47 protein-coding genes (1 of these 47 running past the window's edge) are annotated in these 57,671 nt (G+C 64.2%); 20 read left to right on the forward strand and 27 right to left on the reverse strand.

All coding sequences use genetic code 11. The annotated features are described in order from the left end of the window. Positions 1–14 precede the first annotated feature (14 nt). Positions 15–857, forward strand: coding sequence for an MnmC family methyltransferase (locus tag GIW57_RS12490; RefSeq protein WP_099821413.1), 843 nt, complete (start codon positions 15–17; stop codon positions 855–857). Between the two features lie 3 nt (positions 858–860). Here GIW57_RS12490 and GIW57_RS12495 read toward each other — a convergent pair whose 3' ends face one another. Both GIW57_RS12495 and GIW57_RS12500 read right to left on the reverse strand, forming a co-directional pair. Beyond that, a complete protein-coding gene (locus GIW57_RS12495; protein WP_236511181.1) occupies positions 861–1,829 on the reverse strand; it encodes a polysaccharide deacetylase family protein in 969 nt (322 codons plus the stop codon). Positions 1,830–1,943: 114 nt separating this feature from the next. Further along, the gene (locus tag GIW57_RS12500) at positions 1,944–2,588 is read right to left on the reverse strand and encodes a hypothetical protein (protein WP_236511184.1); all 645 of its coding nucleotides are present in this window, start codon (positions 2,586–2,588) and stop codon (positions 1,944–1,946) included. Between the two features lie 120 nt (positions 2,589–2,708). Between GIW57_RS12500 and GIW57_RS12505 the strand changes: the two genes are divergently transcribed. Next, positions 2,709–3,398 (forward strand): hypothetical protein, encoded by a 690-nt coding sequence (locus GIW57_RS12505; protein ID WP_236511186.1) that lies wholly within the window; start codon positions 2,709–2,711, stop codon positions 3,396–3,398. An 18-nt stretch (positions 3,399–3,416) separates the two neighbouring features. Here GIW57_RS12505 and GIW57_RS12510 read toward each other — a convergent pair whose 3' ends face one another. Continuing rightward, on the reverse strand, positions 3,417–3,587 hold the full coding sequence (locus GIW57_RS12510; RefSeq protein WP_202908203.1) for a hypothetical protein: 171 nt from the start codon (positions 3,585–3,587) through the stop codon (positions 3,417–3,419). Between the two features lie 24 nt (positions 3,588–3,611). Further along, positions 3,612–4,424 (reverse strand): alpha/beta hydrolase, encoded by an 813-nt coding sequence (locus GIW57_RS12515; RefSeq protein WP_236511189.1) that lies wholly within the window; start codon positions 4,422–4,424, stop codon positions 3,612–3,614. Between the two features lie 223 nt (positions 4,425–4,647). On the opposite strand from GIW57_RS12515, the gene GIW57_RS12520 reads away from it, so the two are divergent. Then, a complete protein-coding gene (locus tag GIW57_RS12520; RefSeq protein WP_236511192.1) occupies positions 4,648–5,127 on the forward strand; it encodes a nuclear transport factor 2 family protein in 480 nt (159 codons plus the stop codon). A 126-nt stretch (positions 5,128–5,253) separates the two neighbouring features. Here GIW57_RS12520 and GIW57_RS12525 read toward each other — a convergent pair whose 3' ends face one another. Together GIW57_RS12525 and GIW57_RS12530 are read right to left on the reverse strand one after the other, a co-directional pair. After that, the gene (locus GIW57_RS12525) at positions 5,254–6,399 is read right to left on the reverse strand and encodes a YncE family protein (RefSeq protein WP_236511194.1); all 1,146 of its coding nucleotides are present in this window, start codon (positions 6,397–6,399) and stop codon (positions 5,254–5,256) included. A gap of 180 nt (positions 6,400–6,579) precedes the next feature. Then, positions 6,580–7,074 carry an XVIPCD domain-containing protein gene (locus GIW57_RS12530; protein ID WP_236511197.1) on the reverse strand — a complete coding sequence of 165 codons (495 nt, stop codon included), beginning with the start codon at positions 7,072–7,074 and terminating at the stop codon, positions 6,580–6,582. A gap of 508 nt (positions 7,075–7,582) precedes the next feature. On the opposite strand from GIW57_RS12530, the gene GIW57_RS12535 reads away from it, so the two are divergent. After that, positions 7,583–8,083 (forward strand): hypothetical protein, encoded by a 501-nt coding sequence (locus GIW57_RS12535; RefSeq protein ID WP_236511199.1) that lies wholly within the window; start codon positions 7,583–7,585, stop codon positions 8,081–8,083. An 11-nt stretch (positions 8,084–8,094) separates the two neighbouring features. Then, positions 8,095–11,076, forward strand: coding sequence for an XVIPCD domain-containing protein (locus GIW57_RS12540; RefSeq protein ID WP_236511202.1), 2,982 nt, complete (start codon positions 8,095–8,097; stop codon positions 11,074–11,076). A 556-nt stretch (positions 11,077–11,632) separates the two neighbouring features. Here the strand turns inward: GIW57_RS12540 and GIW57_RS12545 are convergent. The 7 genes from GIW57_RS12545 to GIW57_RS12575 all read right to left on the reverse strand — a co-directional run bounded on the left by GIW57_RS12545 (position 11,633) and on the right by GIW57_RS12575 (position 24,854). Continuing rightward, complete coding sequence (locus tag GIW57_RS12545) at positions 11,633–14,848, reverse strand: helicase-related protein (protein WP_236511205.1); 3,216 nt, start codon at positions 14,846–14,848, stop codon at positions 11,633–11,635. Further along, on the reverse strand, positions 14,845–16,683 hold the full coding sequence (locus GIW57_RS12550) for a phospholipase D family protein (protein ID WP_236511208.1): 1,839 nt from the start codon (positions 16,681–16,683) through the stop codon (positions 14,845–14,847). The genes GIW57_RS12545 and GIW57_RS12550 overlap by 4 nt, the downstream gene beginning before the upstream one ends. Then, positions 16,680–17,870, reverse strand: coding sequence for a DUF6361 family protein (locus tag GIW57_RS12555; protein WP_236511211.1), 1,191 nt, complete (start codon positions 17,868–17,870; stop codon positions 16,680–16,682). The genes GIW57_RS12550 and GIW57_RS12555 overlap by 4 nt, the downstream gene beginning before the upstream one ends. 136 nt (positions 17,871–18,006) lie before the next feature. Continuing rightward, positions 18,007–19,788 (reverse strand): dynamin family protein, encoded by a 1,782-nt coding sequence (locus tag GIW57_RS12560; protein ID WP_236511213.1) that lies wholly within the window; start codon positions 19,786–19,788, stop codon positions 18,007–18,009. Next, on the reverse strand, positions 19,785–22,001 hold the full coding sequence (locus tag GIW57_RS12565) for a dynamin family protein (RefSeq protein WP_236511216.1): 2,217 nt from the start codon (positions 21,999–22,001) through the stop codon (positions 19,785–19,787). The genes GIW57_RS12560 and GIW57_RS12565 overlap by 4 nt, the downstream gene beginning before the upstream one ends. Next, positions 21,998–23,761, reverse strand: coding sequence for a dynamin family protein (locus GIW57_RS12570; RefSeq protein WP_236511219.1), 1,764 nt, complete (start codon positions 23,759–23,761; stop codon positions 21,998–22,000). Before GIW57_RS12570 ends, GIW57_RS12565 begins: the two co-directional genes overlap by 4 nt. Positions 23,762–23,849: 88 nt before the next feature. Then, entirely contained in the window at positions 23,850–24,854 is a 1,005-nt protein-coding gene (locus tag GIW57_RS12575; protein WP_236511222.1) for a WYL domain-containing protein, read from the reverse strand. Between the two features lie 888 nt (positions 24,855–25,742). On the opposite strand from GIW57_RS12575, the gene GIW57_RS12580 reads away from it, so the two are divergent. The 6 genes from GIW57_RS12580 (at position 25,743) to GIW57_RS12605 (ending at position 30,393) form a co-directional block, all read left to right on the forward strand. Next, complete coding sequence (locus GIW57_RS12580; RefSeq protein WP_236511225.1) at positions 25,743–26,390, forward strand: HEPN domain-containing protein; 648 nt, start codon at positions 25,743–25,745, stop codon at positions 26,388–26,390. 162 nt (positions 26,391–26,552) lie between these two features. Next, positions 26,553–27,200 (forward strand): aldehyde dehydrogenase family protein, encoded by a 648-nt coding sequence (locus GIW57_RS12585; protein ID WP_236511227.1) that lies wholly within the window; start codon positions 26,553–26,555, stop codon positions 27,198–27,200. Positions 27,201–27,309: 109 nt separating this feature from the next. Then, a complete protein-coding gene (locus tag GIW57_RS12590; RefSeq protein WP_236511229.1) occupies positions 27,310–27,525 on the forward strand; it encodes a hypothetical protein in 216 nt (71 codons plus the stop codon). 91 nt (positions 27,526–27,616) lie between these two features. Continuing rightward, entirely contained in the window at positions 27,617–28,042 is a 426-nt protein-coding gene (locus tag GIW57_RS12595) for a TonB family protein (protein ID WP_236511232.1), read from the forward strand. Positions 28,043–28,495: 453 nt separating this feature from the next. After that, entirely contained in the window at positions 28,496–28,864 is a 369-nt protein-coding gene (locus GIW57_RS12600) for a hypothetical protein (protein ID WP_236511235.1), read from the forward strand. Positions 28,865–29,487: 623 nt separating this feature from the next. Further along, a complete protein-coding gene (locus GIW57_RS12605) occupies positions 29,488–30,393 on the forward strand; it encodes an HNH endonuclease (RefSeq protein ID WP_236511237.1) in 906 nt (301 codons plus the stop codon). Between the two features lie 971 nt (positions 30,394–31,364). On the opposite strand, the gene GIW57_RS12610 is transcribed toward GIW57_RS12605, so the two are convergent. Together GIW57_RS12610 and aceE are read right to left on the reverse strand one after the other, a co-directional pair. Further along, entirely contained in the window at positions 31,365–33,035 is a 1,671-nt protein-coding gene (locus GIW57_RS12610; RefSeq protein ID WP_236511239.1) for an AAA family ATPase, read from the reverse strand. Positions 33,036–33,216: 181 nt separating this feature from the next. Further along, the gene (gene aceE, locus GIW57_RS12615; protein WP_236511242.1) at positions 33,217–35,904 is read right to left on the reverse strand and encodes a pyruvate dehydrogenase (acetyl-transferring), homodimeric type; all 2,688 of its coding nucleotides are present in this window, start codon (positions 35,902–35,904) and stop codon (positions 33,217–33,219) included. Positions 35,905–36,539: 635 nt separating this feature from the next. Here aceE and GIW57_RS12620 point away from each other — a divergent pair. Together GIW57_RS12620 and GIW57_RS12625 are read left to right on the forward strand one after the other, a co-directional pair. Next, positions 36,540–37,100 carry a PadR family transcriptional regulator gene (locus GIW57_RS12620; protein WP_236511245.1) on the forward strand — a complete coding sequence of 187 codons (561 nt, stop codon included), beginning with the start codon at positions 36,540–36,542 and terminating at the stop codon, positions 37,098–37,100. A 60-nt stretch (positions 37,101–37,160) separates the two neighbouring features. Continuing rightward, entirely contained in the window at positions 37,161–37,958 is a 798-nt protein-coding gene (locus GIW57_RS12625; RefSeq protein ID WP_236511247.1) for a siderophore-interacting protein, read from the forward strand. Between the two features lie 92 nt (positions 37,959–38,050). Here GIW57_RS12625 and GIW57_RS12630 read toward each other — a convergent pair whose 3' ends face one another. Continuing rightward, positions 38,051–38,872 (reverse strand): hypothetical protein, encoded by an 822-nt coding sequence (locus GIW57_RS12630; RefSeq protein WP_236511249.1) that lies wholly within the window; start codon positions 38,870–38,872, stop codon positions 38,051–38,053. A gap of 91 nt (positions 38,873–38,963) precedes the next feature. On the opposite strand from GIW57_RS12630, the gene GIW57_RS12635 reads away from it, so the two are divergent. Then, positions 38,964–39,365, forward strand: a complete 402-nt coding sequence (locus tag GIW57_RS12635; protein WP_236511252.1) for a hypothetical protein — start codon at positions 38,964–38,966, stop codon at positions 39,363–39,365. 149 nt (positions 39,366–39,514) lie between these two features. On the opposite strand, the gene GIW57_RS12640 is transcribed toward GIW57_RS12635, so the two are convergent. Both GIW57_RS12640 and GIW57_RS12645 read right to left on the reverse strand, forming a co-directional pair. Continuing rightward, positions 39,515–40,225, reverse strand: coding sequence for a YceI family protein (locus GIW57_RS12640; protein WP_089238300.1), 711 nt, complete (start codon positions 40,223–40,225; stop codon positions 39,515–39,517). A gap of 85 nt (positions 40,226–40,310) precedes the next feature. Next, complete coding sequence (locus GIW57_RS12645; protein WP_025878215.1) at positions 40,311–40,901, reverse strand: malonic semialdehyde reductase; 591 nt, start codon at positions 40,899–40,901, stop codon at positions 40,311–40,313. 122 nt (positions 40,902–41,023) lie between these two features. Here GIW57_RS12645 and GIW57_RS12650 point away from each other — a divergent pair, with 122 nt between their 5' ends. The 5 genes from GIW57_RS12650 (at position 41,024) to GIW57_RS12670 (ending at position 44,508) form a co-directional block, all read left to right on the forward strand. Then, positions 41,024–41,983 (forward strand): mitochondrial fission ELM1 family protein, encoded by a 960-nt coding sequence (locus tag GIW57_RS12650; RefSeq protein ID WP_236511255.1) that lies wholly within the window; start codon positions 41,024–41,026, stop codon positions 41,981–41,983. Positions 41,984–42,061: 78 nt separating this feature from the next. Further along, on the forward strand, positions 42,062–42,280 hold the full coding sequence (locus tag GIW57_RS12655; protein ID WP_100460003.1) for a hypothetical protein: 219 nt from the start codon (positions 42,062–42,064) through the stop codon (positions 42,278–42,280). A 57-nt stretch (positions 42,281–42,337) separates the two neighbouring features. Continuing rightward, positions 42,338–43,189 (forward strand): DUF2145 domain-containing protein, encoded by an 852-nt coding sequence (locus tag GIW57_RS12660; RefSeq protein ID WP_236511258.1) that lies wholly within the window; start codon positions 42,338–42,340, stop codon positions 43,187–43,189. 168 nt (positions 43,190–43,357) lie between these two features. After that, on the forward strand, positions 43,358–43,873 hold the full coding sequence (locus GIW57_RS12665; RefSeq protein ID WP_236511261.1) for a hypothetical protein: 516 nt from the start codon (positions 43,358–43,360) through the stop codon (positions 43,871–43,873). Positions 43,874–43,947: 74 nt separating this feature from the next. Further along, entirely contained in the window at positions 43,948–44,508 is a 561-nt protein-coding gene (locus GIW57_RS12670) for a queuosine precursor transporter (RefSeq protein WP_025878224.1), read from the forward strand. A gap of 439 nt (positions 44,509–44,947) precedes the next feature. Here the strand turns inward: GIW57_RS12670 and glnE are convergent, their stop codons facing one another. After that, the gene (gene glnE / locus GIW57_RS12675; protein WP_236511263.1) at positions 44,948–47,743 is read right to left on the reverse strand and encodes a bifunctional [glutamate--ammonia ligase]-adenylyl-L-tyrosine phosphorylase/[glutamate--ammonia-ligase] adenylyltransferase; all 2,796 of its coding nucleotides are present in this window, start codon (positions 47,741–47,743) and stop codon (positions 44,948–44,950) included. A 376-nt stretch (positions 47,744–48,119) separates the two neighbouring features. On the opposite strand from glnE, the gene GIW57_RS12680 reads away from it, so the two are divergent. Then, the gene (locus tag GIW57_RS12680; protein ID WP_100460007.1) at positions 48,120–49,634 is read left to right on the forward strand and encodes an acetyl-CoA hydrolase/transferase family protein; all 1,515 of its coding nucleotides are present in this window, start codon (positions 48,120–48,122) and stop codon (positions 49,632–49,634) included. A 100-nt stretch (positions 49,635–49,734) separates the two neighbouring features. Here GIW57_RS12680 and GIW57_RS12685 read toward each other — a convergent pair whose 3' ends face one another. The 8 genes from GIW57_RS12685 to GIW57_RS12720 form a co-directional block, all read right to left on the reverse strand. Then, entirely contained in the window at positions 49,735–51,096 is a 1,362-nt protein-coding gene (locus GIW57_RS12685; RefSeq protein ID WP_236511266.1) for a VOC family protein, read from the reverse strand. A gap of 162 nt (positions 51,097–51,258) precedes the next feature. Then, entirely contained in the window at positions 51,259–51,747 is a 489-nt protein-coding gene (locus tag GIW57_RS12690) for a hypothetical protein (RefSeq protein WP_236511268.1), read from the reverse strand. A 31-nt stretch (positions 51,748–51,778) separates the two neighbouring features. Continuing rightward, complete coding sequence (locus tag GIW57_RS12695; protein WP_236511271.1) at positions 51,779–52,531, reverse strand: HAD family hydrolase; 753 nt, start codon at positions 52,529–52,531, stop codon at positions 51,779–51,781. Between the two features lie 97 nt (positions 52,532–52,628). Next, positions 52,629–53,048, reverse strand: coding sequence for an EF-hand domain-containing protein (locus tag GIW57_RS12700; RefSeq protein ID WP_089238276.1), 420 nt, complete (start codon positions 53,046–53,048; stop codon positions 52,629–52,631). Positions 53,049–53,275: 227 nt separating this feature from the next. Beyond that, positions 53,276–53,647 (reverse strand): hypothetical protein, encoded by a 372-nt coding sequence (locus GIW57_RS12705; protein ID WP_025878234.1) that lies wholly within the window; start codon positions 53,645–53,647, stop codon positions 53,276–53,278. A gap of 595 nt (positions 53,648–54,242) precedes the next feature. Continuing rightward, positions 54,243–54,956: a M15 family metallopeptidase gene (locus tag GIW57_RS12710; RefSeq protein WP_236511274.1), complete on the reverse strand. Its 714-nt coding sequence runs from the start codon at positions 54,954–54,956 to the stop codon at positions 54,243–54,245. Then, positions 54,889–56,442 (reverse strand): serine hydrolase domain-containing protein, encoded by a 1,554-nt coding sequence (locus tag GIW57_RS12715; RefSeq protein WP_236511277.1) that lies wholly within the window; start codon positions 56,440–56,442, stop codon positions 54,889–54,891. The genes GIW57_RS12710 and GIW57_RS12715 overlap by 68 nt, the downstream gene beginning before the upstream one ends. Before the next feature lie 55 nt (positions 56,443–56,497). Then, a protein-coding gene (locus tag GIW57_RS12720; RefSeq protein WP_236511280.1) for a TonB-dependent receptor crosses the window boundary here: on the reverse strand, positions 56,498–57,671 show its end. The gene runs 1,850 nt beyond the window's last position; the window shows 1,174 of its 3,024 coding nt (coding positions 1,851–3,024); its start codon lies off the right edge, out of view; the stop codon is at positions 56,498–56,500.

Below are 57,671 nucleotides of genomic sequence, written 5' to 3' on the forward strand. Positions count from 1 at the left end.
CCCCAGTACCCACTGTGCCCCATTACTCCGGCCCCCTGCTGACCCGCGACAGTGCTGACACCCTGCGCCGTGCCCACGACAAGGGCGCCACCGAATGGCAGGGCTCGCTCGACCTGGGGCGCAGCGAAGCGGCGGTACAACTGGATGCCGAGGGTTTCACCTTCCGTGGCCAGCACTACCCGTGGCCGGGCAAGCTGAAGGACCGCACCCTGTACTACTGGGATGGTGAGGAGTTCTGCTCCATCTCCCGCTTCAGCGGCTCGCTGATCAAGCTGGTGCCGACCGAATGGGGCGCGCCGACTTTCGAGATCGACGGCATCAAGATGCTGCCGACCTCCAAGCTGTCGCCGTTCGAGGACGCGCGCCGCAAGGTCGAGCTGGTCGCCCCCGCAGGCAAGATCATCCTCGATACCTGCGGCGGCCTGGGCTACTTCGCCGCCTGCGCATTGGAGGCTGGTGTCGGCCAGATCCGCTCGTTCGAAAAGAACGCCGACGTGATGTGGCTGCGTACCCTCAACCCGTGGTCGCCCGATCCGGATTCAGCCGCCGCGGGCGGTCGCCTGCACTTCAGCCACGGCGACGTCTCGCAGCAGATCGAACAGGTGGCCAGCAACAGCGTCGACGCGATCCTGCACGACCCGCCGCGCTTCGGCATCGCCGGCGAACTGTACTCGCAGGTGTTCTACGACCACCTCGCCCGCGTCATCCGCAAGGGCGGTCGCCTGTTCCACTACACCGGCGCACCGAACAAGCTGACCAGCGGCCGCGATGTGCCACGTGAAGTGGCCAAGCGCCTGGAAAAGGCAGGCTTCAAGGCCGAGCTGGCGCTGGACGGCGTGCTGGCCGTCAAGCGCTGAGCCTCACTCGCCGTCGACCTTGGCCAGCTTCATCACCCACTTCGGCACTTCCGGCTCGCCGGCGTAGAACTCCTTGGGCTTGTTCTCGGCCATCGCCCAGCGGTGCAGCCAGCTCGGTCCGTAACGACCACTGTAGCCCTCCGCACCGCGTGCATAGGCAGGGTCGCGCACGGCCTCCTGCAGCGACACGAAGCGATAGCCACGACGCTTGGTGGCCGCCACCAGCTCGGCGAACGTCGCCGCGTTGAGTTCGTTGGCATGCATCAGCCACACCTGCGGCACCGCATACCCCAGCAGCGCCAACGACTGCTTCTCGTAGTAATCCACCTTGTTCAGCATGTACGGCACATAGCCCTTGCGCAGGCTCGCCAGGGTCGCTTCGCGCTCGGCTGAATCGGGCTGCTCGTTCATCACGTTGGCATAGGCGAAGGCCCACACCCACTCACCGTTGTCGACCGTCACCGGCGCAACGCGGTAGCCGTGCTGCTTGAAGAACACGTCCATCGCCGCGCGATCTTCCGGCATACGCCCCGCACGCAGATACGGATGACGCATCCACTGTGGCGTCTGCCCGCGTTCGGCCAACAGCGGCCGCAGTACCTGCTCGCCGCGCAGGAAATCCTGCTGGAATGCCGCCACGCCCTTGGCGTTGAGGTCCATATGCGACCAGGTGTGGTTGCCCAGCTCGTAGCCGGCATCCAGCCAGTCACGCAGCATCTGCACGCGCGCCGGCTGCACCTTGCCATCCACTTCCAGCTTGTTCTCGTTGACGAAACCGATCACCGGCACGTCAGCCTGGCGCAGCTGTGCCATCAGTGCGGCATGACGCGCCTGCAGATCCGCCGGCACGATCTCATCCAGGCGCGCCCACGGCAGATCGTCGATGGTCACCGCAATACGCCGATCAATCTCGGCAGCATGGACGGTGAGTGACAACAACAGCAACGGCAACGCACGCAGGAACAGACGCATCGGTACATCCATGTGATGAGGATGCAACGACTGTAACCCGATTGAGTCCTGCCGCCGAGGGTGGACACGGCGTCAGCGCCGGGTCGAGTCAGTCAGCGATGTCCACACCGGGCCTCAGGGCTGGGTCAATCGCGAAGTAATGCGCCACAGCCACAGACCAATCACCATCGCTGCCAGTAACAGTCCACACAGGATGATGGCCAGCGCATCAGGCGCGTGCGGCGGCATCAGGTCCACCCTGGCGAACAGCTGCAGCAACCATTGCCGCATCGAGGACGGCAGCTCATGCCCGTCCGGTGCCAGATCTGTCAGGCACGCAGCAGGTAGTGCAGAGCTGATGCCTTCCCACACATGCTCATACAGCCGCAGCATCGCGCTGGCCAGCAGCAGCGCCGCCGCATGCAGGGCAAGCAGGCCCCATGCGCTGCGGCGTAGCGGCGCATCAACATGGCGCAGCCAGTGTACGCAGACCAGGAGCGTACCCAGCAGAGCAAGCACCAGCGCTGCCATCGGCAACCAGCACAGCGGCTGCCAGTCGTCCAGCGCACCGGCACGCGCCAGCAGGTGCTCGGCCACGTGCAGGCGCGCGCCCGGATCGGTGCCACCACAGGCCAAGGACAGTGGCTCCAGCAGCAGGTCCACGCGGTGATGGAAGTAACCTGCGGCCAGGCCAACCGACAGCAGCGCCAGCACCTGCAGCAGCAACAGCATCAGGCCAGCGCCGAAGAAGCGGCCGAGGCGGGCAGTGAAGGCGGTCATCGGTGTTTCCCCAGCGAGTGACGCGCATGCTAGCCAAGCCAATCGACGCTGTCGGCTGGCAGATGCGACACCATCGCCGGGGATGCGCGATCATGTGCGTTCAATGCAGGAGTGTTGGCGATGCTGGGGTGGTATCTGTTCGTGCGTACCGTGCTGCCGGCACTGCTGGGTGGGGCGGTGGCGATGCTGGGCGCGCGGGTGATCAATCGACGGCTGGCCCGCCTACCGCCACGCGTGATTGCGCTGTCTGACGACAGCCTGCTGCCCAGCCCCGCTGCACAGCGGCGTTATCGTCGCCTGCGGCGCCGCAACCCCGGCCTGGACAGCATCACCCTGCCGCCCAAGGTGCCGCGGAGCTGGATCTGGCTGGCAGCAACAGCTTTCATCGGCACGATAAGCCTGGCCGTCTACCTGACGCCCGACGGCCCGCGCTTCCAGGTGATGGTGGAGAGCTTGGTGGGCTATCCCTCCACCGTCATCGAGGTCCGGGCGCCAGAAGAGCAGCAGCTGCGCCTGCTGGACACCTGCACGCCGGTACTGCTGCAGACTGTCCGTCCCATCACCATGCGCTATCGCAGGACCCGAACCGGCAACCCGGTCGAGGTACATGGCGTGCTGCCGGTGCAGGTGCGTCGCCGAGGCACACTGCTGCAGGTGGCCACGGCGCAGCCGGTAGATGTGGCCGTGCTGCGCGATGCCCTGCGTGCCTGCAGCGCATCGTCCGGCGCTGCACTGACGATGCACGCCCGCATCGTGGCGCCATGGCGGGAATGGGGTTGGCAGCCATGGGTGGGGCGCCGCACCCGGTAGCGCTTCAACCGCGGCAGCTCAACCGCGCGGAAGCTTCGCCGCCCACATGTTGTCCACCAGATTCGGGTAACGGCGCCCGTTCTCTTCCGCCCGCTGTCGCGCCGCCGCCTTCTGCGCCTCCGACAGCGGCTGCGTCTTCTGGCCCTTCGGGTTGGGCTTCTTCCAGGGTGGCGTGCGGGCAGTGGGCATGCGCGGATGATGCCGTATTGGGCATTACTTCTTCAGGAATTCCAGCAGGGCCAGATTGAAGTCATCGGCGTGGCTGGTGTTGCAGCCATGCGGCGCATGCTTCAGCACCACCACCTCGCTGCCGGCGATGGCCGCGTGCGTGCGCTTGCCTGAACCTTCGAACGGAACCGTGGCATCGCTGTCACCGTGCAGCACCAGCGTCGGTACCGTCACCTTTTTCAGGTCCGCACGGAAATCGGTGGTGGCGAACGCCTTCATGCAGCCCAGCGCAGCGGTCTGGTCAGACTGATGGGCGAGCGCGATGGCGGCCTGACGCTCATCCTCGGTAACCATCAGCTTGCCGTCGGCACTGAAGAAGTCACGCGTGAAGCCATCGAAGAACGCTTCCCGATCCTTCTCCAGCCCCTGGCGCATCTCATCGGCCTTTTCCTGGGTCAGCGGCCCGTCCGGGTTGTCCGCACCCTTCAGCAGGTACGGCGGCACGGCCGAAGCGAACACCACGCTGTGCAGGCGATCCTCACCGTGGTTGGTGACGTAGCGCGCCACCTCGCCACCGCCCATCGAGAAGCCGACCAAGGTGACATCGCGCAGGTCGCGCTCATCGATCAGGCCCGCCAGGTCAGCGGCCAACGTGTCGTACTCGTAACCATCGGCGGGCTTTTCCGAGCGACCGAAGCCGCGGCGGTCATAGCTGATCACGCGATAGCCGGCATCGCGCAGCAACGGCACCTGGGCCTTCCATGATTCGGCCGACAACGGCCAGCCGTGAATCAGGATTACCGGACGGCCGGTGCCGCCGGTGTCTTCAATGTGCAGGCGGACGGAGGAGGTAGGCATGGGAGCTCCCGGGGAGAATGAAGACCCCAGCCTAGGCAGTCGCAACGGAGCCGCTCGTGATGGAATCAGCTCAGGCCATGACATCGCGTACACGGTGCCGGGCCGCACAGGTTCACACCCGCCAGCGCGGCATTGGTCGGGCCAAGCCCCCGTTTCGTCAGCGGCGGCTTACGGCGGGACGGCCACCGTGCCAGTCTGCGCCGGTCCTCAACGGAGCCATGCCATGCTGCTCGCCCTGCCCCTGCTCGCCGCCGCAGTCGTCGGCCCCTCCCCCGCCAGCGACATCCTGCGCGAGCAGATCCGCGCAGCCGACACACAGCTGTTTGCCGCGGCGTTCGACACCTGCGATGCCGACAAGGCCGCCGCGATGACCACCGAGGACATGGAGTTCTTCCATGACAAGGATGGAAAGTCCGCCAGCAGTCGCGCCGACTTCCGCCGCAGCGTGGCCAACCTGTGCGACAACGCGCGCAAGGGCGGCTGGCACCTGCGGCGCGAGCTGGTGGAGAGCTCGCTGCAGGTCTTCCCGCTGCAGGACGATCGCGCCCTGGAAATCGGCGACCACCGCTTCCACGAGCGCGGCGCCGATGGTGTCGAACGCTGGACCGGCCAGGCGCGTTTCATCCAGGTCTGGCGCCGGGTGAACGGTCAATGGCAGGCCGAGCGCGTGATCAGCTACGACCACCGCCCAGCAGACAAATGATCGTCAGCGCCGCAGCGCCCGCTGAACCACGCAGGTTGCGGGCGCGCGCAAGCCACATCCGGTGGAGAGTGCCCGCTCCGCGACCGTTGGTCGAGAAAGCGGGCTCCTTCAATCCGACCCGTGTGATTACAGCTGGATCCGCGCCACGCTCTCTTCCGAGCCCTTGGCATCCTTCTCGCCGTTCTTGATGCTCACGTACAGCACGTTGTTCTTCGCATCCAGCGCCAGGCTGTTCGGGTGCGTCGGCACGGCGTAGGTGGCCACCTTCTGGTAGCTGTCGCTGTTGTATGCGGTCACCGTACCGGCTTCGCGGTTGGTGACGTACAGGCGCTTGCGCGGTGCATCCAGCAGGATGCCCAGCGGGCCGGCATCGGTCGGGATGCTGGCCAGTTCCTTGCCGTTGCTGCGGTCGAGCACCAGCACGCGCTGGCCCGGGTGCTTGCTGACCAGCCCGCTGCTCTTGGCCTGGTAACCACGCAGCATTTCCGAGCCCTGGTCGGTCACGAACAGGCGCTTGCCGGCCGGGTCCAGCGCGATGTTCATCGGCTGCTCGGCGGCGATCCTGTGCTGGGCTTCCACCTTGTTGGAGTCGGTGCCCACCACCACCAGATCGGCCAGCAGGTTGCTGGTGTACACGCGCTTGTTGGCAGCATCCAGCGCCAGGCCTGGCGCCTTGGCATTGCCCAGGCCCGGAATGGTGTTGATCACCGTCAGCGTGTTGGTATCGATCACGAACAGCACGCTGCTCACATCGGGCTGGCTGCTGTGGCCGGTGACGTACAGGCGGTTGGCGGCGCTGTCGACCACCAGCTCGCGCAGGTCGTGGGTGTAGGCGGCCTTGCCGTCCTTGCCGGTCTTCTTCTCCATCAGCTGCACGGTGCCGATGGCCTTGTTCTGCGCGGTGTCGACCACGGTCACCGACAGGTCCACGGTGTTGCCCACGTACAGGCGGTTATGGGCGTCATCCAGCACCACGCCGAACGCCTTGCGCTCCAGCGGGATGCGGGTTTCCACAGCCAACGTGGTCGGGTTCAGGCGCAGCACCTGGGCCGGGCCGGCGTTGTCACCGAAGCCACCGGAGGAGGCGACGAACACGGCGTTCTGCTTGGGGCTGTAGGCCAGTTCGTACAGGCCCTGGGCGACGGCCTGGCGCTGCACAGCGGTGGTGGTGCTGGCGGCGGGCGCGTTATCGGCGAACGCGGACGGCGCACCGAGACTGAGCGAAACGGCAAGGGCCAGGGCGGCCGAGCGGAAAAGGGAATTGCGGATCATGCGAGCGTCCTTCAATGGGCACGGTGGGTGTCCTGGCTCGCGGGGCCGTTCTTCGACGGCCCGGCCCTGCATCTGTCTGCGCGGGGTGGGGCTGGCTGGGTAGCGGTGGAATGGTAGCAGGTGGGGCCCGTGGCGTCCGCCTGCGGATGCATGGCGGACGCGCGATCCTGCACGGAGCGCCTAAGCCATGCGCGGGGCGTGCGCCTGGGCCAGCTGCTGCTCTTCCTGATGCCGCTGGGCATCCCGCTGCGGCTGTGCTTGCGCCAACTGCTCGATGCGCTCGAAGGAAGCCACCACCGGCGTCTGCGCGGCAACGTCAGCCGGCAGACTTGCGCGCTGGTGAGCCGGGTCATTGCGGTCGCCCTGCACGATGAAGATGCTCTCCGCCTCATGGCTGCTCTTCGTCAGCCGGCTGAGCAGCACGTGGTCCACGCGGGACAGGTTGTTCTGCTTGGCCAGTACCAGCAGGCTGGCGCTGATGCGCTGGCTGGTGTCGTCGAAGGTGCGTCCATGTGCGGCATCCAGCTCGGCCACCTTCTGGATCAGCTGCGCGAACAGCCGGTGGTCCGGGTGTGAGGGATCCAGCAGCGTGCCCGCCACTTCCATCGGGCTGGGCGGCGGCTCGTGGCTCGGGCGACCGCCTTCACGGTGCAGCTCGGCCTCGCGCTCGGGCATCGGAGGGTGCTGTTCGCCATTCAACTCACTGGCCGGGAACGGCGCAGCAGCGTGGTGCCGGGCGCGGCCAGAAAGAGGGTTACCGTCTAGCGTGTTGCTTGCTCCATGCCTGCTCAGCCTTGTTGGGTACTGCGGTCCTGGCGGGACGATCGCATAGGTGGGTTCGCGGGCAGATGGAGGCGGCCTGGGTGACGGGATTGGCTTGCTGAATGTGTGAACCAGCGAGCAGTAACAGCGCCGACCCTGGGCTCGCCGGTGGAGTAGCTTGAGGTGCAGCCGTATAGTGGCTGAGCCGCTGCAATGGAATTGCTGATGAAAGACGCTTGGACGCACGTGCCTGACTTCGGACCGACTGGTTTTTGCCCTCTCCGTGACAATGCTCATGTCGCTGGACGTCGCATTCAACTTGCATATTTGGCCACCTAGCAGATAGGCAGCCATGAGAAGCTGGACTGAACGAAACCACGCAACACAGCCATCGATCAATAAGGCCTTCCAGGGAAGAACGATGCCTATCCGATTCAAGCCCGTCGAGAACACCGCGTTTGACCCAGAAAGCGGCGTGACCATTTCCTTCCCAAGAATTCTGCCAGCAACTGGGCCTGATGGAAGCGACACTCAGGAATATCAATACATGTTCCGACGTGATCAGCAGCGTGTCGGCGCGACAGGATTCCTCGGCACCGTGCAGGTCGTCGAATGGAATGGAGGTCGCGAAGTGCGCTACACGCTGGAATTGAGTCCGGAGCAGGTGCTTGAGTCCATCCTTAAACTGCAGAAGGTGCTGGGAAACACCGATGACAAATATTCGTTCATCTGCAGTGTTGCGGAAGGGCTGGTGAACGTATTTTCTGGGCAGGCCAGCAATGCGGAGAGTCGCCGCTATCTGGCCATGGTCAGGGTTGATGAATTGCTCCGGCTGGGAATATCACCACCTGAGAGTTCCACGCGATTGCCGAACGACTGGCTCATTCTCGCAGAGCTTCACGTTCCTGCCCGCGATCTTTGAGGTGATGCGTCGTGCCCACCTTCTCGTTTGATGACTTCGCGCTTACGACGTTGAATCCTGCAAAAAACGTGGGGGATGGCAGTCTGCTATCCGACCAACAGAAGGCAGTGGTTGTTGAGTACCTGAAATCGCCGGGCTCTGGACCCGACGCGCTCACCAGCTACGAGGACTTTCTCAGGCAGAGGATCGCCGCTTATCCATCGGAGCTTCCACCAGGAATCGACTACCTGGCGTTCTCAGGCGAAGACGGATCCGGCGTCACCAATTTCCTGAATGCAACCGCGTATGCGGAAGAGGTGGACTACAGAGCTGGAATCATTGGGGATACGCCATGGGGCAAGTACATTGAGGATGTGGGCAATCGCCCCTCTCAGCATCCAGACTTCCTGGCGATCACGGACAAATTTGAGCACTTCATGAAGGCCCAAGGCTTCGAGCCAAGGGGCGACTACAAAGGTGCACTCCAGGACATCATGTGGAACGCCGGCAGTCCCCGGTTCTTCGAGAGCGCCATCTCCACAGGCAAGCCGCTTGTCGCCTTCGTTGACGGGGCCCCCGCCAACCGCGGGTTCAGCAACTTCGAACTGCCCACCGCGCTCGAGCACCCCCAACTCCGTATCAACGGCTACCCCGTAAGCACCTTCGGTGCCGACCCGCTCACCTTCGTGAGCCGGTCTGCCGCCGAGTACCAATCCCTCGAGCGCACTCTGGCCCAGCACGCCACCACCAACACTGGTCAAGCGGTCGACGTGGCCCAGGTACGCCTGCACCTGAAGCCCATCGATGGCTATGACGCCGTAGGCAAAACGCTCTTCGAAAAGCCGCTGCATGATTTCAGCGCACTGAGCCTCCACGAGATGTCGGCCACCCGCGCGGACTGGATCTCTGCTCGTTCTTCGCTGAGTACAGGGCCGCGCCTCTTCGCTGATCTTCCCGAGCCGCCGCCGCATTCGCCGCTGCAGCCCGGCGCGCCGCGGGGACCTCCGGACGTAGCCGCAGCCAAGGCTGTACCTCATGGTGTAAACCCTGGCATGAAGGCACTCGGCATGGCCGGCGTCGCCCTCATGGCGCATGACTTCGCCACCTCCGGCCACAAATGGGTGGAGCTGAACTCGCAAGGCAACACCGCAGGTGCAGATTCCACCTCGGCGCATTTCGTCGGCCGCAACCTTGGTGGCGCGCTGGGCGGCTTTGCAGCAGGTGCAGGCATTGGCCTCGTATCCGGCTCGTGGACTGGCCCCGTCGCTGTCGTCGCTGGCATGGGCGGCGGCGTGCTTGGCGCCCACCTGGGTGAGAAGTGGGCCGAGAAGAGGGACATCGACCGCGTCTACATCCAGCAGGATCCATTGCAGCGTACCTGGACGCGCAACCCGGCAGATCCGGATGGTCGCTGGCTGCGCAACGCCGAGCAACAGCAAGTGCAGAGCGCTGATCTGGGCACGGGCGTGGAGGTGCGGCCAGTGCAGACGGCACAGGGTGAGGATGTCACCTTCCGCGCCGATTATGTGGCCACGGGCACGCTGGAGCGCCAATTGAACTGGCAGGCGGCGCGCGCCTCCTACGAGCTCGGCCTGGCCAACCTGCCGCCGCCGCGGGATCCCTATCGACTGAGTGCCAATGGCGTGAACGAGCCGCCACCCAGCGCCTTCGAGACCGGCAGGGCGTTCGTCCGCGACACCACCTCCCGGCAATGGGAGCTGGAGATCAAGGAAGTCGTAGACGGACGCACGCCCATCACACGACGCGAGCCTGTTCCGCCGGAACGCGAACCAGCCTTGGATGAGCAGTCGCGCACCGTCATCGCGCAGAATGCGGCCAACACCAAGGCGGCGGTGGCCGCGCGCTACATGGTGGCCCACGAGCAGGGTCGCTGGAGTGATTTCGGCGACGCCCAGAACCCGTCCATTCCACAGGCAGTCCGCGGTGCGCAGGACAGCGCCGATACCCTGCGCGCAAGTGACGGTCGTAGCTACAGCCGCCAGGCGAATGGCCAGTGGCTGCACGAAGGCGTGGTCTACAACAGCCAGGCCAATCGCAACCTCAGCGATGAGCTGGAGATCACTTGGCAGAGCCAGAACGCCGGTATTGCGGACATGGGCAGGATGGCCGACCAGATAAAGGCCACCGTACACGTCGGGCCTGAGGGCGTGCGCGGACAGGTGGAATCGCTGTACGCGAAGCATGGCATCCGGCGCACTGAGGAGCAGCTTGCCGCCACCACCGCCGCGGTTGAGCAGAATCTTGTCGCCGTTGGAAAACAGGCCGACGTCACGCTGGAGCTGATGCCCGACCCACGCACGCACGCGCCCAGCCCGGATAGCGCCATTGCCTCCTTCGGCACTGCCGCGGGCAACCGCATGGTGTTGACCTCCACCACCACCGTCGATGACATGGCGAGGATGCAATCGGTTCATCGGTCGCCGTCCCCTCCCCTGCAGAAGGTGGAAGGGCAGCAACGCGAACAACCGACCGTTCCCGCCGTGGCACAGGAGCAGGAACACCCCGCCCGTGCGGTGCACGACCACGCCCGCAAGGCCATGGATGGTTCCATGGCCGGCGGCGGCCCGCAAATGCCGGGTCACCCTGACCACCCGCTCTACGAGCAGATACGCGACGGTGTTGCAGCATTGGATGCCACGCACGGGCGCAGCTTCGATGCGATCAGCGAACGGATGAGCGCCAGCCTGCTGGTGCTGGCCAAGCACAGCGATCTGTCACGCGTGGACCACGTGCTGCTGAGCAACGCGACTGCGCAGAACCCTGCGGGGCATACGGTGTTTCTGGTGCAGGGCGAACTGAATGACCCCTCGCATCTGCATGCCTCGATGACAACAGCGCAGGCTGTGCAGACGCCTGTCGAGCAATCGCTGCAACAATACGAAAGCGTGAGCCAGGAAGCGCAACAGCGTGCGTTGAGCCGCCAGCTTGAGCAGCAGTCGCAGGAGGAGCGGACGCAGCAGGAAGTAAGGGAACGAACGGCGAGTATGGGGTGATAGTCACCAATACCGTTTCAAGGGCAACCAGGGGCAACACATACCAAGTACTTTCTACCCAGATGCAACGTCGGAAGTCGAGTTGCAGAACGCGGACATGGTCAGCCTTGTCCGACTGCAAGCTGGTGGTCCATCACCTGCAGAGTATTAGTACGTGTTCCGGCGCAACGACGAGCGCGTTGGTGTCGCGGGGGTGAGCGCGGAGGGCTGGATTGGTACATCAGAGAAGAGGGGCGGTGGGAGGACATTTACTCACTCGACTTCACATATCCGCAGTCATTGAGATGCTTGCTCGAAGAGAAGTCAGCCCTGGGCAGCACCGAGGACGATTTTTCCTTTCTGCGCAGGATCGTCCATGCGCTGCTGTCAGCCGCAGGCTCTGGCGTCCGGCCACGGCACCATGTGCGCTATGTCGCCTTGACCACGCACTTTGCCTTGGCTGGCGCTGGCGTGCCGGCGAACCCACCTATGCATGCCGCTGGTTGGCGCCACGCAGCAAGGAGCCGCCGAGCTTCACCCTCGGCGGCCGGCCTGAACAGCGCCTCCTCTGCATTACTCAGTCTGGCAGCAGCTCGATCCGCCATGTGTCCAGCAGCGCCTGAATGTCCTCACCGCCGTCAGCCCTCGCTTGCAGGTGCCCCAGAAGATCCTGCTGGCGCGGCTGAGCGAAGACCATGCGATACAACGCGAGGCTGCTTTTAAGCCGATCAAAGCGAAGTTGATCCTGACTGAGCGGGAAGTGGAACACCTTGCGTTCGACCGCAACGCCGCCGGGCGCTTCACAGATCCAGTACGGAACAAGGCCAGCCAGTGGCGTGTCCTGGTGCGCTGCCTCAGCCTTCTGGAACACGGCCTGCCACGGATCTCCCCCTGCCCCGTCGGGCACGAAGCCCGCCAGACGGGCTACGTTTCGGCGGACGGCCAGTCCCTTGTAGCGGTGCACCCGGCCTTCCCGCTGCTCAAGATCCACCGGATTGCCCGGCAGGTTCCAGTGAACGATCGAGTGGCACCAGGAGTGGAAGTCCAAACCCTCCTGCCCCACCGACGTGGACGCCAGAATGAACGGGCGGAAGGGCGAATTGAACGCGTTCTGCAGCGCGTCCTTGCGCGCAACGACCTTGTCATCCTCAGTGGCATTCCCGTAGCGCATGGCATAGCGGCAGCGCAGGGACAGTGCGTCGCCACGGACGAGCTTGCCGTCCACCAACTGCATTCCCTCAGGATGCAGCTGGCTTGCGCGCACGTGACCAGCATCACTCACTCCCTTCGCGATGGCCTGTGCATGCGTCAACGTGTCTCCCGCTGCCTTCTGCTCGTGCAGCAGGTGCAGGTATTCGTCCAGCAATGCCTGCAGGTTGCCTTCTGCACAGTAGGAAATGGCGCGCCGCCAGTAAACGGCGCCCTCTTCGTGCGTGATGATGGCGATCGCTTCAGGCATGTTCAGCTGCCGCCGGAACACGTCTGCGATCTTGACAGCTGCCAGGCGCAGGTCGACCTCATCGTCGGCGGGCAACAAGCGCAGCAGTGAACGTAGGGCGCATACCCCCGGCGCCGCCAACGCCAGATCGGCCAGTACTTCGGCAATGTCGTCAGGACGGGGCCCAAGCGTCTGCAGCGAAGGCTCATCGAAGCCAAGCTCCCACACCTGTCGCCAGTACGCTACGTGGCGGGCGAAGCCCAGCCCGGAAACACGGGCTGCGCCTTCTTCCTCATCCTCGCCAGCGCCGATGGTCAAGTCCTCCTCACCCCAGCACTGATCGGCATCCAAGCCAACGTGCGCGCGCTCCAGCAGCAGCAACGTCAACCAGTACCAACGCACATCAGGGGGACCGGAATGCCTCGGCTCCTGCAGGTCGAGTTCATTGATCCGCATCCTCATCCTGGCAATAGTTTCCTGCCGCGCTTCGGCCAGTCGCAGGCGGCCACCTGCGCCGACCGACATCGCCAGCGGATCGACCACCGCGGCCAGCATGCGCGAAGGGAACAGCAGGGTCAGTGCGTTCATGTCCTCATGCCCGCTCTTGCCACCGTTGAAGCGCAGTCGTGCACTCAGCGTCGTTGCAAGGGAATCGTACTTGAGGTCAAGCGCATGCCCCGCGGTGGCCAACTGTTCAGCGTGGTACGACAGAAGACCGGCAATGGCATCGGGAACCATGTTCCAGCTTGAGAACACCAGCGTCTTGCTGAAGTTAGCCGCGTCAGCGTAAGCGCCCTCGCCCGCCCAGTAAGGCATGGATGGCGGCACCCAGAGCAGGCGCCAGCTGCCCCGGTCCTTCATCTCGCTGGCGAGCAGGTCCATCCGAGGGTTGGCGGCGACCATCGGATCGTACTCCTGCAACGGATCCTGCCTCAGCATCCTGTACTCCCGATGCTGGGACAGCGTGTTGCCCATTGCTTTGGGTCCAGCACGTTCCATCAGGCGGCGCTTGAAGGTGTATCCGTCTTCACGCATGAAGTTCAGCAGATATGGGCTGGAGCGCCAGAACTCCATTACGTCATTGGCCCCAGCCTCTCTTGCCAGCGCATCCACGCACGCGTAGTCGGCCAGATCCTCCGGCGTCAGCGACAGCGCAAGCGGCACGTCCTTCACCATCGCGTCGCGCCCTTGGGTCACTCCAACGCGCTCGGTCCGGCACATCACCCTCTTCAAGCGCGACTCGATGGCGTGCTTGAGCGGTGCGGCATTGGCTCGTGCTGCGCCAACGCCCACCAACGCTGCCCGGAAGGCGGCAAGGTCAGCGCCCAGTGCGGCAACTTCTCTCGGATCGTTGAACAGGAATTCCGCCGTCGCCAGGAAGTCCTGGTAGTGGTCCTCCTGGTCCTGCTGGGCCACCAGCATCTTGTAGGGTGTGGCCGAGAGCAGCAGCACACGCGGCCTGCTCTCGTGGTCGAACAGCTCCTGCGCAAGCTTCGCCGCAGATGATCCTGACGCAGCTTCGTCGTCAGCCTCCGCGTCCTGTACAACAAGCAGCTCACGGAAACGCTGGAACTCGTCCAGCACCACCAGGTCAGGCTTCAGTGCCTTCAGGCAACAATGCGCCAGCGTGGTGCGCAGCCATGCGGTAAGTTCCCGGGCTTCGGCGCGCTCGTCATCTTCCAGAGGACGCTTCAGGCGCCGGGCATGTCTGTCGCAGACTTCGATGAGCTGCTTCAGCCGCTTCTTGTCGAGCGATTTTACAAAGGCACGGGTAATGGCCGCGTCCGGCTCGTTCACGCCCTCCTCGTGCTCGAAGTTCTGCCGCCAGCGATCGCCCAGGCCACCGCGCAATACCCACGCCAAGCCTTTCGGATTGAGGGTGGGAACGCCCTGCAGCATCCGATGGATCAGGCTGCGCTCGATTGCCAGGCCCCCGCCTCGGGTTGTCTGGAACGACGTGCCGGGCGTGAAACTGATGAAGTTGACGCCGGCGCCGTCCAGACCGCCATCGGCCAACGCCAGCGGCAGCAGCGTCAAGCGGGTCGCGCGTACCGCTTTGGTGGAGTGAAGACGCAGACGTTCCAGGTTCTGCGACGCGATGGACGCGTTGGAGCAGACGTAGATGATGTCCATGCGCTCGTTGGCGGCCGTCTTGTGCGCAACCACTCGCGCGATCAGGCCCTTGGCGACCTGCGTCTTGCCCAAGCCGACTTCATCGGCCACCAGGAACCGCAGCGCCGGATCGGCATCCTCGTACATGCGGCGGAATGCATGGTCCACCGTCCTGCGTTGGAAACCCTTCAACCGTTCCAGAACGGGTGTGGGATCGAAAGGATCGTGGTTCCTGCCCATCATGCAGCCTCCTTGCCAATGGCATTTCCTACTACGCTCCACAGCGCCAGGAACTCGTCCGGCAAGCAAGGCTGACCGTCGAATGACTTGCCGTGCAGGCGCTTGACCATGCGATCGATAGCCTCCAGCCGCTCAGGTTCGCGTGCATAGATGCGCAGCATCTGCTCGAAAAGCGGGTAGCTTGCGGACAGGCCATATCCGTCCTTTCCGTTCCTGCTACGGCCCATCGGCTGAAAATGGTTTCCACTGCCCGTTACGGTGGGGTCATCCAGCAGCAGTCCCAGATAGCGCAGGAACGCCGCGCGACTGCCCAACAGCTGCGCCATCAGCGCATCGCCCCGGTCCTGCGGTGCACCTACCAATGAAACTTCCAGCGCAAAGCGCAGCGGTGCAACGTCCAGGGCTTTCGCGCGCGCGTCGACCAATGTCACCTGGAAGCCAACCAGCGAGCTCACCTCGTGGCTGGCAAACGTCCCCAGGTCCACCTGACCCGCGTGGAGGGCACGGGCCCGCTCGGCGGGCACGGCCAACGGCCACGCTTGAACGCCTGCACCGTCCAGCACAAAGTCCGGACAGGAAAGAGAGAGCTTCCAACCCGACTCCGGGTGGGATTCGCAGCGCAACGTCCAGACCGCCCCCGCGATCTGACGGCGCATGCCTTCCAGCTGGTCCTGGAGCTGGCGACGTTCGGCAACCTCGGCGTCCTCACCTTGGCTGGGCGTGTAAGCGTCCAGCAGCGGCTGAAGATGCTCGTCCAACCACTGCCGTGGCGCAGGAATCCGGTTCAGCGTGCCACTCAGTTCGGCCACCACTTCCACGTTGCTGCCCCTCTGCACGACTGCGTTGGTGTAGTTGGCCGAACCGACGGCAACATGCACCCGCTGCCCACGCTGGAACACGGCCATCTTGGCATGCAGCCCCTGCAGCGTATCCCCCTGTCCCGCTTCTTCGCCCTCGGACAGGACACTGTCTGGCTTCAGTACGTAAGCCTCACCGTCGTTCAACCCGGCGCTGTCCGGAAGCACGTCCAGCTCATCGGCGCGACTGACCAGCCTGAAATCACCTGCACAGCCCGCGCGCAGCGCCTGCAGCGCCCCCGCGCGCACGAAGGGGGAAACGATCAGCACGTCCTGGGTTTTTCCATCGCTGTCAAAAGGCACCCACGGTAGCGGGCGCTTGCCGGTACCCAGCACGTGGAATGCCAACCGGGTGAAGCCCTGCGGCAGCTCCCACGCCGTGCGTTCGATGTCCTTGGCCAGCGATCCGATCATGTCCTGCCGCTCCTGATCCGGCGGCGTGCCCTTCACGTTCTGCGGCAGCCAGCGCAGGAAGTCCGCAAGGGGCTTGTTGTCGGGCTGCTTGGACTTCTGCGGCACACCGTCCAATCGCAGGCTCACATCCCAACAGCGGTCCCAGGTCAGGTTGCGGGTCAGTACCAGCAGGCGAACAACCGGAGCTGGCTCTGCAGCGCCATCGCTGGCGACATAGCGCAACGCCCACAGCTTCGGGTGGAAGGCGCCGCCGTGGGGTGCACAGACCTCATGCACCATGCCTTCGGCCAGCACTGCCAGCGCGTTACCCGCAGGCGGCGCGTCCACTCGCCCGCGCTCGCAGAATACGGCCAGCCTGCGGCTGGCCCGTCGCAGCCCTTCCACAAGCCGCAACGGATCTTCCTCGGCACTGTTGTCCTTGTCTGCCAGCAATGAGATGTGCGCAGGCAAGCCGAGCAACGCGCCCAGCGACAAGCTGTAAGTGGTGGCAACGCCGGCATCGAACCGGTAGCCGCTCGGCGGCTGCAGCGCTTCGGTCAGGGTGCTGCGTTCAGATGGCTGGATCATGCAGCCTCCAGGCCGTTCAGGAGGTCTGCCAGATGGCGGCGGGTGATACCCCACCGGTAGTTCAGAACGCCCAGGCCGGATGCACCGCCCCAACGATCCAGGTTCTCGGCATTGAAGCGCGACAGATTGCGCTTCAACGCACGTTCGCGATCACGCACAAGCTTGCGCGACTGCGGGGAATCGGCCTGACCGGTCCTGACCAGTTTCAGCCAAGCGTCCACGAACTCACGGGTCCTGGCGTGGATCGGGCGTCCAGCGCGCTCGACCTGCTCCCAGAAGCTCTCTACGTTCCAGTCGCCAATCCCCGACGCAGGCACGCCGTCGATCCATGCAGCCAGATCCTGGCTGTAATCCTTGCGGCGTTCATCGTTGCCGGAGGCTTCGGCCAATGCCAGGTTGTAGACCAGCGCAGCGCCATGGGCCAGGCCGGAGAACTGGCGCGCGTGTTCCACCAGGTTGCGCAAGGGCTGTGGTGCCGTGGATATCTGCGGGTGCAGCCACGGGAACCGCGCGCCAGCGCATTCCTTCAATCGGACTTCATCCTGCGCCAGCCACACCAGCAGCGCGTGCGGGTGATGGATCTTCCATTGCTCGCGGATGAATCTGGCCTCCTCTGCCGTCAGCGACAGTGACCCCTCTTCCAGTGCATCCGGCGCCACCAGCTTTTCCAGCGATGCATGCCAGGTTTGCGCCGTTGGCTCCAGGTCCTCCATGCCATCGTCGCGCGCAAGCTTGCTGCTGCGGTCGCTGCGGATCTGCGCAATCGCAGAGAAGTAGTCCTGTTGGGAGCCCGGCCGGGCAAGGATGCCCCACGACCGCATGCCCGCCCAGTACACGGAGCTGGCCAGCCGCTTGAGGTTGTGGCCGGAGTCGCGCCCGAAGGCGCCTTCCTCATCGGCCAGACGGTCATTGAGCGCCAGTTCGTCCTGCCGTGCACGCTCTGCAAAGTCCTTGGCGCGCACCTTGGAAGCTTCCAGGCCAATGAACAACCTCGGCAGCAGCAGCATGTAGCGCAGCCGGGTCTGGATGACGGAGGTTCCCGGGAAGAGCTGATCGGACAAGGCATCGCGGATGCCGCCGATGCCGAGCTCGTCGCGGGTATCCGGCTGATCCAGCAGCGCCAGCAGGGTCGTGCTGCGCGCCTGGGCAGCGGCGTCATGGTCGAGCCATGTCAAGCTGGAAGGCATCTCAGACCCTCCCGCTGGAACATGTGCGCTTGGACGCACTTCGCGCAACACCGCGCGTGCGCTGGATCTGCTGGTTCATTGCTTTTCCCTGTTCCTTTCTCTGGTGTGGGTAACGCGTGCTTCCGCGGGGCTGGCCTCAGCCCGTCGCCAGTACCCGCCGTGCCGCCTCGAGGAACGCGGTGTTGATCCGCGCCGCTTCGGCCAGCAGCTTCTGCAGCGCGTCGGGGTTCATCGCCGCGTTGATCGTCTCCACGTTCTTTGCTGCAGCGCGCATGGTGGCCTCTTCCTGCACTTCGCCCTGCATCAGATCCAGCGCCAGCGCCCGGGCCGCAGTACGGCAGGCCTTGGCCGTGGCCATGGATTCGGCAATGGCACTGCGATACAGCTCGAAGACCTCGTTGATCCGCTCTTCCACGTGCGCCATGGGCAGACGACCGTTCGGACGCTCCAGCAGGAAGGCCTGCATCGGCTTGCCACGGAAGGCCAGTTCCTTGGCATTCTTCGAGGAATACGCGCTGATGCCTTCGACGCTGATGCCATGCAGCTCGATCTCCTCCTCAATTGCATCCAGGATCGAATCGATGTCGTCCGCTGATCGCAGGTCGGCTTTGTTGAGCACCACGTAGACCGGGCGTCCTTCAAATCCGATATCCGTCAGGAAATCGATATCGGACTGCGGAATCGTGCCGTTCGCATCAATACCGATGATCCAGAACAGCACATCGGATTTCCGCGAATGGGACACCGCGACCGCGCGATCGCTCTCACTGAACGCACCGTCGGTGCCCGGGTTGTAGCCCGGCGTATCCATCAGGCAGATGTTGCCGGTGCGCTCCGTATCCATGTGGGTGCCCACGCTGACAAGCGGCATGATGCGCTTGAGGTCGAAGCTGAACTTCTCGACGAATGCACGCGACATTTCCCTGTAGAAGCCCGCGTCCAGGTCGATGCAGCCGCCGTTGAAGGAATAAGCCTGAATCCTCGTCTGCGCTGCGGGGTAGACGTAGCTGGGAATGACGGTGGCCGGGGTAACACTGGAAAGCAGCTTGAAGTCGCTACCCAGGAAACTGTTGATGAACGCAGACTTCCCGCTGCTGAAGCCCCCTACCACCCCCACGACCGTACGGCGGAAGATGTCCGGGTTGGCCGCCATCAGATGCAGCTCCTGCTGGATGGACTGCAACAGCCGCAGCGCCTTTGCCTCGTCAGCCAGGGACGCCTCGGCACTGGCAAAGCGCATGTAGTCGTCATCCAGCAACTTCTGGAACGCCTCGATGCCTTCGTTGCGCGGCGGCGGCACGGCAAGCAGACGCGAAACCAGCGCAAAGCGGATCTGCGTTGCCGCGTGCTCGGCCTCCAGTCGGTCCAGGTCGCCGCCCAGCTGGCGGCGTTGTTCCTGCTCGTTCTCAAGGGCCGCCTGCGTTGCCGCATGCTGCATGGACTGGACCTTCAGACGATCTTGGGCATCCACCAGCGTTGTCGTCAACTGCGTGCGAGCCATCTGTTCGGCACTGTAACGCTGGCTCAAGTCCAGTTCCCGCCGCGCCGCTTCCTCAAGTGCCTCCTGCAGTCCACGGTTCACCTGCACCTGCGCATCCCGTTCGCCGGATAGTGCCTTTTCACGCGCCTGCGCTTCATCGCGTTCACGGCCGCGCGTGGCCTCGCTTTCCGCCAAGGCATTGGACGCGACGCCAAGTCGGGTGGTGCGCTCGGCCAAGGTCGCCGCAGATTGCTCCGCAGTGGCGCCCAGCTGTCGGCACTCGTCAACGATGGCGCTCCAGCGCTGATCGGCCGCGTCCATCTGTTGCTGGAGCGCGGTCACGTGGGGTCGGCGGCCCCAGGGCTTCCATCCCGCCAGGTAGTTCAGATGCTGCGCGGTGGTGCCATCGAACAAGGGCGTGCGGTTGTTACCATTCACTGCATTGCCTCCAGCTCGGCATCCATCCGGGCGAGCGTCGCCCGCGTCCTTTCTGCGTCTTCCATCAGTACCTGCAGCGCGTCGAACTGCGCCTGGACATGTCCGATGAAATCGCCAGCAACTGATCGCGGAATCGCCTTCTTCACACTTTCGACGTGCTCGATGGCGGCCGCGTCAGCAGCTTCACGCAGCGTTTCCACGGCATCCTTCACCTGCTCAAGGAATGCTTCGGCGGCCGCCCCCTTCAGCTTTGCCGTCGACGGCGACTTCACGATCGGCGCACGCAGCGCGACCGCCGGGAACTCAACGCTGTTGATGATGCTTTTCAGCGATGCATAGACCGCCTCGATGTCCAGCTCGTCGTCCAGCTTATCGCGTGCCAGCGCCAGCAGATCTGCAAACAACTCTGTGGCAAACCTGTCCTGCTGCTCGCCTGCCCTGCTGTCGAGGTCGGTCCGAAGCCCGTTCGCAAAGCCCGACACGGCGGCCTTTGCGGCCGCCGGCAGTACAGTGCAATGCTCGTCCTTGTACTCGCGGTAGCCACCGTCCCACAGCTTCCGGGCAACCCAGTTGAAGGCACCGTCGGACGCTTCCCGGCGGGTCGTAGTCACGTTGCCGACCGTCCGGTGTACGTCGGCACCCGCAGTGTCATAGGCCGCATCGATAACCTGCTTCATGGACGTGCGCAGGCCGTTCACGAACTTGGTCTTGATGGTCTTGAGGCTATCGTCCAGCGCGATCGTCAATTCCAGCTTGAGACGCTCCAGCGCACGCTTTTTCTTCTTCAGGTCCGTCAGACCGGCCTCGCCAATATCGCTGCGGCGCAGCGACAGCTGCCTGCGCAGATCACGCAGCAGTTCCACCTGTTTGCGGTGCTTGGCGTCCAGCAGGTCCTGCCGCCGTGCAGCCAGAACCTTCGCCTTCACCAGACGGGTCTGTTCCACCACCTTGTGCAGGCCGTCCATGTTGGCCAACTGGTCCAGATTGGTACGCGACAGGCCGACATTGTCGTCCTTGAAGTAGTCGGGATACGTCTCCTTCAGATTATCCCAGGCGTTCAGGCGCCCGCCCTCCCAGTCCGCCACGTTGGCGAACTCGACTGACATTGAATGGCACATGCCGGAACTGTGGATGATCGCGTCTTCACCCTTGTCTACCAGGCCCTGGAACACGTCCCCCACTTCAGGGTTGGACGCCTTCAAGCCGTCCAGCACCTTGCGCGCGTGGCCGGCCAACTCGCGCCGCAGGCCAGCCAGCGAGGCGTGCAGCGATGCCTGCATTTCCGATCCATGCAGTGTGTTGTCCACCTGGCTGGCAACCAGTACCAGTTCACGGATGCCTTCCGAAGCGGTGATGCGCGCCATGACGTCCAAGTCCTCCTGGCTCATGAACTGCGCCGCCGGGCTGACGACAAACACAACGTCGCAGCACTTCAGCAGATCATGGGTACGCGCTTCGCGCGACGCCACCGGATCATTCAGCCCCGGGGTATCGATGATGCGCAGTCCACGCAGCGATTCCATCGGCATCTGGATGTCTACGCTCTTGGTCACCGGCATGTAGCGGCCCTCAGCGGCAACGTAGCCCCCCAACAGCACCGCCAGTTCCTGCAAATCCGCAGCTGAAAGCTGTGCCTCCTCCCCCAGCTTGGCCAGCGACAGCCCCGACGCAGTGATCTTTTCCCACTGCTCATGCGACGCCTGCAACGAGGGCTGGTTGGTGGCCAGCGAGCGTCGCGCAGACCGCTCGGCCAGCTCCCGGCGGCGTGCCGGATCCACCCCTGCACGCCCCTCGGTACGCCGCAGCTCCTCGGCGGTCAGCGCCGCAAGCCGTTCTTCGTATGCCTCGGCGGCGTGTTCAATGTTGGCAAGGTCCGCCTTCGAATAGAAGCGTGCGGTCGCCTTGAACGTTTCCCCGTATGTCAGCGTGGTCAGCGCGGCCGTCATGGGGGTAGCCGCCTGCGGCAGCACCGATTCGCCATTGAACACCAGCGCGTTCAGCAGCGTCGATTTGCCGGCCTTCACCCGACCCACAATGCCGATGTCCAGCAGTCGATGCTCGTCATCCAGGCGCAGCAGTGCCTCTTTCAGGCCATCGACCGTGTCGATCTGCCACTGTGCCTGCGCGCCGACCGCACCGTTCAGGACATCCGCATTCGCGTCGAGCCAGTTCAGCAGCTTCTGCTGGCGGTCCAGAAGAATCTCCGCGCTCATCGGGCAGTCTCCAGTGCGGCAATGTCATTGGCAACGGCGGCCAGGCCCGCTTCAGCGGCATCCAGTGCCTGCATGCGCGCCGCGCGCGCCGGGCTGTCCTGCTCGGCCACCACGGTTTCCAGCAGCTTGCGCTTCTCATCCATGGCGCCCCTGAATTCCTGCACCGCCTGCTGGATCAGGCCATCCACCTGTTCCTGCAACAGTTCCGGCAGCCGGGTGCGGAACTCGCGCTGCACTGACGGAATGACCTGGTTGTCGATGATCTTGCGAAGCTCTTCCTCGCGCAGCTTGCGCGAGACAAGGCCGAGGATTTCTGGCAAGAAGATCACGACCAGTTCGATGGCCGGCGCCACAACGTTCGTGGTGACTGCCAGAACCGTTGCAACACTGCGGAAGGCAACCTTGGCCTGCTGCACCTTCTCCCGGTCACTTTCGCCGTCGCCCATGTCGGGGCGGAGCACCTGTTCGCCTTCCCTCGCTTTCTGCAGGGTACTCTGCCAGCGGTCCAGCGCCATGCTGGTCTGGGCCAGGGTCTCCTGTACGCGCACCTGCATCTGCTGCGTCCACTCCACCCCGCCCACGCTGCCCACGTCATGCATTTCGCGCTGCGACAGCGACGTGGCCAGATCTGCCACCGCCTGCTGGCTCAGCCCATCCATGCGCTCTTTGACAACCCGGCTCAGGCGCTGGCGGGAGATGTCGCTGACCGCCTGGGAAAACCGGGCATTGTTGCCGCCAGCGGCGGCCGCCTGCAGCTCACTGGACGCTTCGCGCAGGGCATCGCCCACTTCTTCCACGCACTGCTCGACCACCGGGGCCAGACGGCTGCGCCCCAGGCGGGCGACCAGCGTGTCACGCTCGGTACTCAGATCATCCAGGGCTTCATTCAACTGCCGCACGCTGCGGGCGATGTCCGCACCACTCTGATCCAGCGCCCGGCGCGCCGTCTTCACCTGGGCGCGCGCGTGGGAGAGCTGGCTCGAAATGCGCGGCAGGAAGCGCCCCAGCCACAGTTCGCTTGCCGTAATCTGTGGCAGCAGCAAGGCTAGGCCATTACCCTGCTTGCGGTCGTCGCGTGCGATGGCAGGCTTGGCGCCCAGGCGCAGTTCCAGCTGTTCGCGTACCGCCATCTCCACCGCATGGGTCTCTTCGGCCGAACGCAGGTTGGCCTTGCTCAGCAGGATGGAGAACCCGGCTTCATAAGTCTGCATGGTCTCGAGCTGGCGCAGCGTCGACTCGGCCAGGGTGCCGTCGGGCACGCTTACAGCGACGATGAAGTGCGCACCACGGGGCAGGTAGTAGGCAATGGCCTTGTTGTGGCTTTCCAGCGACGAGCCAAACCCCGGCATGTCCACCAGAACCTGCGGATACAGCGCCTGCAGACGGAGATCGTCCAGATGCAGTTCCAGGTGCGTGTACAGCGATGCGCGCGGCTTGATCGACAGCAGTTCCTGCACGGCAAGCCTGTCGCTGCCACCATCGGCGCGGTGCGCCAGGATATGCGGGTCCTGGCTGTAACGCAGTTCCGTGGCCAGCTCCGTTTCCGGGGTGATGCCGACCGGCAGTACGTCCGCACCCAGGAAGGTGTTGATCAGCGAGCTCTTGCCTGCACTGAAGGCGCCGATGATCGGCACCAGCAGCTCGGCCTGCTGCATTTCCTCGGCGAGCGCCCGGTTTTCCGGAAGCTCGATGCCCGCGCTGTCAGCCAGTGTCGTGATCCGGTCCAGCAGACCGAGGCATTGATTCTTTACAGCGAACATCGGTATCCCCTGTGTGGCGTGTAGTTCGGTGGTGTGGCGCAGAGTGATTGTTCGGTGGGCGTGCGACATCTGGCGTCGCACGCGCGCATCAATAGCGCTGTGCAGCGCTGCGATGGCGGGCGGCGATGTCGTCGGCCAGTGCTGCGGGCGCCAGGACGCGTACCGAGGCCCCCAGACCCAGCAGCCACCAGCGCAGCTGAGCCGAGTCGTCAACGGTGGCCCGCAGGCGCGGTACCAGACCATCGCCAACATCCAGTTGCTGGTCGCGGGACAGCGGGGTCTCAGCCAGGTGCTGGGCCAGCGCTTCGTCAAGCTCAAGCTCGACAGACAATGGCCCCTTGCTCTCGAAGCCTGCGGCCACGCGGCTCGCATAGTTGCCGAGCTCGAACGTCTCGGCGCCCTCGGTATCTGCATCAAGCATGCGGGCGCGCTGGATACGGTGCAGCGATAGCGTGGTGGTTTCAGAGCGGCCCTCGATACGACCGGCCAGATAGCTGGATGTACCGCGCTGGATCATTCCATACGGGTGGAAGACGTACTCGCTGGAGTCGCTGCGACCGCGTGCCACGTAGTCCAGGTGCAACTGTTTGTCGCTGAAGAGTGCCTGGTGCACGTTCACCGCAACGTCGGTATCTACCGCAGCCGGCAGCAGTGATTGGCTGGCCGGCACCACGGCCACCTTGTCGTGCCAGCGCCGGAGGGCACGGGTGGTGCGTACAGCAGCGAGCGTCTTCTCGGCTTGTTCGAAGAACGGCGTGAGTGCCGGCCAATGGTTGGCCGGCAGCAGCCCCTGCAGGTTGCGCTGCGCCGTCAGCAGCACCACAGCCTGCGACACAGACATGCCGGGCATGCTGAAGGCGGACGCACCGCGCATCCATGCCCAACCATAGGGCTTCTGCAGATCGTTGCTCTCAATCGGGAACTGCAGCGAAAGGGCGTTGAGGTCGCGTTCGATGGTGCGCGTGCCCCCCTTGTAGCTTTCTGCCGCCAAGGTCTGTGACAGCTCCTTGACCGTGCGGTAGTGCGGAGCGGGATGCAGCAACTGCAGCAGGCGCCATTGGCGCGCCAGCGAAGAGCGATTGTCGTTGTACATGGCGCCAATCCTTTGTGTATTGCACAGCGTCCCGAGCGGTGATGAGCCGATTCAACCGGAGGCTGCGACATCTGATGTCGCAAGCTGGCACTTCGGTTGGCAACGGGTTCCTTCCCCTTGATCGCGTGATTATGGTGAATCCAGTCACGCTTTCCCAGCAGGCAGGGCGGCCATCTGTGTGCGTTGGCGTGGAACGATGTGTGCGCCAAAACTTGGCTCAAGTAATCAAGCGCCCAGCCGATAGCGTGCAACTTCCATTGAGGAAGAATCTACCGCCAACGCGCGCTACGTCTTTAGGAATGGTCTGAAAAGCCACTCCCGGCTGCAGTGCCGCTAGCGGGCTGCGCCTGCAGTGGCCCTATGCGCACACGACCGCATTGAGAGTGGGAAGCGGATGTTCGAAGCGACCTGTATCACCCGACACCGGTTGTCGCACAACTGCGCAGAATGATCGCCGACGGATCGAAACGGGGCAGGGATGCTCCACTCAATCAGCAGAGGGACTATATGTTCAAGATCATTGGTGCCACGGTGGTATATGGCTTTGCGCTCTACGGCCTGGGACGCTGGCTGGCCGACCAGCCGTCTTTCGGCGTAGATGACTGAGGCGCGTCGGACGATGTGGGGCCGCGCACAGAAGCTGACCTATCGCTGCCGGGACTGCGGCTGGAAGCGCACCACGCCCCCAACCGCGGACGTGCGCATCGAGGGCCTCACTTGGTTCCGCAACTGCCCCCAGTGCCGATCGACCGCACTGGAATGCGGTAACGCCAGCGCACTGGACACGCTATGGCAGGGACTTCCCGAAGCGTGGCGCAGCGCACGACGTTCGGAGTAGTTCCCTTGGCCGATACGCCATGCATAATGGCCCAGCTGACAGGGGGACAGATGGATTCGACTGCTCTGAAGGGAGCGCACCGCCACGTTCGCGATGCGCAGCCGGACTCTGCGCGCGTGCGCCTGCACCGCGCCATAAGCTGGCTCAACCGTGCCGAACAGGAAGACCAGGATACGGATGCCCGTTTCCTGTTCCTGTGGATCGCACTCAACGCAGCCTACGCGCAGGAGTTCGGCTTCGAGAATGCCGAGCGCGAGCAGCTGCGCCGGTTCTTCAACGCGTTGCTGGCACACGACACGGAAGAACGACTGCAGGACATTCTGTTCAGACAGTTCCCTGGCCCCATCCGCACGCTTGTTGCAAACCGCTTCGTGTACGCACGCTTCTGGCAGGCACTGCGCGAACATGACAGCAGCAACCGCTGGGCGGAGCGCTTTGCCGCAGACCAACGGCTGGCACTGCAGGCCGTAGTTGAACGTCGCACCGAGGTCGTGCTTTCCATCGTGCTGGACCGCCTGTATGTGCTGCGCAACCAGCTGGTGCACGGCGGGGCCACGTGGGACAGCCAGGCGAACCGCGCGCAGCTGCGCGACGGTGTCGCCATCCTCGGCCAGTTGGTGCCGGCTATCCTGCAGTTGATGCTGAAGGAAGACGCGCCCGATCTGGGCGAGGTGGCTTACCCGATGATTCCCAGCTGACGGACTGCAGACCGAGCGTCAACCGCGGGGCTGCACCCGTTTGAGGAACCGGCAGTCGCCGAAGGGCTCAGTGCCGTATTCGTAGGCAGCAATGACCATTCCGAGCCACAGCAGAATGTGGTTGTAACCAACCTCTGCGCCCTCAGTCGGCATGGGATTCTGGTGCCCGAGCACATTCCATTCTCGCCCAATGGCGAGGTTACCCTGGCGGAGGTACTGGTGCGGGGCGCGGAAAAGCACCTCGTGACCGAGAAGAACTACGACGCGCTTGTTGAAGCCTACGCCAGGCAATTCGCGCAGATCCGCATGGGCGACCCGAACGACGGACAGACCCGGCTCGGCCCGATGGTATCCAAGGCCCAGCGTGACACCCTGCACGAGCAGGTCAGCAAGAGCGTTGCCCAGGGCGCGCGGCTGGTGGTGGGTGGCGAGGTGCCGGCCAAGACCGGTTGGTTCTACCCGGCCACGGTGCTGGCCGATGTTGCACCGGGCCAGGTGGCCTATGAGGACGAGCTGTTTGGCCCCGCTGCGGCCATCATCAAGGCAAAGGACGATGACGACGCCATGCGTATCGCCAACGACAGCCGCTTCGGCCTCGGCGGCGGCATCTTCAGCCGCGATGTGAAGCGCGCCCGTGCGCTGGCCACCACGTTCTTCGATACCGGCATGGTCTGCATCAATGGCTTCAACGTGGCCGGCCCCACCCTGCCCTTCGGCGGGGTGAAGGCCTCTGGCTACGGACGCGAGCATGGGCCCGAGGGATTGAAGGAATTCGTCAACATCAAATCGATCACGCTGCCGGCGGCATGATGATGCGGGGGCGCCATCTTGGCGGGTGAGGGGATTCGGCCAGCGCATTACCGATCTCAGTCCAGCTGCATGAGACAGGCCTGCGGCATCCTCCACCCCTCTATGGAGAATGACCGTGACCCCGATCGATCCCGCATGGCTGGCCGCCGTCGATGCGGAGCTTCTTTACCTGTTCGCCATCGACCACCAGGATGCTGGCATGGATGCCTTCCTACTGGGCTGCTACGCCGATCTGCCACCGCGCGAGGCTGCCTTGGCCTTCGGCAGCGACTACGACCTGGAGCGCGACGATGCGCTGTGGCCACGGCCGCGCGTGCCTGTGTGAACCGTGCAGCCGTCCGGCACGCCGGCATTCAAGGCAAGCGATGCCAGGGCATGGCCGCTATGCTGGCAGCGCACCGGATTGGAAACTACGCATGCCCCGTTTGAACACCGCCCTGGCATTGAACCTTGTTCTGATGCTGCTGGGCGCTACTCCTGCCATGGCCATGGCGGCAGACCCACAGGTTTCCACTGAAGTGTTCGTAGAGCGCGGTGACAACCCCACCTTCGAGCTGCAGCAGGCGCCTGCCGTTGTGTATTCCACGGCCCCTGCCACGCCGCCCGATACCGTGCTGCAGGTCCCCATGGAGGTGCTGTTGATTGCTCAACTGGATGAGCTGGGCCACGTTTCCAACGTGATGGTGGCGCGCTCCAGCGGACTGCGGGAGATTGATCGTGCGGCCTTTACCGCAGTGGACCAGTGGCGCTTCGAACCGGTCGTGCTTGAGGGCGTCGCGCGGCATGCGCGGGTTCGGGTGCGTCTGACCTTCGTGCCCACGGCCGAGGCGCCGCCTGGCTGAACCGCCGATCCAAACTGTCGTAATTGGTCCTACGCCATGGGCTTGGCTTTGGGCATCCTGCGCTTGGGGCCAATAGCGCCAAGCCCTTCAAGACCGTTGCGGCGCAATCGCTTGCCGCCTTAACACCGTGTGCGACAATTCCGAAAGCGTCAGGACTGGCGATCGTCGGTTCTGCAATTTCTTGGCATTTGGCATCTGTGCGGGTATCTCTTGGCGTGCCACCGGAAAAGGGTGGCGCGGGACTCGAAAACCCGTCTGAATACCCAGTGCTTTGCGCTTGCCAGTCGGCGTCATCTTCGGATGGCGCCGGCTGGCAATCCGTTCGCGTTCCATGGCGGGCGGTGCGTGGGGGTCTTCGGACCCGCCGGCTTGGGTATTCACCGGTTTTCGAGCCACGCATCGTCCGCCGCCTTTATTGGTGGCGCTGCTGTCTGTCCTGTACGGAGCATTGCCATGAACGCATCGGAATTCCACTCTCTCCACGCGCAGCACGACCCCGCCAACACTGAAGTCGAGCGCGAAGCATCAATCGCCCCCAACACCTTCGTTGCCACGCTGCGTCGCATCGGCACCGGTGCGGCGGCAGACGGCCAGCCTTGGCCGGAGCGGCATCAACTGCCTGGACGCTGCCTTGAGTTGGCGGATGCGGATTGCGCGCTGGCCGGGCTGCGCGTGGTGGCTGAGCTTATGTTGGCTGCGGAGCGGACTCGGCAGAACGGCGCGCCCGAGGAGTACCTGGGGGATCGGGTGATGGAAGGGTTGAAGATGGCTTGTGTGGCGTTGACTGCGCAGGTGGCTGAGCGGTTGCAGGTGCGGGAGTAGAGCGCGCCTCGCTGCGCACATCGAATGCAGTGTGCGGATCGTATGCACGGTCCGAAGCATTCTCCGCTATCTGAGCCTTTAGCCTCCAACACTGGCCTCACTATGCCGAGCCGGACTTCGCTTGCCCTGACGGCGGCAGCACTATTGGGATTGATCATTGGCAGGGCGTATGCGCCGGCCACCACGATGAATCTTGAGGTCTACCCAAGACTCGCCGACTCGGACTTCGCCCTGTTTCAGGCCGAGGCCGAGAGCTTTTCCGAAGAATTGGCTTGCCAAGGCGTCATCATCGGAAAGCACGACTCCAGTGCACGCTTCTTTGATCTGAGCGTGCGTGGCGATCCCATCCTTTTCGTTGACAACTCAGGGCCCAGTCTTCTGATAGTCACCATGTCTACGGTCGGGAGCGATGCAATAGAGCTACAGCACTGGAAAGATGGATGGGACTCACCAGAAGGACGCAGGAGGAACTTGAGCGCACCGGAGAACAGCTGCCCTCGGTCTGCGTCCCAATAGCACCCATCTGCACCCTGCCCTAGCAGCCAAACGCGTCAACGAATGACACAAGTAACCTGGTTCTAGCTAGAATCCTGAGCACTTGGCTTCTGGGACAGGGATCTAGGATGGAACTCCCATTCGAGGTGGGCGCGCTATACAACCGTCAAAAGCAGATCCATGGCGTATTTGGCGGGCAACAGCAAGGCGGCATTTCGACACCCAAGGAGCATCCGCTAGTCATCGCGTTCACTGGCGAGGCGGGTGTGTCTCACGGCTACCATGATTTCTGGGACGACGACGAAGTCTTTCACTACTTCGGCGAGGGTCAAATCGGAGACATGAAGTATGTGGCGGGCAACCGAGCGATTGGCGAGCACGTCAAGGATGGCAAGACGCTCGTAGTGTTTCAGATGATGGGCAAGGGGCGGCCCTACCGGTACCTAGGTAGGTTCATGTGTCAGTCCTCCTACGTTCAACCTGGCACGCAAGATCGCGACGGGCAGCCAAGATCTGCCATCGTGTTCCGCTTGAGATCACTGGAAGCCTCACTGGGCCTCGCGGCAAGCGAGACGGACCAAGCTGAGATCGATGCCGCTATCGATGACGTCGGCGCGACTACCACAAGACGCGAAACCGAAGTGCGGACAAAGCAACGCCTGTTCCGTGAGCGCCTAATTGGTATTGAGAAGGGCTGCCGGCTTACCGGTATTGAGGACCTGAGATTCCTGCGCGCGAGTCATATCAAACCGTGGGCGGATAGCACTCATAGCGAACGGGTTGATGGCGAGAACGGTCTTCTACTGGCTCCGCATGCGGACCTGCTGTTTGATCGGGGGTGGATTAGCTTTTCGGCAAGCGGTCGCTTACTCGTTTCGACCGAGCTTCCTCTCGATGTGCGTGCCCGCCTCGGATTGAATCTTGACATGAATGTTCGTCGTAGCATTTTCTCCGGGAAGCAACTTGGATTCCTAGAATTTCATCGTAATGTTGTATTTTCTAGCGAAAAGCACCGATCACAGATTTTTGCCTGAATAATCTCATTATCCTTAACTGAATCCGACACAGCCAAGCGCACAAGCCATCTAAATTAACGATCTAGAGACGGGTTAAACCTTAACCACCCCCCCTTTACACGTCGGCGCATGGAGCTAGACAAACCAATTCAAGCTCTCTTACATCAAACCTCCTTAGATATTCATCTTGCAGTCTACCGCTCTACCTAGGCAGATTGATCCGCATCCAATCCAAGGCCAAGTTATCTCTATGCAATCCGGTCAAGAATGCAACGTACCAAGAGTTCCTGCCGAGGCTTCTGTTGTCGGACATCTCACGCCGCAATAGGACCTTAGCAGCCGAGCGATTCTTCTCTCTATTTACTTTCCGCCACCACGGGGACCAGTACGTCGAGACCGTTTCGCGGAAGCGATCTGAATTTATAGAAGAATCCAAATGCGATTTCACCCGACAAGCTTCTACCCCGAAAGTTCCCTTGCAAGTTAGATCGAACTTCGGAGATTCGTACGGAGGAGCTATCGAGACCACCAACCTTATCCTCCTAATTAGCCCTTCATCAAAGTATGGATGTACGAACTCTTCTCCTTTGGCAGCATTTGCAGATTTGGTGGAGCGACTTTTATTGCAAGTCAAACATGAGGGGACAAGATTGTATGGGAAACAGGAAAACTCTGGATAGACATCCTTTGGAAGAAAATGATCCAAGCTTCCTAGCCCAGTACTTCCGCACATAGGACAGACACTCAGCCCGTGATTGTTCCGCAAAGATTCAATCCACATGGTTCGATTAACAGCAGATGGCGATCTATATCTTGCAATCAGGTATTCCTTCACATCATTGCATAGACCGATCGGCTTGAGCATCGCTGGCGACCTGTTCACGATATACATCCGCTCGGAATATTTTATCTTTCCCATGTAACCAGAAAGTCCAGGCATCTGACTCGCAAATATATTCATACTAACGCGGGACAGAGGAGCCTTGAATCTAAGAAATTGCATTTTTCTTCTCCATATAGGACCGAACAAGAGATAGCATTTCCACGCTAATCTGCTGTCCGAACCTCTCAATAACTTCCTCCATAGACGAGCTTATCATCGATATCTTCGAGGCCGTTTCATGATAAAACTTGTGTACTCCGGCATCATTGAATACATCAATTGATAAGTTGTCCACACTAGCACCTAACGTTCGAAGGTAGGGTGTTGAGAATGCTGGGACTCTTTGACTATCACATCTAAGGACGTGAACACAGCTAGTTGGAAGCTCTCTGGCGACAAACGGAGAGTGCGTAGCAATAAGTGCTATCGACTCCGCTTCTTCAAGCAATTCATGCAGTGCTTTCATCAACGCCGCAACCATACTTGGATGCAGATGTATTTCTGGCTCGTCCAGAATTAGGAGAGTGCCAGGCGTAATGGAGCACACAGCGCGAACGGCAAAAGAGAGCATCGCGGACTGGCCGCTACTGAACGGCGCGACTCCGTTCCCGTGCCAGTACTTGAGACTGCCGCTAGGATCGATACGACCAATCTTGTCTAGCCGATCTTGCTCGCTCCCTGCGATCAAGGAGGCGATAGAAACCCATCTTCTTTCTTTGCCCGAGAGCAAGCAAACCGCAATTTCTTTCAGACTCAAACAAGAGCTTACGGCTTTTTCAAAAAGTTGCAGCCTACTGGAACCACGTTCAGTCCTTGGATCACGAATAATTTGAGCCAACATCGATAGCTCATTATCTCTCCGTCTACTCCCACCTAAACTCCCCAAGTCCGCGATAGAGTAGTGGGTATACTCAAATCCATTTGTTATCGGAGTTTCCTCCGGATAATTAGCACCCACACCCCATGACAAGACAACCACGCGACCAATCGCTGCATCGTGAGATTCATAACGAAGCTTTCCCATTGCCTTAGCTTCGCCGCAAAGAATCTCTCGTGATACTCCACTGAGCGCCCCGAGGCTCACCACGAGCTCCTTCAAGAATCTAGTTTTTCCGACTCCATTCTCGCCAATTATCGCATGGCAGCGGTCACTCAGAGGCTGAGGAACGGCAAACTTGAACGCGGCCTTGTGTACACCTGAATATCCAGGCAGATTGCACTCGAACTCGAAGTTGCCTCGAGCATCGGTCGCATCTACTCGCGCGCCTGCCAGGATGCGCCAAGCCCGGTGATAATTTAGATACGCTGTTTCATCCCTAAATACACCTAGAATAGCTGCATCGGAAGCCAGAAACTCCTTGATCGAATCCGAACTTCTCCCTTTCCAGCGGAAGAAGACTATATCGTGAAAAAGCGAGAGTACGTCTTCCAAGAGCTTCCGATCTTCGCCAGCCCACTCCACAATTCTTTCATAGCCATCAGCTCGCAAAATGGAGAAGAACCTATGCCCTTCCCCGATTGCCAGGTGCGCCGTTCCCGGGGTGACCTTAAGGCTCTTCACTAGCCAGCCGCTAACCTTGTTGCTTAACAACCCTCTGTTCCAGGGCACAACAAACATCCTAAGCTGAATGCCTGGCTTCCCTGGGACTACGACATCGGCCACAGCTTGGAACGAGAATCCGAAATCATTCCAACCAGTGTCAACCGGTCGAATCTTTGAGTACCGATTTTCATCATACGGTGCACTCGTACTATCCTGAGCAAAGTACAGCTTCATTTGTTCCTCCCTGAATGCCCAAGAGGCTAAGATAATTCAATCTCGATATCGAGAGAGATAAATCAATAGAATACCGTAGTACTTCATACGCTTTTTGGAGATAGACTCAGAAAAGGCGCATGAAGTATCAAAAAAAGGGCGACCAATGGTCGCCCTTTTTAGAGTCAATTAATTGACTACATCAAACCCCAACAGGGTTAGCCTTATCCGGATCAATCTTGTACTGCTTGATCGCCCGGGCCACATCCTTCGCGGTCATCTTCCCGTCCTTCGCCAGCGCCGCAATCGCGGCATGCGCGATGTAGTACCGGTCGACCTCAAAGAACCGACGCAGGTTCGCACGGGTATCCGAGCGACCAAACCCATCGGTACCCAGCACCGTGTAAGACATCGGCACGAACGCACGGATCTGGTCCGCATACGCACGCACGTAGTCGGTGGCAGCAATCGCCGGGCCCTGGCGGCCTTCCAGCAGCTCGGTCACGTAGGCCTTGCGCTGCTCACCTTCCGGATGCAGGCGGTTGGCACGTTCCACGTCGAAACCATCGCGACGCAGTTCGTTGAAGCTCGGGCAGCTCCAGATGTCGGCGGTCACGCCGAAGTCCTTGTCCAGCAGCTCGGCCGCGGCAATGGCTTCGCGCAGGATGGTGCCCGAACCCAGCAGCTGCACGCGCAGTTCGCCCTTCTTCGGCTTGCCGGCGTCGGTCAGCAGGTACATGCCCTTGACGATGCCTTCGGCCGCGCCTTCCGGCATTTCCGGGTGAGTGTAGTTCTCGTTCATCAGGGTGACGTAGTAGTACTCGTCAATCTGATCTTCCATCATCGCCTTGGTGCCGTGCTGCAGGATCACCGTCACTTCGAAGCCGAAGGTCGGGTCATAGCTGCGCACGTTCGGAATGCCACCGGCCACCAGATGGCTGAAGCCATCTTCGTGCTGCAGGCCTTCACCGTTCAGCGTGGTGCGGCCGGCGGTACCACCCAGCAGGAAGCCGCGGGTACGCATGTCGGCAGCCTGCCAAGCGATGTCGCCCACGCGCTGGAAGCCGAACATCGAGTAGTAGATGTAGAACGGCAGCATCGGCACGTTGCTGACCGAGTAGCTGGTACCGGCGGCCATCCACGAGCTGATCGCGCCCGGCTCGCTGATGCCCTGCTGCAGCACCTGGCCGCTCTGGTCTTCGCGGTAGAACATCAGCTGGTCGGCGTCGACCGGCTTGTACTTCTGGCCGAACGGCGCGTAGATGCCGATCTGGCGGAACAGGCCTTCCATGCCGAAGGTACGGGCTTCGTCGGCCACGATCGGCACGATGTGCGGGCCCAGTTCCTTGTCGCGCAGGGTGATGTTCAGGCTCTGCACGAAGGCCATGGTGGTGGAGTAGCTGCGCTCACCACTGCTCTTCAGCAGGCGCTCGTAGCTTTCCAGCTTCGGTGCGTTGAAGCTCTTTTCGGCCTTGCGGCGGCGCTGCGGCAGGTAACCACCCAGCGACGCACGGCGTTCCTGCAGGTACTGCACTTCCGGCGAATCCGGGCCCGGGTGGTAGAACGGCACCTGGCCGTCGGCCAGCTGTGCGTCGGTCACCGGAATGTTGAAGCGGTCGCGGAAGTGGCGCACCGCTTCGTCGTCCAGCTTCTTGGTCTGGTGGGTCGGGTTCAGTGCCTCACCGGCGCTGCCCATGCCGTAACCCTTCACGGTCTTGGCCAGGATGACGGTCGGCATGCCCTTGGTGTTCACGGCCTGGTGGTAGGCGGCGTACACCTTGTGCGGGTCGTGGCCACCACGGTTCAGGCGCCAGATGTCGTCGTCGGACAGACCGGCCACCATCGCAGCAGTTTCCGGGTACTTGCCGAAGAAATGCTCGCGCGTATACGCACCGCCGAAGGCCTTGCAGTTCTGGTACTCGCCGTCGACGGTTTCCATCATCAGCTTCTTCAGGACGCCATTGGTGTCCTTGGCCAGCAGGGCATCCCAGTAACCGCCCCACAGCAGCTTGATGACATTCCAGCCGCCGCCACGGAACACGCCTTCCAGTTCCTGGATGATCTTGCCGTTGCCGCGTACCGGGCCGTCCAGGCGCTGCAGGTTGCAGTTCACCACGAAGATCAGGTTGTCCAGGCCTTCACGGCCGGCCAGCGCGATGGCACCCAGGGTTTCCGGCTCGTCGCTCTCGCCGTCGCCGATGAAGCACCACACCTTGCGGTCGGACTTCTCGATCAGGCCACGGTTTTCCAGGTAGCGCATGAACTGCGCCTGGTAGATGGCGGCCAGCGGGCCCAGGCCCATCGACACGGTCGGGGTCTGCCAGTATTCCGGCATCAGCCACGGGTGCGGGTACGACGACAGGCCGCCGCCGTCCACTTCCATGCGGAACTTGTCCAGCTGCTCTTCGCTGATGCGGCCTTCCAGGAAGGAACGCGCGTAGATGCCCGGGGCGCTGTGGCCCTGGATGAACAGCAGGTCGCCCGGGTGGCTTTCACTCGGGGCGCGCCAGAAGTGGTTGAAGCCCACGTCGTACAGCGTTGCGCCGGAGGCGAACGAGGCGATGTGGCCGCCCAGGTCACCCGGCTTGCGGTTGGCGCGCACCACGGTGGCCATCGCGTTCCAGCGGATGATCGAACGGATGCGCCATTCCAGTTCGGCGTTGCCCGGGCTCTTGGCCTCCAGCTGCGGCTCGATGGTGTTGACGTATTCGGTAGTGGGAGAGAACGGCAGATAGGCACCCGAACGACGGGTCAGTTCCACCATGCCTTCCAGCAGCTGATGCGCGCGCTCGGGGCCCTCGACATCAATAACGGCCTTCAACGACTCGATCCACTCCTGGGTTTCCACAGGATTCGGGTCGTTGTTCAGCACCTCGTTCAACCAGTTCATTAGCGCTCCCATTACCGCACGCACGCGCGCGACTGTTGATAGATTTCTAGACCGCAAAGTGTAGCGCACCAAGGGCTTTCGTCACTTGGCTACGCTGGCGTATGGAGGCAGGCCACCCCTGTCTGCATGGCATGTCCCGGGACGTCCACCGGCGGGACAAAGCGCTGCTGCAGGCCGCTGTGGCTGCCTGCAAGCGCTGCGCCAGCTGTCGCCATTGGCCTGCTGCGTCCATGCGCAGGACGCAGTGTTACTGCTGCGGATGACCGTTGTGGGGCAAGGCCGGCGCTGTGTCGGCGTTGTCTGACGGGCTGCCGCTGAACCCGCGACAACGTGTCGCGCGCGCCTCTCGACGCGGACGGCGCCACTGCGCAGGGTTGGCGGCGAGCAGGCCCCTTCCCGCGGTTCGCCGCTCGTCTGCTGCGCCCCGCCCGGGGCGAAAACCCGCAGCGCCGTTGCGCGGCCCGATACGGATGTCAGGCCGCGCAACGGTTGCGTGCGCCGCACGCAACCCTGCCCTGATCCCTTGCGGTACCTGGCTGCATGGCCCGATCTGGCAAGCGTTGTGGCCGAAACCGTACTTGTCGGGTCCGGCGTATCGATATATCGTTTTCGGCACACGTTACCGATATATCGAAATGGGCCGATCCCCCTCCCCCAAGAGCCGCACCGACGATGCCGCGGTACCCCGCCGCAACGGCCAGCCGCGCGTGCTCAGCCGTGGCGACCTGCGCCTGCTGGTACTGGCGCTGATCGGCGAGCAACCGCGCCATGGCTACGAGTTGATGCAGCACATCAGCACCATGTTCATGCAGGCCTACACGCCCAGCGCGGGCACCATGTACCCGCTGCTGGCCAGCTTCGAGCAGGCCGGCTGGGTGGAATCGGAAGAGGTGGACGGCCGCCGTGTGTTCCGCATCACCACTGCCGGCGAGTTCGAGCTGAAGGTGCAGCGCACCCAGGTGCGATTGGCGCAGCGACGCGCCTTCGACCGCGCCCGCGAGATCACCAAGGCCTCGCTGCCGGCCCCACTGGCCAGTGCGCTGCGCGAGTTCAAGCTGGCGCTGGTGCACCACCACGGGCGCTGGGCCGACGGCGAAGCCGAGCAGGTGGCGGCGCTGCTGTCGCGCGCGTCGGCGCTGATCAATGGCCAAGCCGGCAACGTGTCTTCTCCCTTTTCTACGACCCAGCCAGACTGAATCCAGCCAGGTCTTCCCCCATGCCGCGCGCCCCCGCGCGACCTTCTGACAGGTACCCCCATGACCGAACATCACAACTCGCGCCTGCGCCTGGATGTGCGCTTCCGTGAACTGACGGTGCTGCGCACCGAGACCGTCACCCCGCACATGCGCCGCATCGTGCTGGGCGGCGACGACCTGGCCGGCTTCGATTCGCCCGGCGCCGACGACCACATCAAGCTGTTCTTCCCCAACGCCAGCGGCGAAATGGTGCTGCCGGTGCTGACCGCCGAGGGCCGCAGCTACCCCGATGGCAAGCAGCCTTCGCCGGCGCGCGACTACACCCCGCGCTGGTGGGACAACGAAACCGGCGAACTGGCCATCGACTTCGTGCTGCACGACCAGGGCATTGCCGGGCCGTGGGCCGAGCGCGCACAGGCCGGCGACACGCTGGTGATCGGCGGCCCGCGCGGTTCGTTCGTGGTGGCCGACAGCTATGACGCCTATGTGCTGATTGGCGATGAGACCGCGCTGCCGGCCATCGCCCGCTGGCTGGACGTGCTGCCCGAAGGCGCGGAGGTACAGGCGTACATCGAAGTGGCCGACGAGGACGAGCGCCAGGATCTGCCGCAGTACGAGAACGTGCGCATCCACTGGCTGGAGCGCAATGGTTTCCCGGCGGCGAGCAGCACGCTGCTGGAAGACATGCTGACCGACTTCGAGGCCCCGGACGGCGATGCGTTCTACTGGATCGCCACCGAATCGCGCCGCGCACGGATGATGCGCAAGTTCATCGAAGGCCACCTGGGCGTGCCGCGCGACTGGATCCGCTCGACCGGCTACTGGAAGGCGCACCCGGACGAACAGGACGGCGATTGACCGCAAAACGGTAGGTGCGGACCGTTGGCCCGCACGCCTTTGACTATGTACAGCCGAGCCCATGCTCGGCTGCTGTTCTATCCGCCCTCGCGTTACGCGCGATGAGCCGAGCATGGGCTCGGCTCTACAGGAGCGCGGGGCGCCACCTGCCGCACCCACCCGAACCGGTGCGCGGCCCAGATTTCCAGCGCCAGCAGCAGCGCGATGATCGCCAGCGGCAGCAGCAACCCCAGGTACACGCCCGGCATCATGCCGTTGATCTGCGCCTTCACCAGCCGCAGCGCCCCGCGCGTATGCAGCAGTTCGTCGATGCGCATGGTCAGCGCCTCGCGCACCATCTTCGGCTCCAGGCCGACCGTGCCGGCCTTGTCGATCAGCGTGTCTTCCACCATCGCGCGCAGCAGCCCGGCGCGCACTTTGCCGATCACCCAGCCCACACCACGCGCCATCGGCCCGTCACCGAGCCGTTCCACGCCGGGCAATGGATGCTCGCTCAGGTAGATCGCAGCCAGCGAATCCGCGACATCCCCCACCGTGCCCTGGCTCTGCAGTGCGGCACGCATGCGCTCGTCTTCCAGCGAGGCGGTGAAGCCACTGCTCCAGCCTTCCACCATTGTCTGCAGGTGCGGCTGGAAGTGGTCGAGCTGCTTGAACAGCGCGCGGTGCGCGCCGGCGGTAAAGCCCAGCTGCAGGCCGAAGAACGCGACCAGCAACGGCAGCAGCACCACATACGAGGCCAGCAGCCCGTGGTGCCAACCTCGCTGTCGCCGCAGCCAACCGCGTCGATGCAGCCAGCGCCAGCCGAGGATGCCCAGCGCCAGCCCCAACAGGGTGCCCAGCACGCTGCCGCCGATCAGATCGAGCACGCTCAGGCCGGTCCAGAATTCGCCGAGCCAGTACTGCGCTTCCTGCATGGTGTTGTCTTCCGTGGTTCAGTGCGGCCGCCATGGTAACCGCGACCCCATGCGACAATCGCGCTCCTTTCCTGCACCAACGAGGCCCCACGTGGGCAAATTGACCCTGAGCGGCGTGGACACGCTGCGTACCCGCCTGGCCGACGACAGCGCCTGCGACGCAGTGCTGTCCGCCTTCGCCGACCCGGCTGCGGTGCGCGCACCGTTGCGTGAGCTGGTCGAGGCACAGCACCGCTACCTGCAGGCCGAACACGAAGTGGCACAGGTGGCCGACATCCTGCGCCGCGACCAGAAGTACGCGCCGGTCGGTCGTCCGTCGGTGCATATCGTGCAGCTGCGCAAGCAGCAGGCGTCTACCAGGCAGGCGGCGCTGATCGCCCGCCAGGTGGTGGCGCAGGCCGCGCAGACGTTCGTGCGCGCGAGCGGGTTGGTGGTGAAGGCCAAGCAGAGCCCGAGCGAAGCGTCGGCCGCGTGGCTGGGTACGCTGCGCTGAGCGCGCATACCCGGTAGTGGCCAACCTTGGTTGGCCTGCGGATTGATTGTGTGCCGACCAAGGTCGGCCCCCACCAAAGTCCCAAAAAAAGAAGGCCCGCTTTTCAGCGGGCCTTCTGCCTTCTCACGACGAGTGAGCGGGATGTTGCATCAAGCAGCCGGCTTCTCGCCGGTGGCTTCGGTGGTGATGCGGATCTTCACTTCATCGCTGACGTTCGGGGCGTAGGCGCCGACGCCGAAATCGCTGCGCTTGATGGTGGTGGTGGCATCGAAGCCGGCGGCCGGAACCTTGGCCATCGGGTGCTCGCCGCCGCCGTTGACGGTCACATCCAGGGTCACCGGCTTGGTGATGTCCTTGATGGTCAGGTCGCCGGTGACGGTCAGCTTGTTGGTGCCGGCCGATTCGACCTTGGTGCTCTTGAAGCTGGCGGCCGGGAACTTGGCAGCGTCGAAGAAGTCGGCGCTCTTCAGGTGCTCGTCGAACTTGGCGGTGAAGCTGTTCAGGCCGCTCAGCGGCAGCTTCACTTCCACGGTGGACTTGGTGACGTCGGTGGCGTCGTACACCAGGGTGCCTTCGGCGTTGCCGAAGTGCGCGCTCGGGTTGGAGAAGCCGAAGTGGCTCCACTGCGCCAGCACGTCGGTGTGGGTCGGGTCGAGCTTGTAGGTGCCCGAGGCGATGGTGATGGCGGCAGCCGCCGGGGCAGCAGCAGCGGCATCGGCGGCCGGGGTGGTGGCAGCCTGCTCGGTGGTGGCCGGGGCAGCAGCATCGGCGGCCGGGGCGGCGGTGTCGGCCGGCTTGGAGCAGGCGGCGATGGCCAGGGTCAGGGCCAGCGGCAGCAGCAGTTTGCGGGTGGCGCTCATCTCAGGAACTCTCCGGATCGTAGGGTGGGAACACAGTGCAGCAATGGCCCGCCACGGCGGGCGGGCCCGAAACCGATACAGCGACTTACGCGATGCGCGCCGCTTCGTCGAAGGACAGACGCGGCAGACGGGGGAACAGGCCCGAATCGTCACCGTACCCCAGGTTGACCAGGAAATTCGACTTGATGCTGGTGCCGGCGAAGAACGCTTCATCGACCTTGGCATTGTCGAAGCCGGACATCGGGCCGGCATCCAGGCCCAGCGCGCGTGCGGCCAGGATCAGGTAGGCGCCCTGCAGGCTGCCGTTGCGGAACGCGCCTTCGTGGCGGCCTTCGCGCGGGCCGTCGAACCAGGCCTTGGCATCGGTGTGCGGGAACAGGTACGGCAGCTTCTCGTGGAAGTCCTGGTCGAAGGCCACGATGACGGTGACCGGGGCGGCCAGGGTCTTGTTGTGGTTGCCTTCGGACAGCGCCGGTGCCAGCTTGGCCTTGGCTTCGGCCGACTTCACGAACACAAAGCGGGCCGGGCTGCCGTTGGCGGCGGTCGGGCCCCACTTCAGCAGGTCGTACAGAGCGTGCAGCTGCGCGTCTTCGACCGGCTTGTCGAGGAAAGCGTTCTGGGTACGGGCGGTGCGGAACAACTGGTCCAGTGCAGCAGCGTCGAGCGCGTGGGACATCGGTGGATCTCCAGGGCGGCTAAGGTCAGTGCCCGCGGGCGGCGCGGGGCGGAACGTCGATCCGCAGTGTAGAGTGTCGCGACTGTTGCAACACCCAGCAGGATTGAAACGAATTAATGCCAATGGTGAAACGATCGAGCACGCCATGGACGGTCACCGATGGCCGTGCCGGTAATGTCCGCCAGGCCGTGGCGCTGGCGACGGCGCTGCGCCTGGGCAGCCACCGCCCCCTGGTACTGCAACCGCGCGCCCCGTGGCGATGGCTGTCGCCGCGGCGCTTGCCCGGTGATGTGAACGGCTACGGCGAGGCGTTCGCGTCCCTCGCTGCCGAGGCGCCTGCGCTGGCGATCGGCTGTGGCCGCCAGGCCGCCGGAGCGCTGCGCGTGCTGCGCGCGCGCGGCAGCCAGGTGGTGCAGATCCTCGACCCACGCATCGGCTCCCGCCACTGGGACGTGGTGGTGGTGCCCGAGCATGACGCCCTGCGCGGCAGCAACGTGCTGACCCTGATCGGCAGCCTGAACCCGGTGGACGATGACTGGCTGGCCTGGGGCCGCGCCGCGTTCGCCAGCTTCAGTACCCTGCCCGGCCCGCGCACGGCGCTGCTGGTGGGCGGCCCGACGCCGCTGGCACCGTGGGACGAAACCGCGATGGTGCACGTGTTCCAGGCGCTGGCCGAACAGATCCGCAGCGAGGGTGGCAGCCTGCTGGCGACCACTTCGCGACGCACGCCGCCGGCGCTGGCCGAGATCCTGCGCGCGAAGTTCGCCGACCTGCCGCATGTGATCTGGGGTGATGGCGGTGATGGTGTGAACCCATATGCCGGCCTGCTCGGCTGGGCCAACCGGGTGGTGGTGTCGCCCGATTCGGTGAACCTGCTGTCCGAGGCAAGCGCCACGCGCATGCCGGTGATGGTGGCCCTGGCCGACACAGCGCAGGGGCGGCTGGCGCGCTTCCAGCAGCAGCTGCGCGAGCGCGGGCGCTTGCAGACACGCTGGTTGGATTGGCAGTACGACCGCATCGAACCACTGCGCGAGACCGCGCGTATTGCCGCCGAGGTCAAAGCGCGGCTGGCGCTGGGGTGATGCCGTCCAGCGCTTTTTGAACATTTCGATCCGTCGGCGCAGTTAGAGTCCAGCCTCCCCCTCGGACTGGACGTCCCCATGCGTACCCTGCTTCTGCTGCCGCTGGCCCTGCTGGCGGCCTGCTCTACCACCCCCACCGAACTTGATCCGCTGTCGCACGCCTGCCAACAGCAGCTGGATGCCTACCGCGAGCAGCCGGCGCTGCGTAATCCGCGCAACGAGCGCCCGCCGTTGCCGATCGCGCCGATCAGCGATACCTGCGACAAGGAATTGCGGCGCAAGGGCGTGGAGCGCTGATTCCAGCGATGCGGGTATGATCGGCGCGCGGGCCTGCCCGCCTCTGGAGCGGTATACATGGAACGTCTGCATCGCCTGCGCTGCGGCCTGCTGCTGTTGATGAGCCTGCTGGCAACCACGCCGGCGTGGGCCGACAGCGGCACCTGCCTGGAGCGCTACCCCAGCGTGGCCGCGCAGGCGGCGATGTTCGATGTGGCGTGGACCACGGCCGAACGCCTGGATGCGCTGCCCGACGTGGACGTGGTGATCGCCGCGCGTGGCGGCCAGGACCTGAGCCGTTACGGCCTGCGCCACAGCCACCTGGCCTTCCTGCTGCGCGAGGACGACGGCCGCTGGCGTGCGCTGCACCTGCTCAACCGCTGCAAGACCGACAGTTCGCAGCTGTACCGCGAGGGCCTGGGCAATTTCGTTGGAGAGAGCGGCACCCATACCGATCTGCGCATCGGCGTGCCGCCACCGGCGTTGCAGCTGGCACTGAAGCGGATGCTGGCAGCACCGGCGATCCAGCCCAAGGCGCTGCACGAATCGAAGTACAACGTCGTGGCCTATCCATTCGCCACCGACTTCCAGAATTCCAACCAGTGGATCCTGGAAGTGCTGGCCGCGGCGATGGCGCAGGCTGAAGGTGGCCCGGTCATCGTCAAGCGCGAACAGGCGCAGCAATGGCTGCGCGCGCAGAAGTTCCAGCCCAGCGTGCTGCATATCGGCCTGGGCAAGCGCGTGGGTGCACGCCTGTTCGTGGCCAACGCCACCACCACCGACCATCCGGCCAGCGAACGCATTTCCGGCAACTACTCGGTGGTGACGGTGGAATCGGTGTTCGACTTCCTGCACCAGCGCAGCCAGCTGCAGCAGGAACTGACCATTGCGCATGCGACGGTCGACGGCACCGCCGCCGCGGCGCCCTGACCTGGCAAGGAGAAGATGAAGCGCAACCTGCAGTTTTCCGCATTGGCCGTGCTTGTATGCGGCAGCCAGGGCCGGCCGCTGGGATACCTGCCCGAGGCCACCGGCCCACGCGATGTTTTCGATACGCAGCGCTGAGCCGCTGCTTCTTTTCCCGACCAGGAGGTCATCATGTTTCGTTCCCTGCGCGCCCCCGCCGCCGCCCTGCTGTTGTCGGCCCTGACGGTGCCAACCGTGCACGCCGGTGCCGCCCCGCACCTCAACAGTGGCCAGGCCAGCGTGCTGGTCACCTCGCTGATCGTGGTGTCGGTTCCGCTGGCCACCTCGATGGGCCTGGCCGCGCTGTCCAAGGCGCCGTTCAAGGCCAGCGAGCGCAATGGCAAGGTTGCCGAGCGCACCCCGGCAGTGCCGCTGCCACCGATGGAAGTGAAGCAGGTGGCGACCACCGCCGCTGGCGAGCGCCAGGTGCAGCTGCAGGTGCCGGACAAGGCCGACCAGACCGCGACCCTGCAGTGGCCGGCGATTGAGGGCGACGACCCGGTAGCCGGCTTCGTGGTCGGCCAGCAGGTGCGCTTCGACCCGACCGATGCCGGTGCCGGCTGGACGGTGAAGAACAGCGACGGCAAGGCCCTGGCCTATGTGCCCACGGCCTATGCGGCCGGCGACGCGCTGAGTGAGCAGTTGTAAAGCTGAACGGCCGTTTTTGGCTTTGCGGCGGGCCGGGCGGATAATGGGCGATCCCATTTTTCCCCTGGCTCGCCATGTCCGTGCGTCCTGCGCCTGTTTTTGCCCCGTTGACCGCCCGCGCCCTGGTGCTGGCGGTGCTGGCCATGGGCGCGGTGGTGCTGTTGTCCAACGTGCTGGTGCAGTACCCGATCAATGACTGGCTGACCTGGGGTGCTTTCAGCTATCCGGTCGCGTTTCTGGTCAGCAACCTGATCAACCGCCGCTTCGGCCCCGGTCCGGCCCGCCGCGTGGCGTGGATTGGTTTCGCGGTGGCGGTGCTGCTGTCGGTGTGGGTGGCGACGCCGCGCATTGCGATCGCTTCGTGCTCGGCCTTCATCGTGGCCCAGCTGCTGGACATCACCGTGTTCGACCGCCTTCGCCGTGGCAGCTGGTGGCGCGCACCGATGGTGGCCACCACCTGCAGCGCGACGGTGGATACCACCATTTTCTGGTCGATCGCCTTCGCCGGTTCCACCCTGCCGTGGGTGAGCTGGGCGGCGGGCGACCTGGCGGTGAAGCTGGCGATCGGCGTATGCCTGCTGGCCCCGTTCCGCGCGCTGCTGTGGAAGATGGCGCCGCTGCGTACAGCGGGCTGACCGCCGTTGCCCTGGTAGGTGCCAACCTTGGTTGGCACGATCCGTCAGCGTTCATGCCGCCGGCAACAGCGTGCCAACCAAGGTTGGCACCTACCAACAGCAGGCCATCGCACGGTGGATGCCAACAGCAAAACCTTCGCCCGGTAGTTGCCAACCTTGGTTGGCAAAATCCGTCAGCGTTCATGCCGCCGGCAACAGCGTGCCAACCAAGGTTGGCACCTACCAACAGCAAGCCATCGCGCGGTGGATGCCAACAGCAAAACCTTCGCCCGGTAGTTGCCAACCTTGGTTGGCACAATCCGTCAGCGTTCATGCCGCCGGCAACAGCGTGCCAACCAAGGTTGGCACCTACCAACAGCAAGCCATCGCACGGGGGGTGCCAACAGCAAACCTTCGCCCGGTAGTTGCCAACCTTGGTTGGCACCCACACCACCTGCACTCAGCCGAACGGCAGCTCCGCGGCGATGCACGCGGCGCTGATCGCCGCACACGCGTCTTCGATGGCCGGTGTCGTCGGCGCCAACCGTGGCCTGCGATCCAGCGTGCAGGCCAGCCCTACTTCCAGCAGCGTCGCATGCGCGCCATGCAGCGCTTGGGCGGTGGCTTCGGGCAGGAACTCCGCCGCTGCCAACGCGTCGATCAACGCTGGCGTGGCCCGCGGCTGCAACAACGCAGGTGTCTGCGCACTGCATGCCAGCACGCCGGTCTGCAGCAGGAATTCCAGGTCGACCACGCCGCCTGCGCCCTGCTTCAGGTCGAGCCGTGCGGCATCGCTGCGGTCCAGTTCGGTGCGCATGCGCCCGCGCATCTTCAGCACATCGGCGTACAGCGTCGCGCGATCACGTTCGCGGCCCAGCGTCTGCGCACGTACCTGTTCGAAATCCTGCAACAGGCTGGCATCGCCGGCCACGCCGCGTGCGCGTACCAGCGCCTGGTGTTCCCAGGTCCATGCGCGCTCGCGCTGGTACTCGGTGTAGCTGGCCAGCGAAGACACCAGCGAGCCCTTGCCACCATCCGGGCGCAGGCGCACGTCGATGTCGTACAGGCGGCCGGCGGCGGTGACCGCAGCCAGCAGCGCCATCACCTTCTGGGCCAGGCGCGCATACCAACGCCCCGGCTCCAGCGGGCGCGCGCCATCACTCGCTTCCACACCCGCCGGGTGATCGTGCAGGAACACCAGGTCCAGATCCGAGCCGAAACCCAGCTCCAGGCCGCCCAGGCTGCCGTAGCCGATGATCGCGAAGCGGCCGCCGGCGATAGCGCCGTGCGCGGCGTGCATATCGGCCTCGGCCATCGCCAGCACGGTGACCACCACCGCCTGCGCCAGTTCGGCCAGTTGCCGGGTGCTGTCGACCGCGCCCTGACGTCCGTCCAGCGTGGCCATGGCCATGCGGAAGCTCAGCGCCAGGCGCGTTTCATTGAGCCAGCGCAGCGCCGATTCGGGATCTTCCACCGTCAGCACCTGCTGGCATTCGGCCAGCATGCCGGCCGCGTCGGGCATCGGCCCGGACACGCGCACGTCCAGCAGTTCGTCCAGCAGCAGCGGATACGCGGCCAGGCGTTCGGCCAGCAATGCACTGCGTGCGAGCACGTCGACCAGGCGCGCAAGCGCGCTGGGCTGTTCGTCGAGCAGTGCCAGATAGCTGGTACGACGCAGCACTGCCTGCAGCAGGCCGAGCACGCGCTTGAGTGCGGCATCGGGCTGCGGTGACCGGGTGGCGGCGTGCAGCAGTGCCGGCAGTACGCGGTCCAGCCGCGCACGCGCCGCATCGGAAAGCGACTTCACGCCCGTGCCCTGGGCGAAATCACGCAATGACTGGTCGGCGCCATTGGCGTCGAGGAAACCGGCTTCGGCCAGCAGCGGTGCGTTGCTGCCCTCGGGCAGACTACGCCAGTAGTTGGCCAGCGCATCCGGCGCGGCCTGGCCCTTGCGCGGGGCCAGCAATGCGGCGAACTCGGTACTGACGCGCTGCTGCTGCACGGTCAATGCAGCGCGCAGCACATCCCAATCGGCATAGCCGAGGCCGATGGCAATGCGTTCGCGATCCAGCATATCGGACGGCAGCACATGGGTCTGTGCATCGCGCAGCATCTGCAGGCGATTTTCCAGCCGGCGCAGGAACAGGTAGGCCTCGCGCAACGCTGCGCCATCATCGCTGGCGATCTGCCCGGCGGCGACCAGCGCATCCAGCGCGACCAGCAGCCGCCGCTCACGCAGCGCCGGCTCGCGGCCGCCGCGAATGAGCTGCAGTGCCTGGCACAGAAATTCGATTTCGCGGATGCCGCCGGCGCCACGCTTGATGTCGTCGTGCATCTCGCGGCGCGCGACTTCGGCGGTGATTGCCGCCTTCATCTCGCGCAGGCCGTCGAGCGCGGTGAAGTCCAGGTAGCGGCGGTACACGAACGGGCGCAGGGTCTGCAGCCAGGCCTCGCCAGCGGCGATATCGCCAGCCACCGCGCGCGCCTTCAACCAGGCATAGCGCTCCCAGTCGCGGCCTTCGCGCTGGAAGTACTGATCCATTGCTGCGAATGACAGCGCCACGCGGCCGGCGCTACCGAACGGGCGTAAGCGCAGGTCGACGCGATGGCTGAAGCCATCGACGGTGGTTTCGTCCAGCAACTTGGCCAAGCGCTGGCCGAGCCGGGCGAAATACTCCTCGGCCGCCAGCGCGCGCGGGCCGTCGGATTCACCGCCCTGCACGTAGGCATAGACCAGATCGACATCGGAACTGAAGTTGAGCTCGCCACCACCCAGCTTGCCCAGCCCGAACACCACCAGCTGCTGCGTTTGGCCGTGGTCATCGAGGATCACCCCGTGGCGCTGGGCGAACTCCTGCTGCAGCGCGTCCAGCGCCAAGCGCAGGCAGTCCTCGGCCAGCGCGGTGGCACCGGCGAGGGTCTGTGGCACGTCGTCCAGCCCGGCCAGGTCGCGCCAGATCAAGCGGGTCGACATCGCCGTGCGCCAACGCCGCAGCTGCGCGGGCCAGTCACCGGGCTGCAGCGGGTCGAGCACCGGGGCAGGCAGTGGCGGGCAGCCCGGCGCGGCCAGTTGCGTCAACAGGCCGGGCTGGCGCACCAGGGTATCCATGGCGAAGTCGCTGCTGACCGCCAGTTGCACCAGCATCGGCTGCAGCTCGGCCGGGATGGGATCGGGCACTGCCTGGGTCAGGCGCGTCAGCGCGCGGTCGACGAGGGGCTGCAGGGTGGCGGGCAATTCGGCGGGGGCGAGGGTCATACCCTGATTCTCGCGGGGTCGGATCCCTTTGCCAACGGCGAAGGGCTCTGACCTATTGCTGCGATCTTGCCGAAGGTTGCTGGGGTTGCCGGCCAGCGGCCGGCACTACCGTGAATGCATGATCGCGTATTCATCTTCGGCGGCAGGCAATAAAAAAGCCCGCTTGCAGCGAACTGCCAGCGGGCTCTGCTCCCTCCCCCACGTCGGGATGCAGGGCCATCGTGCGGTGTACGAAAGTACTTTGCACGCTGCACTGCAAAACAAAACCGGCGGGTATGGGAGAGGCGTTGCCGGAAACACCATTCCACGAAGGTAGAACGCCCCGTACGGCAGGGGATAGCCGATAATCGGGATTCCCCCCAGAAACGCTGTCGTCATGACTGTTGATCGCATCGCCAACGCGCGTCTTCGTGACCGCGTGGTCTCCGCCGAGGCCGCAGCCGCGCTGATCCAGCCCGGTGAAACCGTGGCCATGAGCGGCTTTACCGGCTCCGGTTACCCCAAGGCCGTTCCCGTGGAACTGGCCCGCCGCATCGAATCGGTGCACGCCCAGGGCCTGCCCTTCCAGATCAGCCTGATGACCGGTGCCTCCACTGCGCCGGAACTGGATGGCGCGCTGGCCAAGGCCGATGGCATCGCCATGCGCATGCCGTTCCAGAGCGACCCGGATGCGCGCAACCGCATCAACGAGGGCAAGCTGGATTACATCGACATCCACCTCAGCCACGTTGCCCAGCACGTCTGGTTCGGCTTCTACGGCGAGATCGACACCGCCGTGGTCGAGGTCTCGGCCATCCGCGAAGATGGTTCGCTGGTGCCGTCCACCTCGCTGGGTAACAACAAGACCTGGCTGGACCTGGCCAAGAAAGTGATCATCGAGGTCAACGAGTGGCAGCCGGCCGGCGTCGACGGCATGCATGACATCTACTATGGCACCGCGCTGCCGCCGCACCGCAAGCCGATTCCGCTGGTCAATGCCAACGACCGCATCGGCGAGACCGCGCTGCGCTGCGACCCGGACAAGATCGTGGCGGTGGTGCGCACCAACGGCCCGGACCGCAACAGCCCGTTCAGCCCGATCGATGCGACCAGCGAGCAGATCGCTTCGCACCTGATCGAGTTCCTCAAGCACGAAGTGAAGCGCGGCCGCCTGCCGGCCAACCTGCTGCCGCTGCAGTCGGGCGTGGGCAACATCCCCAACGCGGTGCTGGCCGGCCTGGCCAAGAGCGGTTTCCGCGACCTGGCCGCGTTCACCGAAGTGATCCAGGACGGCATGCTCGACCTGCTGCGCGACGGCGTGCTGAGCTATGCCTCGTGCACCGGCTTCGCACTGAGCCCGCAGGCCAACGAGACGTTCAAGGAGAACATCGATTTCTACCGCGAGCGCATCATCATGCGCACGCAGGAAATCTCCAACCATCCGGAACTGGTGCGCCGCCTCGGCTGCATCGGCATGAATGGCATGATCGAAGTGGACCTCTACGGCAACGTCAATTCGACGCACGTGATGGGCACGCGGATCATGAACGGCATCGGCGGTTCGGGCGACTTCGCGCGCAATGGTTTCCTGTCCGCGTTCCTGAGCCCGTCCACGGCGAAGAACGGCACCATTTCGGCGATCGTGCCGATGGCCAGCCACGTCGACCACACCGAGCACGACGTGTCGGTGATCGTGACCGAACAGGGCCTGGCCGATCTGCGTGGCCTGACCCCGCGCAAGCGCGCGCAGGTGCTGATCGACAACTGCGCGCACCCGGATTTCCGCGCGCAGCTGCAGGACTACTTCGACCGCGCCAGCCGCGAGAGCTACGGCAAGCACACCCCGCACCTGCTGCCGGAGGCGCTGTCGTGGCACCAGCGCTGGCTGGATACGGGCACGATGAAGGGCTGACGCCCGCTTCTGTGGAGCCGAGCATGGCTCGGCTCTACAAATGGCAGCACCGCAACATCCCTGTAGAGCCGAGCCCATGCTCGGCTCCGCGGCACGCGGCTTATCCGCGCAGCGCCGCCAGCGATTCGGCCTGGATACGCTCGTAGATCTCGAACTCATCGTTCACCGCCGCGCCCAGCGCCTGTTCGAAGGCTTCGCGATTGGCATGTGCGGCGTACGCGCGCTGCTCGCCACCACCCAGGTTCGACTGGAAGATGCCCGCGGCGCTGACCGGCAGGAAATCCTCGTAGACGATCGGATCGGCCGTGGCCAGGCCCGCTGCAACCAGCACTTCGGCCGGCAGGTCAGCCACGCGTTCCGGCGCGGCGCGGCCCGCGTCGGTCAGCTGGTAGCGGTAGTAGCCCAGGCCTTCCTGGCGCAGGGTGTCATGGTCATCCGGGAAGCTGGCAAACACCGCCTGCAGGCGCTGGCCGTAGTCGCCGCCGGTGCTGCCCGCGCCGCCGGCATCGCGCGCCTGCGTCAGCAGCTGGTCGTACAGCGCGCGGCCCTTGGCGGTCAGTGCCAGGCCGCGCTGCTCGATCTCACCGAAGCGCGCGGTATGGGTGCCGGCGTCGCCGCCCTCGTTGTCCGGGAAGTGCACGGCCTCTTCCAATGCCTTGAAGCTGGTCTGCCGCAGCAGGATCGGGCAGGCGCGACGCGGCGGGCCCTCGATCACCGCCTTGGCGGCCATGCCGTGCTCGATCATCGCCGACTGTGCAGCGTCGATGTCCAGCGTGCGCGGGGTCAGGTGATTGATGTGCGGGCCACGGAAGCTGACCACGTCGGCCACCAGCCGGTGCGCCTTGTGCAGGGCGTGGTAGGTCGGCAGATCCACGGTGGCGTCGCCATGCCAACGGAAGGTCTCCAGCGCCTGTTCGACGAAGCGTTCGGCATCGGCCTGGGTCAGGCCACCCTCGCGTTCGGCCTGGTCGATCAGCGCCAGCGCGTCGTCGGTGAAGATGCGGCGGCGGGCGAGGATCTCGGCCGACTGCGCACGCAGCACCTCGTCTTCGATCAGCTCCAGGCGCAGCAGCGAGGTGAACACGCGGAACGGGTTCAATGCCAGCGCAGCGGCGGTCAGCGGGCGGAAGGCCGTGGAATGCACCGGCACGCCGGCCACCGACAGATCGTAGTAGCCCACCGGGTACATGCCCATCACCGCGAACAGGCGGCGCAGGGTCGCCAGTTCCTGCGGGGTGCCGACGCGGATCGCGCCATGGCGTTCTTCGTCCAGGCGGGCGCGCTCGTCGTTGCGCAGCAGCTGCGCGGCCAGCGCCGGGTCCTGCGCCAGGACCTCGGTGTTGATCCGCTCCACCAGTTCCACCAGCGTGCCGTACAGCGGCACTTCGGTGCGGTACATGCGGGACATGGCCTGGGCGAACAGGCGGCGGATCACATCAGGCGAAACGAAAGAAGCGCTCATCAGTCACTCGATTACGGGAACGGGGAACGGCGAGAACCCGTATTGTCGCCGGAGTGCGCGGCGGCGGCGATACGCATAGCAGCATGAAGAACATCGGTAGCGCCGGGCCATGCCCGGCGGACCCCAGGGCCGCGCTGCGCGCTCGCCGGGCGTGGCCCGGCGCTACCGGCCCAGCTGGCGCTTCAGCGTGGCATCGAGGGTGATCGGCCGGTCCCAGTGCTCGTAACTGGCCACGATGGCGTGGCGCACGGCGCGGTAGTGCAGGTTCTGCGGCTTGGCCGGCATCCGCTTCACCGCCGCCTCCCAGCCGCCCTCGGGGTCCTGGCTGAAGGCGCGCACACTGTCGCGGCAGGTCTGGCCGCTGGCCTTGGCCCAGAAGCAGGCGAAGTAGATGTCGCCGGCCTGCCACTGGTGGGTGGTGGCCAGCGCGGCGATGTAGCCGCGCGGCACACCAGCGTAGCGTGATACCTCGTCGAGGAAGGCATCGGGGTAGCGCTCGGCGTAGTGGTTGATGTCGGCCAGCTGGGTGTCGACCCAAGCGTCGCCGGTGTCCACCTCGTAGGTCGCCGAACGTTCGGCGGTCTGCTGGGCCAGCACGATGGCCGGCGCCAGCAGCAGGGACAACAGAAGCGCGCGCAGTGGCAGTTTCATGACCCGATTCTGCCGCAGCCGCCGCGCCGTGTCAGGCCGCGGCAGCGGCCTTGGCCTCGATCGTCGCCAGCGCGGCCGGCCAGTCCCAGGCGGTATCGGCGTTGACCATGCGCGGTTCGTCGTCGGCCACGCCGTGCTGGGTCTCGTGCGCCCAGGTCACCGCGTACGGGGTATGGATGCCCCAGCCGCCGAGGGTGATCACCGGTTCGATATCCGAGCGCAGCGAGTTGCCGACCATCACGAACTGCTGCATCGGCAGGTCGAATTCGGCCAGTACGCGTGCATAGGTTTCCGGGTCCTTCTCGGACACGATCTCGATGCGCGGGAACAGGTCGGACAGCGCCGCCACCTTGATCTTGGCTTCCTGGTGGAACAGGTCGCCCTTGGTGATCAGCACCACCGGGTACTGCGCGGCGATGGCCGCCACCGACTCGCGTACGCCGTCGATCAGTTCAACCGGATGGCGCAGGGTGTCGTGGCCGATGTCGAGGATGCGCTGGATGTCCTTGGCCTCGATGCGCTGCGAGGTGATCTCGATGGCCGCTTCGATCATCGACAGCGTCATGCTCTTCACCCCGTATCCGAACACGCCGAGGTGGCGCTGCTGCACTTCCAGCAGGTGGCGGGCGGTCTGGGTGTCATGGACGTCGATGTAGCGCGACAGCAGGTCCAGGTAATCCTGCTCGGCCTGGCGGTAGTAGTCCTCGCTCTTCCACAGCGTGTCGTCACCGTCAAAACCGACCAGGCCGATGGCGCGCGAAGGCGCAGGCGTGGAGGTGTTCATCGCCCTAGGATACAGGCGCGGAGATGACGAAAAAAACCCGGGTGGCCGAAGCCACCCGGGTTGCCCATGCACCGGTTGTCCCGAATTCAACCGTGGATCAGCGGCCCTGGCCTGCGGCCGTACCACCCGCGCCGGCACCGGCCTGCTGGGCGGCCACATAGGCCTTGTACTCGTCGGCGCTCAACTGGCCGTCCTTGTTGGCATCAGCCTGGTCGAACACCTGGGCAAGGCCCGCATTCACCTGCGCTTCGCTCTTGCTGATGGTGCCGTTGCCATCGGTATCGATGCTGGCCCAGGTCTGGCCACCGCCGTTGGCCTGCGCCGAGGCTGCCGCGGCCGCATCGGTTGCCTGGTCGGCCGCCTGGCCAGCCTGTGCCGCTGACTGCTGGGCCTGCGCCGCTTCGTTCTGTGCATGCGCGGCCTGCTGCTTTGCCGTCTGCGCCATCGCCGGGATGGCCAACACGCTGCCGGCGGCGACGATCAGGGCGATCAGGGGCTTGCGGTTGCGAATAGTCATCTGGGGTGTCTCCTGAAGGGTGGTAGTGCGCGGTCGTTGTCTCCGCACGGCACCTACCCTGCCACCGCGTTTCTGAATCGATTTTGCGCGGCGATCGCCGCCAACACGCATGGTTAACCACTCACCCAGACGCATGCTTTAGCGCGGTGGTTAGTGCGAAGTGAGCAGGGAGTAAGACGAGCATTCAGCGCTACCGGATTTAACCGGCAGCGAACGAAAAACCTGCGTCAGTCGACGGTTTTTTCCGATGACCGCGAACTGAACAACACCCATCCCAATGCAACACCGGAGAGCGCACCGGCGATTTCCAGCACCACGCGGCTGCCCAGTTCGTTCGGATCGTGGATGGTGGACAGGAACAGACGCGCATACAGCGGCGACTCCAGCCGCACGATGCCCATGTAGAACAGCTTCCAGGCGTCGATGCCTGCAGAGATGATCACCGCGATCACGCACGACCAGCCGATCGCATGGCCGACGGTCCAGTGCAGCAGCCGGCACAGGTGGTGCCACAGGAAATACACCAGCAGGCCGACCAGCAGGGCGATGAGGCCCGCTTCAAGCGTACCAAGCAGGCCGAAATGCAGGGGAAGGTTCATCGGGCGGGGACGCAGGAGAAGGCGGCCAGTGTAAGGGTATCGGCAGGGCTTGCAGCCCTGCACCCGCAGATGCGGAAGCAACGGCAACAGCGGGCATTCCGTGGGATGGCGGGGTGGTGTCGGATTGCGGGGACGCCGTAAACCCATCCCTGGGGGCTTGGCAGCCGCATCCATGCGGCTGACACCCCGCAATCCGACACCGCCCCACCTCTGACAGATTCCCGCGATCGGGTAGATCCACGCCATGCGTGGATGACTTCATCGAAATTGAATATTTCGACAATTGAACGAAGAGCATCCACGCATGGCGTGGATCTACGTGTCGACCAAGGTCGACACCCACCAAGAGCAGGCCAAGAGCAGGTCATGCCATCCCAGATTGCGGAAATCTGTCGAAGGCGGGGTGGGTCCGGTTGCGGGGGTGTAAGCGCCATGGATGGCGCGCCCAAGCCCCCATGGACGGGTTTACGGCGTCCCCCGCAACCGGACCCACCCCGCCATCCCACAGAATGCCAGCTTCTGCTGTTGCTGTTGCTGTTGCTGTTGCTCGCGCAGTGGCCTCGGCGGGTGCAGGGCGCAGCCCTGCCGACAACCCCTACCGCACTGGCACGTCGTAGGCGGTACCGGCATCCGGCTCGGGCTGCAGCGTGTAGTGCCACCACTCCTGCGCATAGTTGGCGAAACCACGCCGTGCCATCGCCTGCACCAGCTGCTGGCGGTTGGCGTTCTGTGCATCACTCAAGCCCGGCGTCTGCGTATGCGCGCGTGGGCCGAAGAAATCGAAGTCGGTGCCCATGTCCATCGGCGTACAGCGCCCGCTGCGGCAATCCAGCAGGCCAAGATCCACGGTGGCACCGCGGCTGTGGCCGGAACGCTCGGCGATGTAGCCGTCGCTCAGCAGCTGCGGCTTGTCCAGATCGGGATACTGCAACGCCTTGCGCGACTGTTCCTGCGGATCACTCACCCAGGCCATGAACGCCTGCACCGCGCGCACCGGGCGGTAGCAATCGTAGAGGCGCAGCGCGAAACCCTGCGCGCGCAGGTCAGCCTCTACATCGGCGAGCGCCTTTGCCGCCGGCGCCAGCAGATAGCATGCAGGCGCCTCATAACCGGGCACGGGCGCAGCAGTGAAGTTGTTGGCACCGGCATAGCGGATGTCCATCTCGATGCGCGGTGACAACGTGCGGATCTCCACCAGCCCCGCCGCAGTGGCGTCGGTGGCGGGCGAAATGCGTGGCGGCTCAGCGGCGTGGGCCGCCGGTGCCAGGGCAATCGCCAGTACGAGTGAAATGCAGGTCCTGGAAGTCATAGCTGAAGTCGATCTCCGGATCGATGGCGCGCAGCTCCAGCGTCGGCGTGTCTGCGCCGGGATTCAGCCACGCCTGCGCCGAGGGCTCCAGCGTATCCCACTGCAGAAGCCAGCGCCCCTGCAACTGCTGCACCGTTGCCTGCAGCGTGGGCGACTTGTCCACGCTGAAGCGCAGGCCGTTCGCGGTGGGACACAGCGAGGCGGGGCCCAGCCAGGGATCGCGGTAGCGTCCCTGCCAGTACTGAAGATCAGTGACGGCGGCCGGTTGTGCGCCCTTGGTGGAGGGCGCACGACTCCCCGTGGCGGCGCGCACGGCCCGTTCGGCGGCCAGCTCGGCCAGGTAGTACCCCACATGTTGCGCGTCTTCCGGCGCGGTGAACCGTTTCAGCGTCGACTGCATCAGCGCGGTACGCGCGTCTTCGGCCTCGCCGTTGATCAGCATCACCACACCGAACTTGCGATCCGGCAGCAGCGCCAGCGAGGAATACATGCCCGACAGCGTACCGGTGTGCGCGACCTTCAACTGCCCGTCCATGTCCGACACCCGCCAGCCCAGCCCATAACCGTAGAAACGGGCGTTGTCCCAGTCGCGTTGGCGTTCGCCCAACGGCATCGGCATGTGCAGTGTCCACAGCATGCGGCGTTGCTCGGCGCCCAACCACCCCGGCGCCAGCGACGGTTCCAGCAGCACCTGCATCCAGCGCGTCATGTCACGCAGCGAACAACGGATGCCACCAGCCGCCATCGACGTCAGGTCGGGGCTGAGTGTTCCATCACCACCGACCACCACGTTGCGGCCATCGCGCCGCACATGCGGTTGGGCGACATTGCCGACCTGCTTCACCGACCACGCCCCCACCTGGCAACGGGTCATGCCCAGCGGTTCAAATACCCGCTCGCGCATCAGCTGGTCATACGGCTTGCCACCAGCGGCGGCAGCAACCTCACCGGCAACGACGTACATCAGGTTGTCGTAGGCGTAACCGCTGCGGAAGCTGGTGACCGGCTTCAGGTGTGCCAGCCCGGCGATGACATCGGCGCGGGTGAAGGTGTTGGGTTCGGGCCACAGCATCAGGTCGCCGGCACCGAGTCCGAGGCCGCTGTTGTGGATCAGCAGATCGCGTACCTGCAGGTGTTTGCCCACCCACGGGTCGTGCATGCGGAACGCCGGCAGATGGCGCTGCACCGGATCGTCCCAGCGCAGCTTGCCCTGCTCCACCAGCGTGGCCAGCAGCGCGGCGGTCATCGCCTTGCTGTTGGAGGCGATTTTGAACAGCGTGTCCTCGTCGATGCGGCCGCCGTCACCGCGCACTCCTTCGGTGTGGCGATAGACCACCTGGCCATCCTCGACCACCGCCATCGCCAGCCCCGGCAGGTGCTCATGCTGGTCCACGAAAGCGATGTCGGCATCCAGGCGTGCCGTATCCACCGCCCCTGCAGGGGCGGTGGCGGCAAGCAGCACGGCGAAGGTCAGCAGGCGATACACGGCCGGTCTCCATCGGCAGCGCCGGGCAACACCCGGCACTGCGCATCCTCGTCGATCAGAAGTTCCAGGTCACCACCAGCTGGGTGTAGCGCGGGGCCTGCCAACGGGTACCGGTGGCGAAGGTGTTCTCGCGGTACTGGCCAGGCTGCGCTTCGTAACGCTGGTGCACGTTGATGGTCTTCTGGTTGTTGAAGATGTTGTACACCGACAGTCGGGCACTCAGGTCGATGCCCTCCACCGGCAGGCGCCAGATCACGTTCGCCCCCATGGTCCAGGTCCACGGCAGGCGACCGAAGGCACCACGCGGGCTGTATTCGAACTGGCGCTTGTCATACGGGCCGGAACAGTTGGCCACGCACAGCCAGCCGGTGCCACCACCACTACCTTCACTGGACGTGCTGCCACCGGCGATCGAATCGTTCGGCCACATCACGCCATAGGCGGTGATCGGGCCGCCGGACTGCACCTGCAACGTGGTGCCGAACGACCACTGCTTGTTCAGTGCATACGCAGCACGCAGCTTGAACTGGTGACGGAAGTCGTTGAACAGCACGCCGTAACGTTCGTTGGTGGCCGGGTGATCCCAGAACTGGACCATGCCGGTGTCGCCGTAGTTGGTATCGGAGTTCACCGGCCCTTCGAAATTGCCCTCGCTCTTGGACCACAGGTAGGACGCGTTGAGCATCCACTTCTCGTCCCACGCGCGGTCGATCTGGAACTCCAGCGCCTTGTAGGTACGCTTCGGCTTGGAATAACCGATCACCTCGCCGCTGCCACCCTTGCGATAGCCGCTGTTGGCGGTATCGATGGTGATCCAGCCTTCGTTGGCGCAACCGATGCTCTTGTCGCCCCAGATGGTCAGGCTCTCGCCCGGGTTTGCGATCGGCCACAACGTGCTCGGCGTCGGTCCGCAGGGGGTGTAATTGATGCGGATGTCATCCAGTGCGCGGGTCATGCGCCGGTAGGTGGCATTGACGCCCCACGACCAGGCCTGGTTGATCATGTTCTGGAAGCCGAGGATGTACTCGTCCTGGTAGACCGCCTTCAGATCCTTGTCCACGCTCTGCCGCAGGTCGGCACCACCGGTGTTCATGCGCGTGTCGGTCGGCCCGATCTGCTGGCCGATGACCGGCGCCATGTACGCCGAACCGGTGGGCGAAGTTTTCCGTTCCCAGCCCTCAAGCACGTAGTAGCTGTACTCGTCGGTCAGGCCGCCGGCGAAGTTGACG

Origin of the sequence: Stenotrophomonas sp. PA-6-5C (assembly GCF_021605635.1) — a bacterium.
GTDB lineage: Bacteria > Pseudomonadota > Gammaproteobacteria > Xanthomonadales > Xanthomonadaceae > Stenotrophomonas > Stenotrophomonas lactitubi.

Excerpts from the sequence above, each read along its gene's own strand:
- glnE (WP_236511263.1), bottom strand. The coding sequence starts at position 47,743 with ATGACCCTCGCCCCCGCCGAATTGCCCGCCACCCTGCAGCCCCTCGTC.
- GIW57_RS12670 (WP_025878224.1), top strand. The coding sequence starts at position 43,948 with ATGTCCGTGCGTCCTGCGCCTGTTTTTGCCCCGTTGACCGCCCGCGCC.
- GIW57_RS12610 (WP_236511239.1), bottom strand. The coding sequence starts at position 33,035 with ATGAAGCTGTACTTTGCTCAGGATAGTACGAGTGCACCGTATGATGAA.
- GIW57_RS12600 (WP_236511235.1), top strand. The coding sequence starts at position 28,496 with ATGAACGCATCGGAATTCCACTCTCTCCACGCGCAGCACGACCCCGCC.
- GIW57_RS12595 (WP_236511232.1), top strand. The coding sequence starts at position 27,617 with ATGCCCCGTTTGAACACCGCCCTGGCATTGAACCTTGTTCTGATGCTG.
- GIW57_RS12655 (WP_100460003.1), top strand. The coding sequence starts at position 42,062 with ATGCGTACCCTGCTTCTGCTGCCGCTGGCCCTGCTGGCGGCCTGCTCT.
- GIW57_RS12520 (WP_236511192.1), top strand. The coding sequence starts at position 4,648 with ATGCTGCTCGCCCTGCCCCTGCTCGCCGCCGCAGTCGTCGGCCCCTCC.
- GIW57_RS12495 (WP_236511181.1), bottom strand. The coding sequence starts at position 1,829 with ATGCGTCTGTTCCTGCGTGCGTTGCCGTTGCTGTTGTTGTCACTCACC.
- GIW57_RS12710 (WP_236511274.1), bottom strand. The coding sequence starts at position 54,956 with ATGACTTCCAGGACCTGCATTTCACTCGTACTGGCGATTGCCCTGGCA.
- GIW57_RS12700 (WP_089238276.1), bottom strand. The coding sequence starts at position 53,048 with ATGACTATTCGCAACCGCAAGCCCCTGATCGCCCTGATCGTCGCCGCC.
- GIW57_RS12660 (WP_236511258.1), top strand. The coding sequence starts at position 42,338 with ATGGAACGTCTGCATCGCCTGCGCTGCGGCCTGCTGCTGTTGATGAGC.
- GIW57_RS12525 (WP_236511194.1), bottom strand. The coding sequence starts at position 6,399 with ATGATCCGCAATTCCCTTTTCCGCTCGGCCGCCCTGGCCCTTGCCGTT.
- GIW57_RS12500 (WP_236511184.1), bottom strand. The coding sequence starts at position 2,588 with ATGACCGCCTTCACTGCCCGCCTCGGCCGCTTCTTCGGCGCTGGCCTG.
- GIW57_RS12690 (WP_236511268.1), bottom strand. The coding sequence starts at position 51,747 with ATGAAACTGCCACTGCGCGCGCTTCTGTTGTCCCTGCTGCTGGCGCCG.
- GIW57_RS12530 (WP_236511197.1), bottom strand. The coding sequence starts at position 7,074 with ATGCCCGAGCGCGAGGCCGAGCTGCACCGTGAAGGCGGTCGCCCGAGC.
- GIW57_RS12580 (WP_236511225.1), top strand. The coding sequence starts at position 25,743 with ATGGATTCGACTGCTCTGAAGGGAGCGCACCGCCACGTTCGCGATGCG.
- GIW57_RS12505 (WP_236511186.1), top strand. The coding sequence starts at position 2,709 with ATGCTGGGGTGGTATCTGTTCGTGCGTACCGTGCTGCCGGCACTGCTG.
- GIW57_RS12695 (WP_236511271.1), bottom strand. The coding sequence starts at position 52,531 with ATGAACACCTCCACGCCTGCGCCTTCGCGCGCCATCGGCCTGGTCGGT.
- GIW57_RS12555 (WP_236511211.1), bottom strand. The coding sequence starts at position 17,870 with ATGCCTTCCAGCTTGACATGGCTCGACCATGACGCCGCTGCCCAGGCG.
- GIW57_RS12565 (WP_236511216.1), bottom strand. The coding sequence starts at position 22,001 with ATGAGCGCGGAGATTCTTCTGGACCGCCAGCAGAAGCTGCTGAACTGG.
- GIW57_RS12510 (WP_202908203.1), bottom strand. The coding sequence starts at position 3,587 with ATGCCCACTGCCCGCACGCCACCCTGGAAGAAGCCCAACCCGAAGGGC.
- GIW57_RS12515 (WP_236511189.1), bottom strand. The coding sequence starts at position 4,424 with ATGCCTACCTCCTCCGTCCGCCTGCACATTGAAGACACCGGCGGCACC.
- GIW57_RS12645 (WP_025878215.1), bottom strand. The coding sequence starts at position 40,901 with ATGTCCCACGCGCTCGACGCTGCTGCACTGGACCAGTTGTTCCGCACC.
- GIW57_RS12650 (WP_236511255.1), top strand. The coding sequence starts at position 41,024 with ATGGTGAAACGATCGAGCACGCCATGGACGGTCACCGATGGCCGTGCC.
- aceE (WP_236511242.1), bottom strand. The coding sequence starts at position 35,904 with ATGAACTGGTTGAACGAGGTGCTGAACAACGACCCGAATCCTGTGGAA.
- GIW57_RS12630 (WP_236511249.1), bottom strand. The coding sequence starts at position 38,872 with ATGCAGGAAGCGCAGTACTGGCTCGGCGAATTCTGGACCGGCCTGAGC.
- GIW57_RS12545 (WP_236511205.1), bottom strand. The coding sequence starts at position 14,848 with ATGATGGGCAGGAACCACGATCCTTTCGATCCCACACCCGTTCTGGAA.
- GIW57_RS12685 (WP_236511266.1), bottom strand. The coding sequence starts at position 51,096 with ATGAGCGCTTCTTTCGTTTCGCCTGATGTGATCCGCCGCCTGTTCGCC.
- GIW57_RS12590 (WP_236511229.1), top strand. The coding sequence starts at position 27,310 with ATGACCGTGACCCCGATCGATCCCGCATGGCTGGCCGCCGTCGATGCG.
- GIW57_RS12575 (WP_236511222.1), bottom strand. The coding sequence starts at position 24,854 with ATGTACAACGACAATCGCTCTTCGCTGGCGCGCCAATGGCGCCTGCTG.
- GIW57_RS12625 (WP_236511247.1), top strand. The coding sequence starts at position 37,161 with ATGACCGAACATCACAACTCGCGCCTGCGCCTGGATGTGCGCTTCCGT.
- GIW57_RS12605 (WP_236511237.1), top strand. The coding sequence starts at position 29,488 with ATGGAACTCCCATTCGAGGTGGGCGCGCTATACAACCGTCAAAAGCAG.
- GIW57_RS12550 (WP_236511208.1), bottom strand. The coding sequence starts at position 16,683 with ATGATCCAGCCATCTGAACGCAGCACCCTGACCGAAGCGCTGCAGCCG.
- GIW57_RS12680 (WP_100460007.1), top strand. The coding sequence starts at position 48,120 with ATGACTGTTGATCGCATCGCCAACGCGCGTCTTCGTGACCGCGTGGTC.
- GIW57_RS12570 (WP_236511219.1), bottom strand. The coding sequence starts at position 23,761 with ATGTTCGCTGTAAAGAATCAATGCCTCGGTCTGCTGGACCGGATCACG.
- GIW57_RS12620 (WP_236511245.1), top strand. The coding sequence starts at position 36,540 with ATGGGCCGATCCCCCTCCCCCAAGAGCCGCACCGACGATGCCGCGGTA.
- GIW57_RS12665 (WP_236511261.1), top strand. The coding sequence starts at position 43,358 with ATGTTTCGTTCCCTGCGCGCCCCCGCCGCCGCCCTGCTGTTGTCGGCC.
- GIW57_RS12535 (WP_236511199.1), top strand. The coding sequence starts at position 7,583 with ATGCCTATCCGATTCAAGCCCGTCGAGAACACCGCGTTTGACCCAGAA.
- GIW57_RS12705 (WP_025878234.1), bottom strand. The coding sequence starts at position 53,647 with ATGAACCTTCCCCTGCATTTCGGCCTGCTTGGTACGCTTGAAGCGGGC.
- GIW57_RS12640 (WP_089238300.1), bottom strand. The coding sequence starts at position 40,225 with ATGAGCGCCACCCGCAAACTGCTGCTGCCGCTGGCCCTGACCCTGGCC.